Below are 57671 nucleotides of genomic sequence, written 5' to 3' on the forward strand. Positions count from 1 at the left end.
ATTCGTAAACAGTTAATTCAATTTGACTGTCTTCGCAGTGCTATGGAAGATGTTCTTGGTACAGCGTCCTAACCAGCCTGGCGGCTGCTATACTTACTAAAACTTGTCCATTCAGACTAAAATCAAGCGAACTGACCGTATAGTCGGATTGATCGATGAGACAAGTCTCGTTGCCAGTTTCTAGATTCCAAAGTCTGAGAGGGGCTTCGTCAGTAATAGTAAACGCAAGCGTTTGTCCGTTAGGGCTGAAAGCCATACACCTTCCCCAAGCTCGATGAACGCGATCAATAGTGTGTATCTTTTCGCCGGAGCTAACTTGCCATAATGTGATGTTTCGAGTTGCTGCGATCGCCAAAAGCTCACCATCTGGACTAAACAGGACTGGATCGGGACCTCCAAGATACATATAATCTTCAAGATTCTCATTATGGATTGTACGAATTAACCTGCCAGTGGTAATCTCCCAAATTGCAAACTCAGACATACTATGTTGAGTAGCTAAAAGACGCTTATCTGGGCTAAAGATAATCTGCCACACATGCTCGTAGCCACTCCTGAGTGTACAAAGTGTTTGACCAGTATGAACTTCTAGAACTTTAATCGACAAGGTTACAGGGTCAATAATTGCTAGCAAGTCTCCATACTGATTGACACTTGTTGAATCCCAATCTCCTTGACTCAAATAGTCAATTGACTTAACTTTTTTACCTGTGGCAACTTCCCACGTAATAATGTTCTGAGGAAAGACATGATTAAAATTACTGAAACGGTCTTGGACACCAATTATAAACTTGCTATTTTGACTAAAAACAATCTTGCTAACAATGTCGCCGCAAATCTCGAAGCGACCAAGCAAACCAACGTTCTGTGTACCCCAAAGCTTAATCATGCTATGAGCAATGTCAATGTAAGCAACTATCTTGCCATCAGGACTAACCGCTAAGTTATCCCGATTTATGGAATTAGCAGTAGAAATCTTATTGGCTTTTACTAAGTGACCAGAGAAGGTTTGATGTTTTTTTCCATTTTTCACATTCCATAGTGTAATTCCGCTATTATTATCACCAAGTCCACTCGCCAAAAGCTCACCATCTGGACTAAATGCAAGAGTTTTGACAGGTTCGCAGGATTCACAACTAATCAGAGTCCGAATTTTTCTGGCTCTTAGGGGTCGTAGCCATCCTTTACTCAATCGCCATAAGGTAATTACGCCAGTTGAGTCACCGATCGCTAATAGTTGATTATCAGGGCTGAAAGCAAGAGATGTAATTCTGTCCAAACCGCCAGAGTAATTGTTAGAGTTTTTCTTTCCAAATCCTTGGAACCGACAAAGTTCTACCCCTGTAGCTGCTTCAAACAAGACAATAACTCTTTTGAAGAAATCGCCACAATTACTAGCTAGAATGCGACTGTCTGAGCTAAAGGCAAGGATACTAGCCCATCTAGTTTCTCCCATTACATCTGGTAACGAAATACTGCAAATCTCTTTCCCTGTTTCGACTTGCCATAGCTTAATTTTTTCTTCGCCGGATCTTTCAGAAGAACGCATACCGCCATAGCCTGCAAACCAGATTAAGCTAGCAAAGATTTTGCCATCGGGACTGAACTGATTGACATAAATATTCCTTACTTGTTCGTTGAGGTAGAACGTATGTTTGTCTATTCCAGTAGATGTTTCCCACAGCGTTATAGTGGAGTTGTAAGCTGATGCTGTTAGTTGTAAATCTGGACTGACCGCCAGAGTGTACCACGTAACTTCTTTACGATACGACGTGATTTCTCGCACGTAGACGACCTTGCCCACCGCCAGATCCCAGACACTGCCCCTACAAGTCAAATCCTTTGGGTCAGAGCTAAAAAAGACGGACTTAATCATGAAACTGAAAAAATCGAACAGGTAATACACTCCTTCACCGCTTGACACAGGTAGCGTAAAATCTGATGCATATAGCCGACTATTCATATCAAAAAGCTGCTTGCCGCTCTCAACGTCCCATAATTTGATATGTTCAAGCGAATTGTCATTACAACTCGCTATTAACTTCCCATCGGGACTGAAGGCAATCCGATCTACACAGCGAGAAGTCATAGGAAAACATTCCCAAAGTTGATCGCAATTTTCAGAATCGGGCGGCTCTGCACTTGAAGTCATGAATAGAACTCTTCTTTACACAAACTAAGAATTAAGAATAATAACTGTTGTTGCACAAGCAACTCAAGCCTCATTCGCTTACAGACGTGAAAATCCGCGTTACTACAGAATTCACTTACATGGATAAGTAACGTCTTAAACAGCATTAGCAAGGGATTCGTACTCATGCAGCAGATCCTCGAAATATTGTACGTGTCGATCAATTCCACGCTCGACGGCTTTGATTACGCTATGAAGTTTGGTTGAATCCCCCTTAAAGCGAGTCAGCACCGGACGAATAGAATCTTGGAAATGATTCACCTCTAATTCCGCGTGCAAGCTCAACCAAGTTGGGTGCTTCATGCCACGAGCATCAAAGTAAGATTGGAGAATTCTGGCATTTCGGATTGACACACACAGTTCTCGACCACTCAGCGCAGCCAGGGCTTCATAAAAGTTGTCGGTTCCGTAGCCGAATTCATCGAAAAATGAACGTTCATAGGATGCAGTCGCGGCACTTCGTTGAGATGCCATAATTTCAGCATCACTCAATCCCAGATCGTGAAGAAATTCCACATACATCTCACTATGATCATCTTGCAAATCTGTGAAGGTGTGATCTGACAACGACATAATCGCAGATTTTTGGTCTGGGTCAGTACAACTGCCAGCTTTGACGATGCACAAGCCAAACCATTGATGCAGCCGATCGCGCCAAAAATGGTACTGGACAAAAGCATATTGCATTAATGATGGAGCGATCGCAGAATCTTTCAGCAGGCAAAAAAAACGACTCCGATCAAGGGCTTCATGACAATAAGCGATTGTTCTAGAACTGATTGCCGATTCTTGCGCTTTCACCGCAGGCGATAGTTCGATGTCTCGATTTAAGCGGCTAGAGGTCAGAGCGATCGCAGGCTTCACTTTCATAAAACTTTCTCCTAGTTGCGAGTTATGAGTTTATGAAAGCAAGCTTAAAAGATTATCTACTATGATAGTAAGAGGATTTTGATTATCTTAGTATGACATTTTAATCATACTATTTCCGTGAAATGAGCCTTCGACCTTGGAATCAGCTTGAAATGCGACAGCTACACTATTTTATGGAGCTTGTTGCAGAAACGGGCGATAAAAAAAGCTTTAGCAAAGCGGCTGAACGTTTAGATGTGGAACAATCCTACCTCAGCAAAACGATCGCCGCCCTGGAAGCGGCCTTGAGCGTCGAACTCTTTGATCGCACTCGTCGCCCTCCAGTGTTGACGGCGGCGGGAAAAGTGTTTCTCACGGAGCTAAGAATTGCCACAACAGCCCTCGAACGAGCGGTGACACGGGCACAGGAAGCGAGCCGTGGCGAAATTGGCAAGCTGGTTGTGGTGGTGAACACTGCGATCGCCAATAGTTTACTACCAGATATTCTTAAAACCTTTCGCGATCGTTATCCGAACGTGGAATTAGAACTGCGATCAATGACGATCGAGGAAATGATCCAAGGACTACGGGATAACTCGATCGATGTTGGATTTGAACATCTGCCCAATCCTTATTCAGATGATTTAACTCTGAACTTTCTTGCGATTGTGCAAGAGTCCTTTGTGGTCGCATTGCCAGAACATCATCCCCTGACGGCGCTATCGGACATTCCACTTGAAGCACTCAAGCATGAGCAGCTGATTTTGCCACCGCTTGATGCGGTGCCTTCTTATCAATTAGTGTTATCACAATTTGAGCAGATGGGATTCAAGCCAACATTGCTGGAAACGGTCAAAGCGACTTGGATGGTAATCAACCTCAGTTTAGTGGCAGCAGGCGCAGGCGTCTCGATTCTACCGGACAATGTGCAAACCCTTCAACGTCAAGGAGTGGTGTACCGAGAGCTTCAAGACACCCCGTTTACTCGACAAATTGCGGTGGTGTGGCGACGGGCAGATATCAAGGCTTTGTTAGAGCCAGCACCCACTGATTCGATCTTGCTGCGTCAATTTCTGATGATAGTTCAAGAGATAGCAGAATGTTGTGCATCGCCTGCCGATTAACCAATAAGAGTTCCAGCCCTGGCGAAAAATGAGTCTAACAACGTTTGCAAGCTGGCGATCGCCCCCTTGATTGCAAATCTCCCACCTCAAACCCAAACCCTACTGCGATCGCCATACCTAAGAAGCGTTAAACTTCATTGCAAATTAAGAAGTTAGTCCAAACAACGTGATAGTTTTTGGTCATGAAGAGAGACAGCACAGGATTAACACAGGAGAACACAGTGGCAATGGAATCAAATTTATTAACGGATGCGGGCGCAGATGAAATGAATCAAGATTTCAGTGAATATGTCGCCAACCTGCAACTTCACATGACTCTACAAGCTCGCAATCTTGTTCCAACGCTGAAGCAAACACTGGTAGATAGTCGCCACCAATTACTCCATCAAACCCAAGCCCACTTTGAAAAGCTAGTTTCTCGGCAAGGGTTATAAAATATATACAAATTTTAATCAAAATTCAAATAAAATAAGGGCAGATGTTGTTGGGTCAATGCCAATGGTGTTCTCACAAGGTCTGCTTTTTCTGCTTTTTAAGTATTAAGTTACTAAAATCACCCTTTTGGCACAATAGTAGAGAGCAGAAACTAGTTAAGATTATTGCAGCAGTTCCTTGCTTTGAAGAGCAGTTAGTTAAGGCTAAATGGCGGCTCGAATTAAAATGACTTCATTACTTCCCAGAAACCTCAGCGTTGTTATTCGACCAGTCCAATACCGGGATCTGGATGGAATCGAGCGCATAACTCAAGAGTCATTCGCAGCCCTTACTCCCAAGGGAGCAGGTTTTGCCATCAGCCAGATGCAAAGGCTGCGTCGCTGGTATGGATTACTCAAATTTTTAAGTTGGTTTCCTAACCCGCTACAGTATCGCCTCTGTGCCTATGTCGCGGAGCAAGGGCGGATACTTTTAGGGATGGTTCAAGTGTCACCTTTTAACCGCACACGCAGTACTTGGCGGATCGATCAAGTTTTGTTGGAGCGTGGTGTCGATAAACAAGGAATTGGTTCGCAACTTTTGCGTCATTGTTTTGAGTCGATTTTGGAAGCTCGCACTTGGCTACTGGAAGTTAATATCAATGACATAGAGGCGCTAGCACTATATCGGCAAAATGGATTCCAGCGTCTGGCAGAAATGACATACTGGGAAATTGGGCCAGAATTACTGGCTGAATTGGCACAAGCAGAGCCAGACTTGCCCAACCTCTTGCCTGTGAGTAATGCTGATGCCCAGCTGCTGTATCAATTAGATACGGCATCGATGCCACCTTTGGTGCGTCAGGTTTTTGACCGCAATACCCGCGACTTTAAAACCAGCTTGTTTGGTGCTTTAACTGATGCCGTGAAGCAATGGCTGACCAAAACAGAAGTAGTCAGTGGTTATGTATTTGAACCGCAACGCAAAGCTGCGATCGGCTATTTTCAAGTGCAACTCGATCGCAAGGGTGAAGTTCCCCATGCTGCAACGCTGACAGTTCATCCTGCTTACACTTGGCTGTATCCAGAATTACTATCTCAGCTAGCTCGGGTTGCCCAAGATTTTCCCCAGCAAGGATTGCAACTAGCCTCCTCAGACTATCAGGCAGAGCGAGAAGAATATTTAGAGCGAATTGGGGCAAAACGCATAGAACATACATTAGTGATGTCTCGCTCTGTGTGGCACAAGCTACGAGAGTCGAAATTCGTCTCCTTAGAAGGAATGCAGTGGACTGATATGCTGCAAGGTTTACAACCTACTCGTAAACCTATACCAGGTGGGATGTCATGGATACAACCCGGAAAGTTACCATCGTCAGATAAACCTCTGCCAAGCAAGCCAGAACCGATTAACTTTTCGGTAAAAAACCCTAGCATAGAACCATCGCCGATTCCTGAATCAGCAGATGGACAGCAGGAGAATTAGTGTGATATCCCAAGAGCAACCAAAACCGTTTATTTCCGCATTGGGACTAGATTTTGGTCGCAAGCGGATTGGTGTGGCTGGGTGCGATCGCACGGGTTTAATTGCCACGGGTATCACCACAATTGAGCGCACATCTTTTGAGCACGATGTCGAGCAAATCCGACAAATCGTTAATGAACGTGAGGTGCAAGTTCTAGTTATGGGCTTACCCTATTCAATGGATGGCTCACTAGGATTTCAGGCTCGTCAAGTTCAGAAATTTACTACAAGACTTGCTAAAGCACTGAAACTACCTGTGGAATATATGGATGAGCGATTAACTTCATTTCAAGCAGAGCAACTGCTGATAGCTGAAAACCGCTCCCCATCACGCCATAAAGGTTTGATTGACCGCAAGGCAGCCGCTTTGATTTTGCAACAATGGCTGGATGTTAAGCGTGCCAGTTCCCACAGTTCAGTTGCGGCTATTGAATATTGATACCTTTTAACATGATATTCTGAAAACGATTAGCCAGCAGTTGTATCTACGTATAAAGCTATTTGGTTGGCATAGTATGTCATTAAATAGTTAAGCGATTTTCAAAGTTGCTGGTATTTATTAAATTTCTACATTTCGGCTATGTTTTCCTCTGAATTTCCTGAAGAAAATGATAACGCTCATGCGGGTTCCATCACTTTAACCGATGATAAAGGGCGATCGCTCGACTGTTACATAGAGCATTCCCTGGAAGTAGATGGACAAGAATACGTTTTGCTTCTTCCTGTAGACTCACCTGTAGAAATTTTTTCTTGGGAAGGTGACGGTGAGGAAGAAGAAGCGGTTCTGGTAGAAGATGACACCATCATTGAGCAAATTTTTGCTAATGCCCAAGCTGTACTATCTGAGCAAAACCTGATACTGAAGAATACAGCTTATGCTCTGACTGTTGCAGGTGATTTACCGCCAGTGGAAGAATCAGAACTCTTCACTTTAGAAATCGAAGACGAAGGGGCAGATTTAGAGCCTGAACAATTACAGCTACTCGCTAGCTTTTATGATGAAGATCAGGAGTATGCAATTTATACGCCCCTAGATCCCTTGTTGTTTTTTGCACGGATAACAAAAACAGGTGAACCTGAATTACTTTCTCCAGAAGAGTTTCGGAAAGTGCAGCCTCTGTTAGAGGAACATCTTTTTAATGAAGTGGAATAAAATTAAAAATTCAAAATGTTACATTTTCATTTTGAATTTTTTAATTGTGAATTTTCATTGTAATCATAATTTACTTAAACCTTTTACCATGTCCCATAAAATGTGGAATCAATGAAACATTAACACTAAATTGGGACAATTACTATTGTTTAAGATTCTAAAAAAAGCATTTAGGTAGGGATTTTTAATTCCATTATCTAGAATCCCAAATTAGTATGAGGTGCTGAAAATGGCTTATAGCGATTTTACATTAAGTAAATTTAAAAAGTCATTCAGCATCCGCATTGATGAAGAAACTGATTTATGTGCCAACATAGAACCTTTACAGGCAAGTGAGAAACTCAAAAATTCTTTAGAAGAAACTACAGAATTGGCTTTAGCAATTAATACTGAAAAAGCTCGCTCAGAAATGATTATCACTCCAATATTGTTGGAGGTAAGACGCAGGGCTAATTATCCAATTAGTTTGTTTTCGGGAACAGATTTTAATGTAGATGCAGAAAACGGTCTGAATGGCTATTGTGACTTTATCATCAGTCGTTCTAAAGATCAACTAACTATTAATGTACCAGTGGTGGTTATTATTGAAGCCAAAAATGAAAATATTAAAGGTGGATTAGGTCAATGTGCAGCAGCAATGTTAGCAGCACAATTGTTTAATCAACAAGAAGGAAATGAAATTAGAAAAATTTATGGTGCGGTAACAACAGGAGATATTTGGAAGTTTTTGAAGTTAGAAGAAAAAGATATATTTATAGATTTGAGTAATTATTACATCAAAGAAATAGATAAGATTTTAGGGATTTTATTGCAAAGTGTTCAGGGAGATATTCCAGGATGGAGTTCGATTAACTAAACTATATTGGGTTATGCTCATTTGTCTTAGCTATCTACATTTGACTGTTGACTATGGTCTGGAACAATCTTTTACAGCCTGACTTGATTTTAGAGGGTTCAGTATTGAACCTAACACCAAATATTATCCAAAAATACGGGCTAAAGGGGCTGGTATTGGATGTAGATGAAACTTTGGTACCCTTTACAGTCGGGATAGCTTCCCCAGAACTACGAGAGTGGGTAGAGCAAATCCGCACCTGTACTGCACTGTGCTTGGTGAGTAACAACCTCAGTGAAGCGCGAATTGGTGGAATTGCGCGATCGCTCAATCTACCTTACTACTTAGGTGCGGCCAAGCCTTCCCGACGCAAAATTAGAGCAGCACTTAGGGGAATGGATCTACCAGTGCATCAAGTGGGAATGGTAGGCGATCGCTTGTTCACTGATGTTTTAGCAGGTAATCGCCTGGGAATGTTTACCATTTTAGTCGAACCGATTGTTCATGCTGATGCGGCTCTCCGCTCCCATCCCGTCCGCAACTTTGAAGTTTGGATATCTGAAATTTTGGGAGCCTCTATTACTCCCAAGGAAAAGAAGATTCACAAAACTTGAAAAATCGTCAGAAAAGTAAATCTAAAGAAATGCTTAAGGAATCTTACTGGAAGCCAAAAATCGGGGATCATAAGTATTAATAACATGGGGTCAGCCAAAAAAGACCCTAACTAATACTAAGTAAATATACTTCCGTAAAGCGTCAACCTTCACTATAGAGGGATTGGCGCTTTACAATTTCTTTAGTCATTTGTCATTTGTCCGTTGTCATTCGTCAGTAACTAATGACCAATAACTAATGACTAATGACTAATGACCAATGACCAATGACTAATGACTAAAACAATTGTTGTCAAAATCGGCACTTCTAGCCTAACTCAACCAGAAACTGGACAATTAGCACTTTCTACCATTGCTACTTTGGCGGAGACACTCTGCCATTTAAGACGCCAAGGACATCGGGTGATTTTGGTTTCTTCTGGCGCTGTAGGCGTGGGTTGTGCGCGGTTAGGTTTAACTGAACGTCCCAAGGCGATCGCACTCAAACAGGCTGTAGCAGCAGTTGGACAAGGCAGGTTAATTCGGATATACGATGATTTATTTAATACCTTGCAACAGGCGATCGCCCAAGTATTACTGACTCGCAGTGACTTGGTACAGCGCAGCCGCTATCTCAACGCCTACAACACTTTTCAGGAATTACTGGGATTGGGAGTGATCCCCATAGTAAATGAAAATGATACCGTAGCGATAGACGAACTAAAATTTGGTGATAATGACACCCTTTCGGCATTGGTTGCTAGTCTAGTAGAAGCAGATTGGCTATTTTTGCTCACCGATGTCGATAGGCTGTACTCAGCCGATCCCCGTTCTGTACCAGATGCGCGACCGATCGCTTTAGTTAGTAGCATTAAGGAATTAGCTCAATTACAAATACAAACAGGTTCCCAAGGTTCTCGGTGGGGTACTGGTGGGATGGTGACAAAGATTTCGGCTGCGAGAATTGCGATCGCGGCTGGAGTACGTACCGTAATTACCCAAGGGCGATTTCCCCGGAATATTGAAAAAATTATTCAAGGTGAACTTATTGGGACACATTTTGAACCGCAACCGGAACCAACTTCGGCGCGTAAACGTTGGATAGCTTACGGACTTGTACCTGCGGGTAAATTGTATTTAGATGAAGGTGCGATCGCGGCAATTTCTTTAGCAGGAAAATCCTTATTGGCTGCTGGAATTAAGCTAGTAGAAGGAGAGTTTGACACACAGGATGCTGTGCAATTGTGTGACACCAACGGTAACGAAATTGCTAGAGGACTTGTAAATTACAACAGCAATGAACTGCAAAAGATTTCTGGGCGTCATTCACGAGAAATTTCCACAATTTTAGGATATGCGGGTGTGGAAACTGTGATTCATCGGGATAATTTGGTTTTGACTTAAAATGGAAATGAGATAAACTTTGTGACTACTAACTGAGAGAGTAAAAATATTATGACTCAAACGTTAGAAAATGCTGTTAACTTACCAGAAGAACAACGCTTCTTTCGACATGGGTTAAGTTGGGAACAGTTTAAAGCGATTCAAGCTAGCTTTGAAAATGTACCAGGGGTGCGGCTGTTTTATTGTGATGAAGTTTTAGAAATTGTGACTATTGGTAAACCTCATGAGGTAATTAGGTGTTTAATTGCTGGACTATTGATTACTTATTTTGAAGTCAAAGGCATTGAATTTTTTCCCAGTGGTAGTTTTAGTCAGATTATTCCCAAGATAGTAGAATATCAAGCAGATTTATCTTATTGCTTTGTAACGGACAAATCTGTACCAGACTTGTGCATTGAAGTTGTGATTACTAGCGGTAGTCCCATCAAACTACAGAAATACAAATTAATGCAAGTCCCGGAAGTTTGGTTTTGGGAAGATGGCACAATTGAAGTTTACTGCTTACGAGAACAAGAATATGAGAAATTTGTTACAAGTGAGCTATTAACAGAATTAGATTTATCTCTACTCAATCGTTGTCTTTTGTTATCGTCTCCCTTGGAAGCGATTAGAGAGTTTCGTCAAAATATTCAACGGTAGTAATAATAGGTTTAAATAAAAGAAAATATTTTAATATCGCTCAGAGTGTTAATTTTTACATTAGACTCATAATTATAAGTTTAATGGTGTGACAACAAAGAAGGTAGTTGGTGCATGGAGTAAAAAACACGCGCTCCAGATGCCTTAAGTAGATGAGCCTCACTTTGCTCGGTGTAACCTATTTACAAATTTGGGATTGTCATAGAAGCGATCGCCACACCGCCCCACAACGGCGCATCATCCCCCAGAACCGCCGGCACAATTTCAAAATCAACTTCCGGTAAAGCCGTCTCCCGCGCCACCTGACGCACCACCCGCCAAAAATCCTCCCCCGCCTTCGTCACACCACCTCCCAACACAAAGCGCTGCGGATTCATCAAATTCGCTACATTGCCAATACCCACACCCAGCGCCCAAGCAGCATTGTGCAAAACTTCCTTCGCCAAATCATCCCCAACCGCCGCAGCTTCACTTACCAACTGTCCCGTCAACAATGTTAAATTATCCCCTACCAAACCCCTCAAAATCTCTCCATCTCTGAGTCCTCCGCGCCTCTGCGGTTCGTTCTCCAAAATTTCCCTAGCATTTTGCGCCATATAAGGCCCCGACGCCAAACGTTCCACACATCCACGCTTACCACACAAACAAACTGGCCCAGCAGGATCTACAACGATATGTCCAATTTCGCCAGCCATCCCACCAGCACCCCGCCAAGGCTTACCGTTGAGTATCCAACCACCACCCACACCAGTGCTGACAGTAATATAAAACAGGCTATCGTATCCTTGACCAGCACCAAAACGGTGTTCACCCAAAGCAGCAACATTGGCATCGTTGTCTACACCAACAGGAATGCCAAACTCCTCCTCCAGTAACCTTTTGAGAGGAATATTTTCCCATCCAGCGACATGATGAGATAGTCGCACCGTCCCTGTGGAAGCGTCAACTGGGCCGCCAAAGCTGACACCGATCGCAGCAGGTTTTGTGTCTTGCAACAGAGAGTAAATTAGCGATCGCATAATTTCCAAATCAGTGCTAGCATCTGCATTCGCTGGCGAGAGACGACGTTCATAACGTAACCACTTTCTAGAACCGATACTTACCAATGCTGCCGCCAGTTTAGTTCCGCCAAAATCGAGAGCTAAAATTAATGTCATAGTTTTTTATACTTATACGTGGTTTCTTTCTCAAGAAAGATGTTTGCAAGCAAAATAAATTCAACACTAAAGAAAATGGCATACTAATTTAGTAAATTATGACTCCCGATCAACCCAATCCACTCATTGATTTTTCTCAGGCCAAAGAACCTCCTATTTCCCTTGATGTCGATAAAGCTCAAGAGGCAGATCCCATTGAACCAGAAGAAGTTAGTGGACAGAAAAAGCAAAACCCCACTCTTGATGATTTGAATCGCGAAGATGAAGATCCAAGAATCGGGGGTAGTCAAATAATTAGTGGCAATATTTCAGCTGGGTAGATAATTGCCATTACTAAGTTACTCACCTTTTTGTGAGTTGAGTACTCCATCAATAAACTGTTGTAATCGTTCATAATGTGACCCTTTCCAATAAATGCGATCGCAGTCTTGGCAACGCTGGAATTCATCAATCTGCGATCGCACATTTTCTGGCACTTGATCGATAATGGATTGCTTCTCTACAGATTCTAATAATCCATTACAACGCAAACACCGTTTAAATGGTGAGATTAATTTAAACAAATCGAAGCGTTGCAGTACTTCTATGATTTGTTGTTTAGGGTTAGTATTTCTAACATAATACCCATACGTTACCAAACTACGCATTAATAGACCTTTATCACGAGTCAAGAGAATCCGCCCTTGAGTATAGGATATTTGGGCTAATTCTTCATCCTCGTAGTCATTGCGGTATAAAGTATCAAAACCTAAAAGTCGAAGAGATGTCGCAAGCTTCCCCAAATGAATATCTAAAACAAAACGGATAATACTGAGCGGTTTTGGCAGAACAGAAACGCTTGGTATAATAACCTTCCTAGCTGAAATTGGATAAACATTAATAGTATCTCTATCCGTAACTATGTAAGAAAAATTTACATATTCACCATTAACATTTATAAAATCCACCTCTGGATGAGGGACACCCAACGACTCAATCATGTCCTTAATTGAGGCTTTCTCCTCAAAAAAATGGGAGATTTTCACCTGCTTATGATGCCGTGGTAAGAAATGATTCAATTCGGCATGAAAGTAGAAATATGCGATCGCCATAGCTACAGATATTTGGATTAGTAAGTGCGCCTTTACTAGCAACAATTCGTCACAATTGCAAAACTTTCTCTATTAAATTGAAGCTATCAATGCTTGTTATAGTAAGATATCTTTACAATGAAATGCCTGTTTACCTTGATTTAACCAATGTCCTAGAGGTAACAAACTGTAAAGAAGTCATAAAAATTCTTAAATACTTGCATTTATTATTGACTTCAGTTACAGTCGAAGCAGATGCTTATCATCAAACCCTAACACTATCTTCGGGAAGTTAGATTAGGTAAAACGCTAAATACCAAATTTGTTAATGTTAATGTCAGTGACACTGCTAATAATTAGTCACTACTTTTGATTATTAACTTATTGCAGATGGAGTACGGGGAAGTAAAGCATTTACCCCTAATTTGACTTTTTTATTTTTCTCAATCTATTGAGAATAATTTGCAATATGGATAGATTAATAGAGATATTGAAAGCAAATAGCGTGGAAGAAGTCTTAAAACAGTATTGGCTTACTTAAGCGTCTGCTGTTGATTAAATGTTTTCGCATCTACCTTTAGGAATATATCTCTCATAAGAGCAGCACAAAATTATATCTTTATGTGTAAAAACAGGATATGTAACTAGCTATGTAAATAATTTCAGCAAAACTTTAAACAACTAGGTTGCTGCGAGGAATATTTTTGATTGTAGTATCAGCTACATCGATATTGTAAGCAAGTTAATCGTCGGTAACTCTCCAAGTCGCTTTGCGTCTATGTATCAGGTTTAATATATTTGATTTTGCCAAAGAAACCAAGTTTAGAAAAACTGAGTTTCCGCAAATTAAAATTTATTAAATACCAAATAATAATAAAACTAGATACAAAATTAACGCCACTCATACGGAAAAATATCTCTTGACACTGTTTATCTTTATTGTAGAGAATTTATTAACCGGAAAGACCTCAATCAATAATGATGTTATAAAGTGGCTACCTAATTTTAACTGAGAAATGAATATTGTTCTTTTTTATCTCCTTTAGCCAAGGATATTGTAGCTAAGAACACAATTGTATTTGGGAATACCTTTTGTCCATAAAATATGCTAATGAGTACAGCGAGATGAATACTTTTTTTTGTTCTGACGATTCACTGCAAATAGGAGAAGATGTTATTGGTAGTGCCACTAATTATCAAACTTATATTTTAGTTGAATGTCCTTTACCTTGGACATCAGAAGCCTTTAACTCGAAGTGGGTGCCTCAAAATTTGAGGATTTTGGTAGAAGAAGTGAAGCGTGCTAAACTGCCGATTAGATTTCTCTTAATTGCTAATGATGTATCACACAAGGTAAATCACACTACGCTTTTGATTTATCAAAAACAAGAGGGGCTAAGTAATGGATACCATAAGCAAGAGTTTAAGCTAGCAAATATTGAGCAAGTAGCAGGAGTTGTCCAAAAATGGATATGGGGTATCAATTCTAATTCTGAGGTAGAAACTAGTACAACTAGAGATATTTTAGTTTGTACTCACGGTAGCCATGATAAGTGTTGTGCAAGATATGGCGCTCCTTTTTACTTCCATATTACAGCGATTAAAGCTGATTTGTGCTTAGATAATGTGCGAATTTGGAAATCATCGCACTTTGGTGGACATCGGTTTGCACCAACAATCATAGACTTACCAGAAGGAAGATACTACGGTCGTCTCGATCGAGATTCATTTAGATCGATTTTGACTCGTACTGGTGATATTCAATGCTTACATAAAGTCTATCGAGGCTGGGGAATTCTGCCTGCTACACTTCAGGTTTTGGAAAGAGAGTTAATCCTCTGTAAAGGATGGGATTGGTTTAACTACAAAGTTGCAGGCAAAATTTTAGAGCAAAGTTTAGACAATAATACTATCTTAGCTGAACTTAGTTTTGAACAACCTTGTGGTTCTCTCTACACTTACCAGGCTAAACTTGTGAAAGATGAAACCAAGACTCAACAACTGAAGAGTTCATGCAATGCTACACGAGAGTTGGTAGTTACTAAATATGCTGTCGGTAGTTTTTGGATTACCTCTAGTAAGGTAATGAGTTATAGTACATAGAAGTGAAGAGTTTTTAAACGCAGAGGGGAGGCAGCGCGTTGCGGGGGTTCCCCCCGTTGTAGCGACTGCCATCACGCAAAGGTAAGCGCAGAGGAACGCAGAGTATTACTAAATTTAGTTTGCTACGAATTAATTAAATACTGTATTTAGTATAACGGTGTAGAAATTCGTAATAAAATCTCTGCGTTTTTTTGTGTTTAAATTCCAAATATTGAATCAAGATGAAGTCATATTTAAGACTTTTCGTAACAGTACTTGGTCTTCTAATTTGGCTTTTAAACGACCATTTTCGATATCTCGAATCCAGCTTTGGCTTTTACCTGTGAGTTTTGCCAATTCTCTTTGGGAAAGATTCAAATTTTTTCGCGCTTGCAAAATCTGTTCGCCTAGCAAATCGTTTGTAGCTTTGGGCTTCCTTTTGGCTTTGGCAGTTCTTGTTTTCTTTTTTTCTGATTCTGAGATTTGCTGTTCCCATTCTGGTGGGAGTTCAAAAGCTAAAATCCGCGCATTCATTAGCAGATTCCACTTACCACGGGGGCCTGTGTCTGTGAGGCGAGTTTCAGAACCACCGTCATTAGTCCAAAATTCTAATGCTTCATCTGGATCTTCGGGAAGATCGATTAACTTTGCCCACAAAGGTTGAATTTCTGGTGGGTAAGTAACTGGATCGAAAAGTGGCTTCATTCCATAGTGATTAAGAATTTCTAAATCGCTTTCAAAGGTTCGCAACAGACGTTTGCGTTCTTCCCGTTGTCTGGATGCAAGGGCGACTTTTTCTTCACCGTAAGCAATACGCAGCAAGGTAGGAATGGTGATGCGTTGTTCTTTGCCCATTTTGGTTTTAAACAGCAACCACAGCATTAGTCGAACTGCGCCTTCATGTTGCTGCCAAATGCTCATGACTGTGGTTAGCAGTGTTTTGGGTAGACTGCCGTATTGATAGAATGCGGTTCGTTCTTTACATGCTTGTTTGTTTAAGAAATATTGTGCCCAGACACCTGCTTTTACTTTAAAAGTTAGCCCAATCAGATATTTGCATCCGAGATTGTCTTCTTGAAAGTGGTGTTGAATATCTACCAAGTGCCATAAGCGGCTTCCGACAACAGAAAATCCGTTAATTCGACCTTGTTGGGGCCAGTCAATGGAGATAATCAGGGAGCAAGCTTGCTGAACGATATTTTTCATTAAAGCTAGCTTGGCAGCTTTGCTCAAGTCTTTGCGTTTCTCCATCCCCAAATATTTCTCAATTTGTCGCTCATCGATCGCAAATTCTTGCTCCCAAGGTTGCTCTAAGGCTGTAGCATAAGCTGCAAAAATTAGATGTATGCAAGCGGCTCTGATGTCAAGCCCCTCAATTGCTGCTATATCTGTGGCCTTGTCGTTAACTTTCAAGGGATCTTGGATGTGAAAAGCGATCGCACCTCGCCCTTGATTGACTTGTCGGCTGTAACTGATGTAGCCTTCTTCATCGGTTTCCCAATGTAGGGATGTGCGCTGCGCTAGGACATTACAAGCTTCCCAAATTGCGATCGCTGAAGCAAATGGATTATTCTTGCCATTAGAAAACAAGTCTAAGCTGCTAGCATCTCTTGGCTCAACTTTGCATCTTCCCTTTTTTGCCTGCCAAGGAATAGGAGAATTAGTTGGACAAGCTATTACACATTGCGGTTCTGAATAATAGCCCTCACAATTATTACAAAGACCAGGATCGACCCAGTATTCATTATCCTCTATTCTGATTGCACCCGTAGGACATTGGGGGCGGCAGTTGTCACATCCAACGCAACTGTTGTTAGGAATTGTATAAGGCATTTGGCTCTTTTCCCACTCTAATCGTTGAGATGTCTGGCTCAGGTCTCCCCTGGATGAGTCCTGTTTATTCATGACTCGCTACCACATTATCTGTCTGGTGAGAAAAGATTATTCTCACCACATTCAATCCCCACATCAACTTGTTAAATTTGCATACAATTACAAGCTATTTAAGGCTTTAAAGATGAGCCTAATAAAACCTCTTATTAACTATACATTTCATGAAGAAAATGATTAATTTGTTCGGATTGAGCTTAGTAAAAATCTTAACATCTATTTAACCCTCTTCTATCACTTTGGGGAAAGAAAAACAAATGTAGGTTGGGTTGAACAAAGTGAAACCCAACTTTTCTAAGGTCTTTGGGTGTTGGGTTTCGTTCCTCAACCCAACCTACGTCTAAATTGATAAAAGTCATGAGAAATAAGGGTTTTAGATTTTTATCTACCAATAGTGATTAAAGAGGGTTAATTAAGTAATTAATGAACATTTTCGCTTTGACCACCAAACCTTACATAAAGTATTTTTAGGAAATTTTTAAGCCTCCGACGATTGAGCTTTCTCTAATTTGTTAATAATTTTAATATTTAAGGCATGATAATATTCTGCCATAAAGTTTACAGTTCCTTTATAAATTAATTCTGTGTATTCAGATGAAAAAATAATATTCCTTTTGTCATCATTTATCTAAATATTTAAATCAAACTAGATTAAAAATTGTTGCTTTCTTAAATACATATTGCATATATCAAAATGTAACTGATGAACATTGGTTTTGGTATAGATATATACTATTTATAGAAATTTATTTGCCCAAGTCTACAAATATTTGAAAAAAAATATCATTACTCTTACAGATATAGTTGCATTTGCTGTAAATAATAGTTAAATCGGCAGTTATAAACCACATATACATGAGGCTTTACTCACCTGTATAGGTTTCAAATCCTCAACTTTTTACTTATCCTCTGTATGGAAATGTCTGATTGTGGGCTGCTGCTTTTAGTCAGTCATTGAACCAGAGACTCAATGAATGCATTTCCATGTAGAGCATGGGAACGAGGAATACTCAATATTCCTAAGAATTATTGGCAATAACTTTTATCTATAAATTTAAATAAAAAACAATTGATATTGTGTTCAAAGTCATCGAAAATTGATGTGAGAAAAGTAATTTTTGAATATAAAACAATAAAAGATTAGGATAATATGATGATTAATGCACAAACAGATTGATAGGCAAAATTGCTGAGGATTTATTCATGGCACAACTAACAGGCTTGACATTTGGCGGTAAGGCATGGACACCAAAATTTGCTCAGGAAATCGACAAGGAAAAATGTATCGGCTGTGGCAGATGCGTTAAAGTATGCGGCTACAATGTGCTTGGATTGAAGGCGCTCAATGAAGAAGGTGAATTTGTAGAAGATGAAGATGATGAAGAAATTGAACGGAAAGTAATGGCAGTTACTTCTCCAGAAAACTGTATTGGTTGTGAAGCTTGTTCGCGGATTTGTCCGAAGAACTGCTACACCCACGTTGCATTAATTAATTAGATTTTTGGAGTTAGTCAAAATTGTTGCTCGTTGAAGGAGGCACTGTTTGAATAAAGCGCAAATGCGCTAGGCAAGGTAACTAGAGGGGAATCATAAATATTTACTGTAACCAATAAAAAGTTCACAGTAAACAAATCCGGGAATCGCAAAATGTTAGCTATTAACAAATTTAAACTTGCTGCTAATATAGTCTAATCAATATTAGGTCTAACAGTGCCCTTTTGGAACAACTAGCTTTTCTGAAAGCAGGGGGCTAACTTTGTGTATGAGTTGAAATATAATTTGTCATTTTTTGGGGGAAAGATATGGAAAAAATCTGGAAGTTTCCCCCATTTTTTATGGCTGCACGTTAGAAAGTTAATAAGTGAAAAGGAAATGGAGAATAGGGAATGGGGAATAGGGAATGGGGAATAGATAACAATGCCCAATGCCCAGTGTCCAATATTTCGACTCTCTTCTCTACGAGAGGCTGCGCCAACGACTACGCTCAGGGCAAGTCGCTCAGTACAAGTGCCCAATTTCCAGAAAATAACACCTCAAAAGACGGTTTACAAAGCAGGTAGCATGTATGCAACAAGTTCCTGTTTCACTATGGACTCTGGTTGCTGGGATAGTAGTTACAGCAATCAGCATTTTGATTGGTCAAAACCACACTCTCATGCCCGTACAGGCATCGTTACAAGCGCCTTTGGTAGACGGTTTTTTCAACGTCATGTTTACCATTGCGATCGCACTCTTCTTGGTGGTAGAAGGAACAATTGTAATGTTTTTGATTCAGTTTCGTCACCGTCGGGGTGACGATGGCGATGGTGTGCGAGTGGAAGGCAACGTTCCCTTAGAAATCTTTTGGACAGCAATCCCAACAGTGATTGTCCTCGGCTTGGGCATCTACAGTGTAGATGTTTTTAACCGAATGGGCGGCTTTGAGCCTGCGGGTCATCCTCATTCAGCAGCTCATGTTGCTCATATACCGGGAAGTGCTCTTGCAGCTACATTAAGCGATACTTCCCAAGCAACAACTGCCCCAGCAATAGCCCCAACAATTGGTATCGGCGCGTCTCCTCAAACGCTAAACAAACCAGCCGACTTAGTTGTTGATGTCAAAGGGATACAGTACGCCTGGTTATTTAGCTACCCTGATAGTGGCATTAACTCTGGAGAATTACACATTCCCGTCGGTGCTGATGTGCAACTCAACCTTTCAGCACAAGATGTAATTCACTCATTCTGGGTGCCAAACTTCCGCTTGAAACAAGATGCACTTCCCGGTATTCCAACTGAACTACGATTTGTTGCCACCAGACCAGGTACATATCCCGTAGTTTGTGCTGAGTTGTGCGGTGGTTATCACGGTTCAATGCGGACACAGGTAATTGTCCACACACCAGAAGAATATAATAGCTGGCGGACAGAAAACCAGATTGCTCAACAGCAAAACCTCAATCAAGTTATTGCTGTTAATCCAGGCGACTTATCAACATCAGAGTTTCTCGCGCCCCACACCCATGATATGGGAATTAGTGCAGCAACTTTAGAGTCATTAGTCATTGGTCATTAGTCATTGGTCATTGGTCATTGGTCATTGGTCATTGGTCATTGGTCATTGGTCATTGGTCATTAGTCATTAGTTATTAGTTATTGGTAACTGACAAAAGACAAATGACAACGGACAAACGACAAAGGACAAATGACAAGGGACAAAAGACAAAGGACAAAGGACAAACGACAAATGACAAAGGACAAAGGACAAAGGACAAAAAGATGACACAGGTAGAATTTCCACGGAATACTCCACCAGAAGAAAATAAACCGAAAATGGTGGCTGGCCACACCTCTCATCCGAAGGCGTGGAAATGGCAGGACTATTTTACGTTTAATGTTGACCACAAGGTTATTGGTATCCAATACCTCGTGACGGCGTTTGTGTTCTATCTCATCGGCGGATTGATGGCTGTTGCTCTCCGTGTCGAATTAGCGACACCAGATGCAGACTTCCTCGACCCCAATCTGTATAACGCTTTCATGACCAATCACGGGACGATCATGATCTTCTTGTGGATTGTCCCTAGCGCGATTGGGGGATTTGGTAACTATTTGGTGCCGTTGATGGTCGGTGCTAGGGATATGGCTTTCCCGAAGCTGAATGCGATCGCCTTTTGGTTAAATCCACCAGCAGGTGCGCTCATATTAGGTAGTTTCATTTTTGGCGGTTCGCAATCTGGTTGGACAGCTTACCCACCTTTGAGCTTGGTGACAGCACCAATCGCTCAAACTATGTGGATACTGGCGATCGTTTTGGTGGGAACTTCCTCAATTTTGGGTTCGCTGAACTTTGTAATCACCATTGTGATGATGAAGGTTCCCAGCATGAAATGGGATCAGCTGCCTTTGTTTTGCTGGGCAATTTTAGCCACCTCCGTCCTAGCACTTGTCTCCACACCTGTATTAGCGGCGGGTTTAGTCCTACTGTTGTTTGACCTCAACTTTGGTACCTCCTTCTTTAAACCAGATGCAGGCGGTAATGTTGTTATCTACCAACACTTGTTCTGGTTTTATTCGCACCCGGCAGTATATTTAATGATTCTGCCCATCTTCGGCATCATGTCCGAGGTAATTCCAATTCACTCCCGCAAGCCGATCTTTGGTTATAAAGCGATCGCTTATTCCAGTTTGGCAATCTGCGTTGTCGGTCTGTTTGTCTGGGTACACCACATGTTTACTAGTGGTACACCCGGTTGGATGCGGATGTTCTTCACCATCTCCACTCTCATAGTTGCAGTTCCCACTGGCGTGAAGATTTTTGCCTGGGTTGCTACCCTTTGGGGTGGTAAAATCCGCTTCACCAGTGCAATGCTTTTCGCCATTGGCTTGTTATCCATGTTTGTCATGGGCGGCTTAAGTGGTGTGACGATGGGAACAGCTCCCTTTGATGTTCACGTCCACGACACATATTATGTTGTAGGACATTTCCACTACGTTCTGTTTGGCGGTTCCGTGTTTGGCATTTACGCCGGTATTTATCACTGGTTCCCCAAAATGACCGGACGAATGCTGAATGAAAATTTGGGACGCATTCACTTTGCTCTCACTTTCATCGGCACTAATCTGACCTTTTTACCCATGCACGAGTTGGGTTTACAAGGAATGCCGCGACGAGTGGCAATGTATGACCCCCAATTTATCGACCTCAATCAAATTTGTACCTATGGTTCATTTGTTTTGGGGATATCGGTAATTCCCTTTACCATCAACATGATCTACAGTTGGCTCAAGGGCCCATTGGCAGGTGATAATCCTTGGCAAGCTTTGACCTTAGAATGGACAACTAGCTCGCCACCTGCGATTGAAAACTGGGAAGTATTGCCGATTGTTACTCATGGCCCTTATGACTACGGTCATGATAACCCTCTTAAAATAGAGCAATCTGCAACGCCGTCAGCTAGTGCTTAGTTAGTATATTCAGTATTGCGATCGCACTCAAAGTTACTGAAACTTCTAGTCATTAGATTTAAGAACTTAAAACTCCAAGCTTGGAACCCGAAACTTCAAGCTTGGAACACGAACGCCCGAATTCAAAAAACGACCGCCCGAATTCAAAAAACGACCGCCCGAATTCAAAAAACGACCGCCCGAATTCAGAAAACGACCGCCCGAATTCAGAAAACGAACGCCCGAATTCAGAATACAAACACCCGAATTCAAAAAACGAACGCCCGAATTCAGAACACGAAACTCGGAATTTTGAAAATTCCTGAACAAGTCAAGAGTTTGGCTAAACAAGGATTTTGGATAAAGAATGGAAATTTTGCTGATTCAGACTTCATTCTTTATTCAAGCTTCCACAACAGACAGAGTAGATCGTATTGTCAAAAAATCTATGACTATAGCTACAACCACGAGCGAAGATCGCAGTGCAGGACACGAAGAACATCCAGATTTAAGAGTTTGGGGATTGTTGACATTCCTCGCCTCTGAATCACTGATGTTTGGGGGATTTTTTGCCACCTATTTGTTTTTTCGGAGCAGTACAGCCGTTTGGCCTCCAGAAGGAAGTGAAGTAGAATTACTCGTGCCGACGATTAACACGATTATTCTGGTGTCTAGTAGTTTCGTGATTCACTTCGGTGATACGGCGATTAAAAAGAATAACGTCAAGGGAATGCAACTGTGGTATGCAATTACTGCACTCATGGGGGCAATTTTCTTGGGTGGTCAGGTTTATGAATACTCAACATTAGGATATGGACTGACTACCAACGTCTTCGCCAACTGTTTTTATATCATGACCGGGTTCCACGGTTTGCACGTTTTTGTGGGACTGTTATTGATATTACGCGCATTGTGGCGATCGCGTCTTCCCGGTGAATATTCTGCAACCAATCATACTTTCATCGAAATGACAGAAATTTACTGGCACTTCGTAGACATTATTTGGATTGTTTTATTCACCTTGGTGTACGTTCTCACTTTGTTTTAGGGCATGGGGCATGGGGCATTGGGAAGAGACAAGGAAGAGGGGGAGACAAAAGGGAGACTTAGTTCAATAATTCCCCCTTGTCCCCTTGTCCCCCTTGTCCCCTTGTCCCCTGCTTCCCCAGTCCCCAGTCCCTAGTCCCCAATCCCCAGTTACCAATATGCAAGCTAATACAAATAAATTCTCATGGTTTCAGGTTCCAGAGGACATCAAAAATCTATTAGTTTTAGCTGCACAAAACTGGGAGAATACATCAGAATCAGAAAAATATATTCAACAAGCTTTAGCTAAAACTGGTGAAAATACAGATGTATTGGTAGCAGCATATAGATTTTTCTATTATAAAAATAATTATTCTCTTGCACTACAAACAACAGTCAAATTATTAGATAAAATTAAAGAACTAGAAAAATTACCTGATGACTGGGAGCAACTTAAGCCTATATTAGTCAATCGCAAAGAAGACCTACAAATTCGATTGTACTTAAATGCTTATGCTGCTTCTGGATTAGTACTAGCAAAGTTAGGAGCAATCGAGGAAGCAAAAGAAATCAGCACCAAAATTAAAGAGATAGACGACAAGAATGATTTTGGAGCCGGAATTCTTCTGGATATTTTGACACGTCCAGCAGAAGAAGATGATTAATTAATCAATGCGCTTCTCTACAAGACGATGTGTGAAAGAGTGGTGAGTGAGGAGTGAGGAAGTGGTTGCAGTAAGTTTTTCCCCTCTGCCCCTGTGCCTTTTGTGCCCAATGCCTAATGCCCTTTTGGTGAACAATCATGAACAACTGGTTATCTACATCATATTCCTCTTACTCTCTTTTGGGAGCAGCTAGTAATAGTAACTCCATCATTCCTGCTATTACCATACCGACTAAACTTCCTGCGAACAATATTCCTAACGTTTCTCCGATTATTGTCATCCAATCTTCTCCGTTATCAATTTAAAAGTTATGAAAGGTAGAGATTGGCTGCTAACGGGGGATGGTCAGTATCAAGCTTGTAAATCTGTAAGAGCATGGGATTTGTTGAGAGAGAATTATCGTCTTTATCGGTTTTTAACTGAAATGGAAGATGTTCTCAATAATGTGGACGATCAAGCCAGTCGTCTGCCAGAAATTCGGATGCTTGTAAGGCGTTTAATAGTAAATTCCTACTGGGTGCAAAGTCAACATTTAGAGCCTTCACCCAAAACGGGAACCTCTGTTTTACTCCTATACGATGAATTGGGTTTTCCGTTGACTGTGCAAACAGTAATATTTGCACCGGGAACCCGATCGAACATTCATAATCATGGGACATGGGGAATAGTGGCGGTGTTAAAAGGCCAGGAAAAAAATACTTTTTGGCAACGCACCCATAACCCAGAATTTCAGGACAAAATTGAACCGACGGGAGAACTAACTCTATTTCCAGGGGATATTATTAGCTTTACTCCCGATGCAATTCACTGTGTAGAAGCAGTCGGTGATGAACCAACTGTGACTTTTAATGTTTACGGCGAAACCGATCCGAATGAGAGATTTGAGTTTGACTTAGTTACCCACAAGGCTAGGAATTTTTAACTAGCAATCGTCATATCAGTTTGTAGTTGGGCTTTAGCGCCAACTACAAACAATTGAGTAATTAGGAGATAGTTAAATGGCAAGAGTAATTTTCTATAGCAAACCAGGCTGTCAAGGTGGTACTAAGCAAAAAGTTTTACTCACAGCTGCTGGTCATGAGGTGGTAGCATACAACCTGCTAACAGAACCTTGGACAGTTGAGCGATTGCGTTCATTTTTTGGCGATCGCCCCGTAGCCGAATGGTTTAATCCTTCCTCCCCCAAGGTAAAATCTGGTGAGGTGGTTCCTGAAAAAATTGATGCAGAAACGGCTTTGCAGTTGATGTTGAGAGAGCCACTGTTAATTCGCCGTCCTTTGTTAGAAATAGGCAATCGCCGCGAGGTAGGATTCGATGTAGAAAAGATTGATGCTTGGATTGGCTTAAAGCCTGTGGACGAATCATTGCAGGAAATGAGCGAAAACCTGATGAAGCAAGATTTGCAAAACTGCTCCCACGGTAACGACCGTAGTGCTCATCATGATAATCAGCAGGGTGGCTGCAACCATCATGGTGAAAAAAATCAAAAGCAAGGCAGCTGTAGTCATTAGATTTCTTGCATAAATCCCTCTCCCAAGCTTGGGAGAAAAACTTTGAAATTGGCTCCCCTTCTCCCAATTTTGGGAGAAGGGGTTGGGGGATGTAAGTAGGTCGGCGTAAATAATTATTGTTGGGATAAGGCAGGGGGCAGGGAGCAGGGAGCAGGGAGCAGGGAGCAGGGAGCAGGGAGCAGGGAGCAGGGAGCAGGGAGCAGGGAGCAGGGAGCAGGGAGAGAAAGAGTTTGAGCCTTATTTACTTTTCTTCACACAGTTTGGTTTTATTGCACCGACTTACTTAGTTCGCTTCCCGCAGGGTGGGCAAATTTTGCATTTGTGCAAGAGGTCTATTAAATTTCTTGCAAAAGTCCATAACACTCTAGCCCTGTCAAGGTTACTTTTATTACCTTGACAGGGCTAGTACAGCACGGCGTAAATAAGCCACCTATTTAAAATGTCTAAAACTCTCACACTTTGCGTAATTAGTAATTACGCAAAGTGTTAGTAGTCTGAGCCTTTAGCTAACTTCTTGTTGGATGTATAGTAAACCTTACTACCAGTATCAGGTACAAAATGACAGCTGATACATGAATGCCATAATGACTTCCAAATTGGTTCTTCCGATTTGTGGAAATACTCACCCATAACTGGTTTTATTGCCTCAGTTGCCTTCAGCAAATTGTAGTGAGGGATGTTAAGGAATATATGGTGAGCAACATGAGTACCGATATCGTGATGGATATGATTAACCAAACCATAATCACGGTCAATACTAGAAATTGCGCCTTTTAGGAAAGTCCAATCTTCTCCACGATACCAGGGAAGCTCTGGCTCAGTGTGGTGCAAGAATGTCACCAAATCTAGCCAAATTATGAATACAAGGTAGGGTACAGCATAATATTTCAGCAACCACATCCAACCCCATTGGTAGGTGAGGAAACCCAGCAAACCTACCATGCCAATCAATAATACAGTACTAGTGATGACATCCCATTTTTCCGATGGTTTGAAAAGCGGACTGTTGGGCAAAAAGTGGGAGCCTTCCTTATTAGGAGAACGCTTAAACAGATACAAAGGATAAGCCAATAGAAAAACATAATATCGGACTATCTTTTGGGCTAAAGGCATCTCCTTGTATTCTGATTCTGTCACAGGATACCAGCTTTCATCGTTATCGATATTGCCAGTATTTTTGTGATGGGTTCTGTGACTGATCCGCCAACCATGATAAGGAACAAGTATTGGTGTGTGCGAAAGATGTCCAATCAAATCATTCAGCCATTTATGCTTAGAAAAAGATTGGTGTCCACAGTCATGTCCTACTACAAACAAAGCCCAAAACATCGTTCCTTGCATTAGCCAGAAAATCGGGAAGAAAAGCCAAGAATCCAGGTAATAAGCAACTGCATAAAGCAGACCGATAATCAGGATGTCACGAAAGAAGTAAAAAAGTGATTTTGTTACATTGGGCTGAAAGCATTCAGCAGGAATTGCAGCTTTTAAATCTTGAAGAGTGAAAGGCAATTTAGTCGTATTCTCAAACGTTTCAAGGTCAGGAGGATTGTTGAACGTAATAATATTTGATTGCACTGGATTCTTTTGTTGGATAGAAATCGGAACTTTATTTGAGACAAAATTATCTCACCTCTAGGATGCCCACGAAACTAGCGATCGCTAACACCAAAGAAGATAATTTCTGGCAAATTCCCTAACAATTTTAGTCATTAAAAAATTGCCAGATTCTATTTAAACACAGCATGATAAACGCTCTTGTTGGTTCAAGAGCGTGAGTGTAATCACAGCGCTATTTATCGCTCTGTATAATATTCGTCGAAAGTTTTATAACCAATATCAGTTGTGTATAGTTGACATTGGTCTGTAATCTGCTTCATTAAAGGCCAAGAAAACTGATACTCATCATGCAGATAAGGCTCCCAATTTTCTTTGATGCTGCTGTAAGCTAGCCGCAAATTATAAGAAGGAATCGCAGTAGAAATATGATGAGGGACATGAACATTGATATCGTGGCACAAGACTTCTACCCAACGCGGATAATCGCAATGAATAGTTCCAGATAGCTGTGCTTGAGCTTCGTTCCACTTATTCGCTGTCGCAAAAGGAACATCTGCGGCAGTATGGTGAACAATAGTAAAAGTACTCATCCAAAAATGGTAAATCATCCAGGGCACTAGCCAGAACTTGACAAATCCCCAGATACCAGTTGTGGCGATGAGAGTCGGGAAAGCGATCGCTGCAAACACAACTACTACAGCCACAGACAGCTTGATACTGGATTGGTCTTTCGTTTTGAAGTTCCGCCAATCAAAATGCACCACAGCCCAATGTCCAATGGAACCTACCCACCAGAAGCGTTTACGCATGAACAGTTCAAAAGCAGACTGTCGGGTTTTATCCCAATTTTCAAACACTTCCGGTCTGATTGGATGCCAAGCATTGTCCTCATCCAGCTTGTTGGTATGAGTGTGGTGATAATTATGCTTAATGCGCCAACTGTGAAAAGGATAAATTAACGGCGTCATGAAAAAGTGCCCCACCAAATCATTTACCCAACGACGTTTGGCAAAAGACCTGTGACCACAATCATGGCCAATTACAAAAAAACCTGTTAAAGCAGTGCCCGTAAAAATCCAAGCTAGGGGCAAAAGAAACCAAGGAGTGATAATCAGGCTGTAATAGCCCAAGGCGACTGCCAAGACACTCAGCAAAACTTGCGTCCAAGCTTTGCGACTGTTCTGCTGAAAACATTCCCGTGGCAGGGTTTTGACAATATCTTTGAGCCGGAAGTCGGAATTACCAGGCTCGTCACTTAGTTTCTGGCTGTTAATTATTGATGTAGTCATGGACACCTGAAAAACAACAAAACTCCTCCACCAAGTCACTAAAAAGTAACTTGCCGCAAAATTTCTTAATATTAGCGCTTCGGATTATAGCAACCTAACCGACACAAGCGCACCCGTAAATAGCTTTTGAAGGCGATTTTAGAATTGGCAAATGGATTAGTTGCACAAAAAGCCCTTAGTCATTAGTCATTAGTCATTTACTAAGGACTAATGACTAATGACTAATGACAAATAATTTACTACTTTGTTGGGGCCAACTTCACATTAGTCGCTAGACCAACTGCTTGGAGCAATTGGACTGTCATCCAGGTTAAATCTATTTCCCACCATTTCAGCCCGTGACGAGCTGAGTATTGAAAAGCATGATGGTTATTGTGCCAGCCTTCACCAAAAACTAGTACGGCTACCCACCAGCAATTAGTCGATCGATCGCCAGAATCATAACTGCGATAGCCAAATTTGTGAGTAGCGCTGTTCACCAACCAAGTGCAGTGGTAAACCCAGACAATGCGAACAAAAATTCCCCAAATAACAAATGACCAGCCACCTAGAAGCAAAAGCAATACACCTAGAGCAACCTGGATCAAAATGAAATATTTTTCTAAAAACTGATAAACTGGGTCTTCGGCAATGTCTTTGGTGAAACGAGGAACATCAGCGTGAGCGGGACAGTAGTGAATCAGCCAATCCATGTGGCTCCACCAGAAGCCTTTATTAGAATCATGGGGATCGGCATCAGTATCAGAGTTTAAATGATGAATGCGATGTGTCCCGATCCACTCAATTGGGCCTCCTTGACACGAGAGTGTCCCAAAGAAAACCAGGAGATACTCTAGCCACTTGGGAGTTTGAAAACTGCGGTGGGTGACAAGGCGATGAAATCCTAGAGTCACGCCTAAACCACCAGTCACCCAGTACAGCAAGAAACCCACACCAACTGCCGTCCAGCTAAAGTTACCAGGAACAAAGGCAAATAAAGCGCCGATGTGCAGTCCAATGAAAAACAGGGTATTAACCCAGTTGATTTGAGGTTTGGTTGAGGTAGCAATTGTCATGCAGTAACCTGAATTTGATTTTTCCAGCCTAGTCTGCGCGATCTTAAAATCCGCATATCTATAATTTTTTTTGAACGAGGAACTGATGAACAGCTTAGAACAGCTGCGGCAAGCAGAACAGGCACTATTAGAAATTTTTTCTGTAATTGACGCTCAGGTCAAGCATAATCTAAAACGAGTGCTGGATGCCTTTCGTAATCACCGTGTAGGCGCACACCACTTTGCTGGTGTAAGTGGTTATGGTCACGATGATTTAGGACGAGAAACTTTAGATAAAGTTTTTGCCGAAGTTATGGGTGCCGAGGCGGCGGTGGTGCGAGTGCAGTTCGTTTCGGGAACTCATGCGATCGCCTGTGCTTTGTTTGGTGTTCTCCGTCCTGGAGATGAAATGTTAGCAGTGGTCGGTTCTCCCTACGATACGCTTGAAGAAGTCATTGGTTTACGGGGTCAAGGTCAAGGCTCCCTGATTGAGTTTGGCATAAATTACCGCCAATTAGAGCTAACGCCCGAAAATACGATAGATTGGCAAGCTTTAAATACTAATGTGGCTGAAAACACCCGTTTAGTCTTTATTCAGCGCTCTTGTGGCTATTCTTGGCGTCCTAGTTTATCAATTACCGATATTGAAAAAATCGTCCACTTAGTTAAACAGCAAAACCCGAACACCGTTTGCTTTGTAGATAACTGCTACGGCGAATTTATTGAAACCAGGGAACCTACAGCTGTAGGTGCTGATTTAATGGCAGGGTCATTGATTAAAAATCCTGGTGGCACCATTGTCAGCGCTGGCGGTTATGTCGCTGGTCGCGCCGACTTAGTGGAAGCAGCCGCCTGTCGCCTCACTGCTCCAGGTATCGGTAGTTATGGCGGTGCTACTTTTGACCAAAATCGCCTGCTGTTCCAAGGTTTATTTCTAGCGCCGCAAATGGTAGGAGAGGCGATGAAAGGGACTTATCTTACTGGTTATGTATTTGATAAACTCGGTTATCCAGTGAATCCCGCTCCCTTGGCTCCCCGTGGGGATGTAATTCAGGCAATTAAACTTGGTTCAGCCGAAAAGCTAATTGCTTTCTGTAAAGCCATACAACAGCATTCTCCCATCGGTTCCTACTTAGACCCCGTTCCAGATGAGATGCCGGGGTATGAGAGCCAGGTGGTGATGGCTGGGGGGACATTTATTGAAGGGAGTACTTTGGAATTATCAGCAGATGGGCCAATGCGATCGCCGTATGTAGTTTATTGCCAGGGCGGGACTCATTGGACTCATGTGGCGATCGCTCTGGAGGCGGCGATTGATGCAGTTAGCAATAATACATAGCACATATTCTTTTAGGATATAGTGGCCAAACCGGATTGAAGCAATCCTAGAAAAGACAGCACAAAGAACTGAAGCGAATATGGTAGCTATAGAAGCGGATAGATGCGCGATTGCCCAACTACGCTCAACCGTAAATTCCTTGTTGCAGGTACGTAACTTTGAAGCGATTGTCACTGTCAGAGAAATCAGATCGGAAATTAGAAACTTGAGAACTGAAAGTCAACACATTTTAGAACATTTGTTCGGTAGACAGGAGAACAAGTGATGAGCGATCGCCACACCACAACTGCTGTACGTCTCAATGTTTATATCCAAGGTCAAGGATTTCCAATTTTGGGCTTACATGGTCATCCTGGCACTGGTCGTAGTCTTTCTGTCTTTACCAATCATTTATCAAAACGCTACAAAACTTTTGCCCCTGATTTACGCGGATACGGCAAAAGTCGCTACAACGGCAATTTTGATATGAATGACCATTTGACTGATTTAGAAGCGCTGTTAGACCGTTTGCAGATTGAAAAGTGCCTAGTATTGGGATGGTCGCTTGGGGGCATTCTGGCAATGGAAATGGCATTACGTTTGCCAGAGCGCATTACTGGGCTGATTTTGGTGGCGACAGCCGCAAAACCCTGTGGCAGTCATCCTCCTATCACTTGGCAGGATAATTTATATACTGGCGTTGCTGCCCTATTGAACTATATAAAACCGAGTTGGCAATGGAATATTGAAACTTTTGGTAAGCGATCGCTTTTCCGCTATCTAATCCAACAACATACATCTATCACTTACAATTACATTGCCAAAGAAGCAGTACCAGCTTATTTGCAAACCTCTCCTGCTGCTACTCGTGCTCTCTATAGTGCAATTCAATCAGGATACAATCGGCTTTTAGATTTACAGCAAATACAATGTCCTAGTTTAGTACTTGCTGGCGATCAAGACCGTCACATCACATCTGATTCCAGCTTACAAACTGCTCAACACCTGAACAATTCTCAGTGGCAATGCTATCCCAACACCGCCCATCTTTTCCCGTGGGAAGTCCCCCAGCAGGTACTGAATGATATTGACCATTGGCTGCAAGAACATCCGCAGGTAATTGGTGGTTAATAGTCCTATAAGACTCATATTTGATTTCTGAAATACACGTAGGGTGCGTTAGCCTTTGGCGTAACGCACCAGTTAACGATTTAGGTGCGTTAGGCTACGCCATAATACAACGCCAGTCCGCTCAAGTCGGGAAACCCGCCCACACGGCTGGCTCCCCTACAGATACTTAGATTTTTTCATAAATCAAATCGGATTCCTATATATTTAGAAAATTTTGACTATTGACGAAGAAGAATGGAGAGGGAAGATGTGGTGACGCAATGAGTCAAAAAGACGCAACAACCCCTATTAAAAGGATTTTCTGTGTCTTCATCTCTTTACGTCCCCGTATCAGAGCATCCTTTCCATTCTTTGGCCTAACTTAAATTTGACCGCCAAAGGCAGGCTGTACTTTGCGGTCAAATCTTTCCCCCAAGTCGTCAGCAATTGTTAAGGTATTGGGTTTGCAGCGCTTGACATTCACAATAATTCCCTGCGCTCCTTCGAGCTCTAAATCTTCTATGTATCCTTTACTTGCTAATGTTGCATCAGAAGAACTTAGAAATGGCCCGAAGTAATACGTGCAACGGGGATTCTGCGTCACAATCTCTACCCACCAAGCCAAGCCGATGTAGTCGAATGTGTTAATTAACACTTCCTTGAGGTTATGCCAAATGGTTTTCATGGTTTTCGCTGATTTATAAACGTCTACAGGGTGTTAAACGATAGGGTACTTTATTATCTTTTACATTTCTTTATACTCTGTTAATGTTATTTTTTCAAAGAGATTTTTTGCAATTTATCTAAGTGCAGCGTATTTAGCGATCGCTGGCGATAAATCTCATAAAGCGCCATACCTGCTGCTACAGAAGCATTGAGGCTGGGAGTTTTACCCTGTAGAGGAATCGATACTAAAAAATCACACGAGCGTTGAGTTAACATACTCAGACCTTCACCTTCTGAGCCGATTACCAAAACGATTGGACCAGTAAAATTGACTGTATGCAAAGGTTCGCTGCCACTTGCAGCAGTACCGTAAATCCAAAAGCCAGCTTCCTTTAATTCTTCTAAGGAACGGCTGAGGTTGACAACTCTAGCTACAGCAAAATTTTCTAAAGCCCCTGCTGCCACTTTTATAACAGTGGAAGTAATTCCAGATGCCCTTCTTTGAGGAATCACCAATCCTTGAGCGCCTATTGCTTCGGCAGTGCGAATAATTGCTCCCAAGTTGTGGGGATCGGTAATTCCGTCAGCCACAACAATTACAGCATCGGTTACAGATTTACACTGCTCAATTAGATCGGGCAATTCGATGTAAGCGTAGGGAGCAATTTGTGCTGCCACACCTTGGTGATTAGCCCCATTAGTGAGATAGTCTAAACGCTTGGGTTCAACCTCATCAATAACTGTGCCATTTTCCTTTGCTTGCAAGAGAAAATGGTGAAAGCTGGGATCGTACCGTAGCCGGGTAGTAATCCAGAGACGGTTGAGATTACGCTGATTTTTCAATGCACTCAATACTGGATGACGACCGTAGATAAGATCGCTATCTTCTTCTATCGCTTGTGTAGATACAGACGGCTGGGAGAAGTTGCTATTTCGTTGTCGAGAGTTCCCAGAGATAGTGTTGCCATCTATTTTATTGGGATTGCGATTCGGATTAACAACAGAGATAGTGTTGCCATCTACTTTTCTGGGATTGCGAGTTGGATTTGCAACAGAGATGGGGTTGCTATCTATTTTTCTCGGTTTACCAGTCGGATTAGTAACAGAGATGGGGTTGCTATCTATTTTTCTCGGTTTACCAGTCGGATTAGTAACAACACGCTTACCTTTAATTTTTACGGGTTGTCCCCGATTTAGTTCGCTAGAAGTCTTGACTTTTCTGGGTTTATCCTGCATTTGAGTTATGGATATAGCGTATGGTTGATCGTTCCGATTACCTCAATTTTTGGAATTTAATCTAGTGTTGTGGCTACTGCGAAATTGAGTTTTCACTCTTTTTCTAGATGAAGTATTTGCAACAGTTCGGTTAGACGTTGGTAATCGGTGATATATAAGTAGCCTATTAAAGTTTCTAGACTAGTTGCCTGTTGATAAATTTCGGGATTAAGTCGCTTAGGGCGTCCTGTTGCGGCGTTTCTACCCCGTCGGACAATTTCTAATTCGGTATCCCTGAGATGAGGAATTAGCGATCGCAAATGTAGCGCTTGTGTTTCTGCTCTTACCTGCTCCACTACCAGACGATGGTAAATTCCTGACCGCTGCAATGGCAGCAGATAGAACATTCTAACATATAACTCATAAATTGCATCCCCCAAATATGCTAAAGCACTAGGAGAAATTTGTTGCACTTGTGAGAGCGAAATCTGTTGGAATGGCCCTGTGGTTGCCAAGAGTGCTTGAGTCCAAGATAAACTCTGTTTGGGAGTTTCATCTTGTCCATCTAATAGCTCTTCCTCCTGTGACTTCACAAATAAATCATTCCTTGACGGGCTACATTTGGCAAGCATTCTTCGCAAAGACTGATTTTTCTGAAGTATGCCATGATAGTATACTTAGCATAATCAATACTATCAAAATTACTTCCTAATTTCATCTTCTTGATTGAGAGTTGGCATTTTAAATCACCTGATGTCAACATCTATAAACCAAATTTTGCCTAATTCTTGTGGTCTGTGCCTAAGTTCGGGTAAAATTGTAGCATCAAATTCACCCTTTTACTTGGTAGCATTGCCATGCTTACTGAGTAAACGACAACTTTTAATTATACAGCATTGAGTCAAGTCTATCTACAAACAAATCTGCTGGCTTTGTATTTTTTACAAATATCTCAGACTTGATTATTTATCCAATATTCTCGCCAACGATTACATACCCAAAAATTGCGTGTCTATATCTTTAGTTATTACTCAACTTTAAACATAATAGCTTAACTGGCTTTATGCCTCTCCCACAAGGAGAGAGGTTTTCTGCCAGAAGTTTTAAAAATTAAGCTATCCGATATTGAATCTGGATAGCTAAATTTAACTCTCAGGCCGAGCAATCAAGACTACTTGACGTTTTCTAGAGCGTCTTCAACTGATTTTTGCAGGGAGAGAAACTTCTCTAGGCGAACAAGCTTGACCGTTTGAGTTACGCGGGCATTTGTAACAATTTGCAAAGTGCCATCGGCAGTTTGAGCCTGCTTGGCTAGCTGCACCAGAGCACCCAAGCCAGAGCTATCAACAAAGTCAATTTGTGAAAGATCCAAAATAATGTGCTTAGGACCCTCGTCTATCTTACTGCCAAGTGTCTTGCGAAATGTCGGCTCAGAAAAAGCATCTAACAAACCTGTGAGGCGGAATAGCTGACAGTTATCCCGGACTTCACGAGTGCCCCTCAGGCTAACGGTTAGATTCAGTGGCTCAGCAATAATTCCCTCCTCATGAGTTAAAGTGAACGCTCAAGTATAGATGGTTTTTGAGCAAATTGTCTACAATCTGTTGGAATAGGGGATTGAGTACTGGATAATGGGGATTGGAAAACTTTTCCCCAGTCCCTAGTCTCCGATCCCCCATTTGCATTTTGCTATTTTTATTTAATCTCAGATGCGACAACTCGACTCTTGCTTTTTGCTCTAATTCCAAATTAAAAATGCATAGTTCAAAAAGAAATCTTTCATTTTGAATTTTTTATTTTTAATTTTGAATTCCCTGGAGGGGTTGACGTGCAGTTCGCATGGCTTGAACAAATTGCTCAAACAAATAATCAGCATCGTGAGGACCAGGACTAGCTTCTGGGTGATACTGTACGGAGAACACAGGTAGAGATTTGTGACGTACCCCGGCAATGGTGCGATCGTTTAAGTTTAGGTGGCTGATTTCTACAACTGCTGTAGGTAAAGAATCTGGGTCAATAGCAAAACTATGATTTTGGCTGGTAATTTCTACCCGTTGTTGTAAGCCGGCAGGCTGATTCAAACCACGATGACCAAATTTGAGTTTATAGGTTTCTGCCCCTAGTGCATGACCTAAAATTTGGTGTCCCATACAAATACCAAAGATGGGTTTTTCACTTAATAGGAGTGCTTTGGCAGTTGCAATCCCTTCAGTGACGGCAGCAGGGTCGCCAGGCCCATTAGAAAGAAACACACCATCTGGATTGTATTTGAGAATTTCCTCTGGTGGTGTATCAGCGGGTACAACAATTACCCGGCAACCATAACTTACTAAGCGACGTAAGATATTACGTTTAACGCCAAAGTCAAGGGCAACAACGGTAAAGGCTTCCTCAAGATTTTCTCCAGTTTCAGAGTTGAATTCCCAAGCTGGAATTGTGGGATCGGACCATTCATAAGCCGTTGAGGTGGTGACTTCACGAACCAGATTCAATCCTGCCATGTTGGGGGCTGCTAGTACCTGTTCTAACAATTCCGCTTCATCGAGAATGGTTGTAGAAATGCCACCGTTCATCGCTCCGAACATCCGAATTTTGCGGGTGAGGGCGCGGGTATCAATGCCGTAGATCCCTGGTATTTGGTTTTGTTTGAAGTAGTCAGGTAAAGATTGTATTGATCGCCAGTTACTTGGACGATGACAAATATTCCGGGCGATCGCACCCCGCACTTGAGGCCCATCTGATTCTTCATCTTCTAGATTGACGCCAGTATTCCCCAATTCAGGATAGGTAAAAATCACAATCTGACCGCGGTAACTAGGGTCAGTCAAGACTTCTTGATAGCCGGTCATGCCAGTGTTGAACACCACTTCTCCGATCGCGGTTCCCGTCGCACCAAAAGACCAACCGCGATAAGTGGTTCCATCTGCTAGGACAAGTAAAGCTGGTATTGAGTCAGTTAAGGGCATAGGTGATAGGATTGGGGATTGGGGATTGGGCATGGGGCATTAGAAAAACTCTTATCGCCTATTCCCCATTCCCCATTGCTTAATACTGCGATTGTTAATTATCCCATGAGTTGAGCAATTGGGAGTTTTTAAGATAGTTAATTAAAATTAAAAGGGAATTAAAGTAGCGGGAGTGGATTTGACAAAGCTTGGGCAGTTAAAATTAATTATGCTTCAGTTTTTTTTATCCCGTGCAACCCTAATTTTTGTATCAAGCACTCTAGCGGTTTTGTGCGTTGCCTGTAGTGAAGACAAACTGAACACCGCTACTGGTGGCGATGAGCAACCTACACCAATTGGGGATCTAGCACCAGTCAAGCCTAGCGTTGAATCAGTAAGACCAGCAGCTACCCCAGAAGCGCAGCCGCTAGATCCGTTTGAAAGTGAACCAAGTCTTTTTGAGATGGGACGAGACAAAGCTGTTGGCGCTTGGAGTATCAGTCAATCGGCTCAATCCCCAGATGATTGGAAATTGGTGGCGAGTCAGTACCAAGATGCGATCGCGCTGATGCAAAGAGTACGGCGACAAAGCCCAGAATTTACGATCGCTCAAACCAAAATCACGGAATATCGCCGCCAAGTTAAATATGCCCAACAGCAAGCTAATCCTCGCTCTGTTGCAGTTAAAGTACCTCATAAAGTAGTAGTTGTTGTTCCCCACAGAGAAACTATACCAAAGTTCACCTTAGCTCCACGAGAAACAAAACCGTTATCACCAGAGCCAGGTTTGCCGTCATCAGCAGTGGTGATTCCCGATGAAGCAGTATTTACAGCCCCGATAAAAAGGCGAATTGGTGGTACGCCGATTGTGGAAGTCACCTTCAATGGCCAGCAGCAATTTGAGATGATTGTGGATACGGGAGCGAGTGGTACTGTCATCACCCAAGAGATGGCCGATGCTTTGGGAATCGTCACAGTGGGAAAAGCTAAGGCAAACACCGCAAGTTCCAGAGCGGTAGAATTTCCTGTGGGCTATGTTAATTCGATGGCAGTTGGCGGGGTAATAGTCAATAAAATACCAGTAGCGATCGCAGGTGCGGAACTAGAAACTGGACTTCTAGGACATGACTTTTTTGGCAACTACGATGTCACAATTAAGCGTAATGTCATAGAATTTCGCCCGCAATTGCGATCGCAAATCAATTCCCCAGAAACTCCACTAACTGCTCCAACTTCGTCCAAGCAGCCCCACTTTGTAGGATATCCTTAGCGATTTTAATCCCCTCCGCGTGATCGAGAAAGGCGATCGTACCCGCTACTTGCAGTGCCAACGACGCATTTAAGGCAACTGCGTCCTGTTGTGCTTGAGTTCCCTTACCTTGGAGTACAGCCTTGAGAATTAGTGCATTCTCTTGGACATCTCCACCCCGAAGCATACCTATGGGAGCAGGTGTTAGATCCAAATCTAAGGGATTAATGGTAGTTAACTGCACTTCTCCATCTGATAACACCGCCAAGTCAGTTTCATCTCCCAGCCCCGCCTCATCAAGTTTTTCTCGCCCGTGCAGCACAATCGCCTTTTCCTTACCCAAATTCTGTAAAGCTTCGGCAACAGTTGCCAAAAGTTTGGGAGTAAATAAGCCCACTACCTGCCCAGTTGGACGCAAGGGATTTACTAACGGACCGAGCAAATTAAAAATTGTGCGCACTTTCAAAGTCCGCCGTAATGAGGCAACCGCCTTGAGTGCTGGATGCCAACCAGGGGCAAACAAGAAAGTGATCCCAACTTCTTGTAGTGCTGCTTCTACTTTTTCACTAGAGGCACTTAAGTTTACACCCAAGGCTTCCAATACGTCTGCACTTCCTGTGAGACTTGATGCGGAACGATTGCCATGTTTAGCAACGGGTACGCCAGATGCAGCGGCAACAAATGCAACTGCTGTAGAAATATTAAAGGTTGATGACCCATCTCCACCAGTGCCACAGGTATCAATTAGGGGGATTGGGGATTGGGTAGATTCTTGCCCAGTCCCCAGTCCCCAGTCCCCAGTCCCCAGTTTTGATTGAGATTGTAATACTTCAGCCATGCCGGTCAACTCGTCGGCAGAAATACCTCTAAAGTTCAGCGCTGTTAATATAGCCCCTGATAACTCTGGGGGAACCGCTTCACTGAGCCAACCTTGCATCAATTCAGCAGCTTGAGTACGGGATAAAGATTGGCCATCTATTAATTGTTGCAACAGAATATACCAATTAACAGAAAATTCTTGAGCAGGGATTGGGGAAGTTGCCATAGCTAAGGTTTTTGTAGGTATGGGAGCCATCCTACCGAAAAATGAGAAAGTAGCAGCCAAGCTTGGGAAACTAAAATCCCAACTTTTTGCTGTTCTTGGGAGTTTACATTTAAGCAATTACTTATGTATTATCTAAATAGTTAAGCGTTTGCTTAAATATATGGTTAATAGGAATGAGTAGACCTGCTGCCAGTGCGGATATTTTTGTGGCGATCGCAGATCCCACACGCAGGGCGCTACTGGATCAGTTACGTAATGGTGAGCAACCAGTCAAAGAACTAGCCCAGCCATTTGCCATGAGTTTGCCAGCGATTTCTCAGCACTTACAGATTCTTTGCGAAGCAGGCTTAGTGCAAATGCGAAAAGCAGGGCGACAGCGTTTCTATCGGCTAAACCCGGAGCCATTGAAACAGATATCTGAATGGATTGCTCATTACGAGCAGTTTTGGCAAGAAAAACTCGACGCCCTTGGCAATTATTTGGAGGAAAATTGATGCTCCGATTGAATATGGAAGTGTTCTATCCCTATCCTCCCCAACGGGTTTGGCAGGTACTCACTAACCGCGAGGCATTAGCAACGTGGTTAATGGAAAACGACTTTGAGCCGCGTTTGGGACACAAATTCCGATTTGTGCATTCGACACTGCCGGGGTTGGAAGGAGAAATAAACTGTCAGGTAATTGAACTTGATGAGCCAAGACGAATGGCATTCACTTGGCAAGACAGTATGATGTGCCAGCCTTCAGTTGTTACCTGGACAATTCAACCCGTAGTTGGGGGTACGAAACTTCTACTCGAACATAAAGGTTTGATTCAAAAAGCCATCAAGCTCAATGAACCAATGGAACTTTCCCAACCGTGGCAAGGCAAGTTTATGTATGAGTCCAAGGCAGGGATGCAGACAGTAATACCAAATAATCGCAGCACCGTATTCTCATCAATACCAGTTGGTAGATATGAGGCATTAGATAGTATCGTTCTTAGTTATTTTCTTAATGGTGGATGGAACTACAGTTTACATGAAAAACTACCGCAAATCTTAGCTACACTCTGCACAAATTAAAATGGAAATTCACATATTACACGTCAAGAATTACATTTAAATTCAAAGCTTGGCAACATTATTATTTGTGGTTAGACGAGTATTAGCCAAGTCAAATTAAATTGAGCTTTTAGAAAATTCAATATGACTAAACAGACTTTTGTTGACACAGAAGCTGAAACATGGTTTGAGTTTCAGCCTATTCCAGGTACAAAATTATTGCCATTAGCTGAACCAGTGCCAAAAGGTTCAATTCATAGACTAAAAATGATTGCTGACACAGTGATTCCAGCTCACTATCATCCTTGTGATGAATATGTTTATGTTCTGAATGGAACTATTGAAACTGCTGGACGTGAATGCAAAGCAGGAACATTTTGGTTTACGCCTGCTCATACCCAGAATGGGCCTCACAAAGCAATTACGTCCGTTGAAATTATTACAATTCGTCTTGGTGAGATGGGAAGATTTGAGGAGTTATAAAAATCCTAATTTCTTCAAAAAACAGCCTAATCATTTTATTAATAACTATGTTTTGAATGAAAATTTTATCTTAATTGGAGATATCAAATATGAATTCTCAAATTCCAATCAGCATCCCAATGATTATTCAACAGTCAGAAAGAGGGGAGCGAGCATTAGACATTTATTCACGCTTACTTGCAGAGCGAATTATCTTTTTGCGAAATGAAGTTACAGACGAGACAGCTAACTTCATCGTTGCCCAAATGCTATTTCTTGATGCTGAAGATCCAGAACGAGATATCACATTGTATATTAACAGTCCTGGAGGTTCGGTGACAGCAGGAATGGCTATTTACGATGCCATGAATCAAATTCGTTCGGAAGTATGTACTGTATGCATCGGTATTGCTGCCTCAATGGGATCGTTCTTGCTTGCTGCTGGAACTAAGGGTAAAAGATATGCTTTACCAAATGCTCGAATTATAATTCATCAACCATTAGGAGACGCTCAGGGAAAAGCATCTGATATTGAAATTGCAGCCAAAGAAATTTTGTATTTCCGCCAATTAATTAACAAAATACTCGCTGCCAATACTGGTAAATCGTTAGAGCAAATTCAACTGGATTCTGAACGGGACTTTTTTATGAGTGCCGAAGAAGCAAAAGCTTACGGTTTAGTTGACAGTATCATCTTGAAAACATCTGCATCTATTTAATCTGCAAACAACTCTAATATCGACAAACAGTAATGGAATGGAAACCAAAATGAAAATACTCATTATTGGTGGTACAAATTTTATTGGCCCTTCTGTAGTCCGTCAAGAGTTGGGATACAAAGAAATTGTGCCGTTAGATGAAGCATTGCGGCAAACTATTGACTGGCAGCGAACTCATTCACTTCAAGAACCGCAGCCGTTTGCAGTACCTTGGTTGCTGGACTATGCAATAGAAGATGCGATTTTGTCTAAATTCCGTTGAACTTCATAGTTAGTAATGAATAGCTCTTTTCCTTTAGCTGCACCACTTTGTTTATAGTTATTCATGCCGTACTGTAATTCCCACTCTGAAATATTAGCCCATTGAAAATTTTCTAGAATTTGCGTTGAGTTGTCGTAGGTAATTAGCCAGCGATGATCGCATTGTTGCAAAACTTCAGCAAATCTCTGATGTTCAAAAGAGGTGTGCAAGTGACCATCTTTACCATATAGCTTTGATTTTTTAGCGCTAAAATATGGTGGATCTAAAAATAAAAATACATCTTTTTCTGCTGGTTTTAATAGCTGGCTGTAATCCAAATTAGTAATTTGGACATTGTTTGATAGAATATCTCCTAACTTTTCTAATCGCTCTATTGAAGAATCAGTAAAGCGCTTATGAAAAGCTTCTTGTGAAAAACCACCTGATTCTACAGTTCCAGAAAAAGTAATTCTGTTAAGGACAAAAAAACGAACGGCTCTTTGTAAATCAGATAAATTATTGACATCTACCTTCGTCAATTCTGCAAAAAGCAATTTGCCATCTGTATATTTAACTTTAATATACCGAATCTCTTTAACTAACTGAGCTATATCAGATTGGGCAAATTTCCAGAATAAGAAGAGTTCGTGGTTTAAATCGTTAATCCAAATCTTGATATCAGGAAACTTTTGTCTTAAATAAATGAATACAGAACCACCACCCACAAAAGGTTCTCGAAATTCAGAAAAGCTTTCTGGTAAATATTCAACTATTTGATTAATTGCTTTTGACTTACCACCAGGATATCGTAGAGGGCTTTTGAGCATAATTAGAAATCGTCTCGATATCTGGATTTTCTAACAAATCAATAATAAATTGCAGTGCTGCTGTACGTGGAAAGCGACGAACCTAAGCTAGTACAATAAACTCTGCTAAAACATAGCTGCTTAGTTTATTGACAACACATAACCTTTTAATCCTAACCATCACCAGCATATTAACGCAAAATTACGTATACTTAATGTAAGCTAGCTAAATAAATTTTATTTTTGAGCCAATTAAATGTTGCAATTTCGTAAAAATCTGTTACATTACTTTACAGGCAGTTATAACTGTTACAACATAAAAGCTCGGAGTATTTTTTATGGCAAACGTTAAAAAGACTACGCCTTCGGTTTCAGAAGATCCTAATGCTTTGCGCTGGGGCTTCACTCCTCAGAGCGAAAACTGGAACGGTCGTTTTGCAATGATTGGTTTTTTATCTGTTGTTCTACTTGAAGTGTTTTCTGGTCAAGGGATTTTACACTTCTGGGGCATCCTTTAGATTTAAACGTTTTTACCTTCATTAGATGATGAGGCAAGGCGGGGATTAGTAAAATTGTCTGCCTTGCCTCATAATCTCAAGAATTAGAAAACTCCCCAGCAACTAGCGTGATGAGCGAAAAATTACACGACCTGGAGATTCTTCTTGATTAATTCGCGCATATACCCGAAGACAAGTTAAGACTTCGCCAGGAATACCACCACAGTCTAGTTGTAAGTCATCCTTGCATAAAGCACAAATATCTGCATAAAGTCCCGATAATTGGCGAATTCGCACTTCATTACCTGCATTAATCGCTTCATCAGCGACTTTCTTCAGGATACGCCGTGATTCATGTTGTAGCTTTCCCCACCAAGAATAGCGTTCAGCAGGTGGTATAAAGATTAGGGAATGTATAGCCTCGTCCATGTCAATCCAGGCACGGAGAATTGACAGAGTATCAGTGTTTTTCTCTGCTTTTTGGGTACGTTGGAAGCGATCGCTTAATGCATCAATATATTGATCGCGCTGTTCTGGTTTGGAGTGTAAGGAAATGACATCGAAGCTAAAAACGCTCTTTAAAGCATGATGTAAATCTGGGTCTATTTCGATAAAATTCATATATAAAAATAGGAATGCTGCTGGTAAATCAGATGCATTACTTTGAGTAACTAGAGGATTTGAAAGTGCTTGTTGATACAAGCTCAATCCTTGAGTTTGAACAGTTCCACTAAGACCGGGGTAGATAATTTCATTACGGATAAAGGGAAGCTGAAAAAGGTTAGAATTATCTGCGATCGCACCAACTTCTTGAGCTAAATCTAAGGTGCGCTGTCGCCAAGATGTGGCCAAATCTTCTGGGACTCGCAGCAACTTACGTTGAATCTCATTCCACAAATCTGAATCTGTTTGGCTTTGCAGTTGGGAATTACCCAAATAATGACTAAGTTCTGAGTCAGAATCGAAAGCTTCTCGGAGTTGACTTAGTTTTAACTCATCTGGCGCATCTTCCCAACCAGTATTTTGCTGTGGCGGTGCAGGTTCCAATAAGTAATGAAGTTCTTGCAGCACCTCATCACATACCTCAACTCCTGGATCTAGTGGAAATTCTGCACAAGCCTGATTTAGAGTAGCCTCCAGTCCATACAGACTAAACCGCAGTAACCGGGCTAACTCCGAGTTTTCTATCTCTAATAATTGACGCAAGTGCTGCATGAATATCACCTCCAAATATTACCTATATATGATTCATAACGAATTAAACTTGGCAAAACTCTGCGTTACTCTGCGCTAACCTTTGCGTTCCTCTGCGTTTAAAAATATTAATTTTTTCAACGCAAAGGGGCGCAAAGTAAACGCAAAGGAACGCGGAGGTTTAATACAAGAGTTAATGTATGCCGCAAAATGGATCGCGTTCTTTATCAACTTCATTAGGTTGCAACTCTAATTCAGCAAGATAAATACATCCTTCTTCTTTCAGGCATTCTTGATTTTGTGATGTCCAGTAAGGCACTTCGCCAGCGTGCATCCTTAGAATACCTCGATCGTCGAGAGTTACACGATATTGGCAAGGGTAATCTGTGGTTACATCTGGTTTACTGAGTGCGCCAATTCGTATCCATTTTTTGCTGTTGGTTTCAGCATCTGTTTGATAAACATAGAAAGTGTGCTGTCCAGTTTGCGGAAAGGGAGGTAAGGGATTACTAATTAACCCAATTCCTGGTTGCGTCACCCCATCGCGCAAATAATGAAATTTGTGAAACGTTTTACTACCATCATTTCCGACTTCAAATACAAGATGATAGGCATCTGGTTGATCGACAGTTGCTGATTCAATCACATTGACGGCAATATCACCATCATTTAAGTCTTTATTGAAGTGTTCTACAGCAATATTCCAGTTTAATTTACCATCAGCAAATAGTGCTGAAGTTTCTGAAACTACCGATTCTAAATCAATGCCAGAAATATCAATTAAATAATGGGGATTTCCCTGACAAAGCAATACGTTAAATTCAAGGGTTTGGTCAATCTCAAACTGGACTTTGATTTTTTTCAGAAACTCTGCTTCTGGCATTTCCAGTTGATTCATGAGGTTTTTGCCGTCAAAGCTTCCCCATAGTCGTAAATCTCCTTCTTCGTAATCCTGACGGTAGATAATATTAGTTAATTGTATGCCTTGCCAATGAGTACGAACTTTAGCAACAGTTTCCCAAGGTGCGAGTTGATAGAGTTCCTGTCCAGCTTTGAATATAGTTAGTAAATCGTTGCTTTGGGTTTTGCGTTTGAAGTTACAGGGCAAATAATAAAACAGGTTTTTGACATCAATTTCTAGCTGGTTGGCTCCCTTACGCAGCAAGCTTTTGGACTCTTCTGGATCGAATCTCAATCTTCGTAGCTTTTCGGCATAGCAAGCCCCGGCAGAGGTGGCTAGCTTGGTAAATTCCAATACAAAGGTAATCCGTTCTGGATTCCAGACAAAATATGGAGATTTACTAAATTCTTGGTAGATTTGGCGCTGTACTACATCTAAATTACAAGTTTTTCCAGACAAAATTAACCAATCAACTTTTTGGGAATTCCAAGAATCTTTGGTGATATCATCGGGACGCAAGCGACTTTCCATTAATCCTTTGGCAATACCGATCGCTTCTTTAATTCCAGAAGCGGCGGCTCGTTCAAATTGCTGGTTATCTAAGGTGACGCAGATGTTATTTGGATCTTTGACTTGCAATTTAACGGCACTTTGGGTAAGCAATTCGGAAATTTGCTGCTCAGAAAGTGTGAAGGTTAATAGAGAATTCTCTGCTGGTGGCTTTTGCCCAAGTTTAAGTTTAGCTGCTTCTGCATAATCCCAGAGAATATAAAAAGATTGCAGACGTTGAGGTGCTTGTTGCCAACGAGTCGGCAATACTTTCTCGGCAGTATCTAGGGCATCTTTGTAAGCAATATCGCCTTCTGGATTCTCTCTATCCAGACATTTTAAAAGACTGCCAGTTTTAAATTTGCCTTGTTCTAAAAAACGCTCGTTTAACTCTGAGTTAATTAAATCTTCTAGTTTTTCATTTTCTAGATCGCCGATTGTGACTGCTGTCAACAAAAAGTCTGCGATCGCAACCTTTAACAATCTAAAAATTCGCAGTGTGATTAACTCCCCACCTAGCTGTAAATGACCAGATGAACCTAATAGTTTGGGGGTAAGTTTATAGTAACGTCCTCCTAAACCTCGGTCTTCATAATCAGCAAAAGCTGGGGTTTTATCTTTTAAAGTCAGTTCAATTAAAGCTAAGTCTGTGGTTCCCCCACCAATATCCAAAACGAGAACATTTTGTGACCATTTGTTTCCTACTTGGCGACAACGGGTTTTGAATGACTCAATCCCAATGTTGAGATTACCGCCAAATTCTCGCCATAAAAAGAATATTGCCACAGAAACGGCTTCATCATAAGCAGTTTGCACATCATCGATTCCTAACTGCTCAACCAGTTCTCTAACTTCCTTACGAACAACTGGTGGGGCGACTGTTGGGTAGGTGACAACTGCTGTTAAAAAATCTCCTTCAGAAAATCTGCGTCGTGCGTGTTGGCGGTAGTCTTCAGTTAACTCGATTAAATGCGCCCAAGCAGATTGGATCAGTTGGTTGGCAGTAATTGTTTCTTCTTCGCCATCTAAAATAACTGAAAACGATCGCTCCTGACCAAAATAGCGTTTGGGTGAATGGTGAAACCTGCTGATAATTTCCTTTAAAGAACCGCTTGTACCTTGAGCGATCGCTTTTTTTCTGTTATCTCTAGCTTCCCTACCCATCCGCAGTTTTAAGTCTTCTAAGTGCGAAATTTCCGACTCGCTGGGAATTTCCGTATCGCGGCGATCGATATCCAGCACAACTGGGATCAGATTTTGCGACTCTAGGGTAGGGACGCGGAACACCTCATGATAAATTTGGTAAAGTTTTTTGCTGACAGCCCGACGGAATCTCTCGCTGTTTCCTAAAGAAAGTTCAATTTGGCGAATTGCTTCTAAAAATCGCTCTTTATTATCACTTTCAAATACTTCACTCAATCTTCTTGGTTCTATCTCCAGGTTTTTGCTAATTTCTCCAATAAACTTTTCCCAATCATCAGCGCTGATATCTGGTAAAGCCAATGAGGCGGGAGAACTTAGCCATTGCGATAAGCGATCGCGCAACCGCATTTCTTGTTCTTTTGGTAAAATTTCTGCGATCGGTACTTCAATTGGATCGAAAAGTGTGACTGTCGAATTCGACGTACCAAAATCTAAAGCAAACCATCCCGGAAATCTTTTTTGTAGTTTCTCACTTGGTTCTTGTTCGCTATATTTGTTGAGTTGAAAAGGGTTCATTATTATCACTTTTTGTTGTTTGTTTTAGCTGGCTAAAAACTGTAATGTTGTATTATAAAATTACAAAATTAGAGAATCTTTGGTCTTGTAGCACTGATTCTCTTTAGCACTGGCTTTTTTATTTGGCGTGATATCTACGTTGGGCTACGCTTTTATATGAAAGGGCGTAGGCGTAGCCCAAACTAGGCGATCGCTATGAAAATTACGGCAGTTACTAAGCTGATGTTGAAGATTCTTGCTCAGTTGCAAGTCTTACTTGTTCGACTTGTTCGATAGTTAAATCAAGTAACTCGGCAATCTCTTCTATAGAAATACCATAAGCTAAGAACCGAGGTATAAGTTCAAGTTTTGCTTGTTCTCGTCCTTTTTCTCGTATTACTTCTAGTGCTTGTTTTAGTCCTTCTTGTCGTCCTTCTTCTTTAGCTTCTTGATAAACCCTAGTTTCTTGTAACTTAATTTCAAACATCACCTTTACCTCTTCACTACTTAAGTTGGCAAATTTATAACCAGTAATTGTTGTGATTACTCAGCTGCAAGTCTTACTTGTTCAATGGTTAAATTAAGTAATTGGGCAACCTCTTCCATCGACATACCACGAGCTAAGAACTGAGGTACAAGTTCAAGTTTTGCTAGTTCTCGTCCTTGTTGTAGTCCTTGTTGTAGTCCTTTTTGTAACCCTTGCTGTAGTCCTAGTTCTAGTCCTAGTTCTAGTCCCTCTTGTTTAGCTTCTTGATAAACCCTAGTTTCTTCTAACTTAACTCCTAACATTGCCTCTACCTCTTCACGACTTAAGTTGGCAAATTTATAAACTGCAATTGTTGTGATTACATCTATTATCTCCTCCTTAGCTAAGATAGTTATCTGTTCTTGTTGCACCCGCTCAATTAGACGTTTCGCTTCTTGCACCATTTGAGTCTCTGAGGCAATAGTCAACTGCATCAAACTAATACCTACTTTTTGCTCATCAGGACTACCTAACTCATCTAAATAAATCCGTTGTACTTGAGAACTGTTCAGTAGCGATCTGTGAATAGTAGTGTTTTCCGGTTCCAAGCTGCGAGACTGTAAAATAATTACCCCGTACCAGTCATCGTAAAGCGACGGATTGCGATACATATACAGCATGGACTCTGAGAAAAAGCGATGGTATAGTAACTCATCCTTTTGGAATTGTACCTCAGCAAAAAATATCATCTGAGATGTTGCATTTGGTGGAGGTAAAAATACCCCATCAATCCGAAATGTTGGTTCTTTAACTTCAACTGATTCAAAGCGATAGCTACTAGCTTCTGCTGGTGGCTGTTCTACTAACTCGAAAAACAATCCTGGGACACGCTTGAAAATTGCATAAAAAATCGCATCACGTCTCACAAATACATCCTCATATTTCTTACCCGATCGCAATCAGTCAATTTCTGAGTTTGCTCATCTCAAATCATCTAAATAAGAAACAGCAGCAAGTTCTGAAATAATCTGCAACCAAGTAGGAATTTGTATTTCAGATGGCAATTCTCCAGCCGCTAGATATCTCAGCAAAGTTTCTTTTTTTGAAAGGTTTTGTAAACTAGGAATAATTTGATCCAAAATACCTTCTAGCTCGGCATTAATTTGCTGATTAACTTCGCTGACATACTGCACAAGATGCAGGCTGGCGCTAGCAGTAATTTCATCTCGTAGTCGCAGTACTAAAAGCTGATGATTAGTCGATCTGGGTAAGCCTTGGCTTTTCTCTGGTGCCCAATCAAATATTTGACCAACGTTGTGTTTTTCGTCTTGACGTGCTAAGGGAAAAATAATTTCAGGTGCAACAGTTTTGTCTTTACTAGTAATTTCCGAGATGATTGCTTCTTTCCATTCGTTAGGATCGCATCCTAGTAATAATTTGTAAAATAGATCGGCATCTTCAAAACCAAATTTTTCTTCGATTTCTTGTTCCATTTCTGGGTGAAAAAATACCTGTAATTGTTCGCGTTCTGGGGCAATATAATTTGAGAATTGGTTCAATAAATCTACCACTGCTTGCTGAATGCGATCGCGGGCAAAATCTTCTACTTCTTTAACGGTTTTTTCAAATACTGGATAAAAATCATCACTTTTAGTCGGAAGGGAAGTATTTACGCGGTTTCCCCGATCGAATAATTTTCCAGCTGCACCTTTAGATTCTGCCAGAGCGATCGCTCCATTATTGGCTTTGTTGAAGAGTAAAGTCCACTGGTTCCAATTGAGGATTCTAAAGGTGAGTTCGTCTTTAACTACATCGCTGACAACAACACCGCGCCGATCTTTGAGTGGTTCTTTCCCGATATCTTTTTGAAAATTTCTGTAGATTTTATCTAAGCTTTCGACCACAAAGCGTAACTCGATAAAAGCGGGACTATCACCTGTGGGGATACCTTGCTCGTGAATTTCATCTATGATGTCCTTCAAGTGATCTTGTTGCTGACTCACCACATCAGCAGCTCTTTTAGTATCTTCATGCAGTTGCTTCAAACCATGAGTAGCTACGTGAGTTTGAATCAATTCCCGCAGCTTACTAAGTCCCCCATCTTGAACAAAGTAACCCAACTGTCTGCCTAAATAGCTACGGGTATCAGATTCTAGCAGATGTTTACTTAAGCGCTCCCATTTATCTTGTAGCCGTTTAGACCGATCTAAATAATCAGGATAGTCTAAGTTAGCCAAAAACTCTGGTGAACCAGCTTTCACGCTACTAGAACGTTTTGCTAATTCAGTCAATCCCAACAGTGGCGACAGTAAAACGATGCGGTCTTTTTGGGTTGTAAACGCTTGTGCACCATCAATGGTAGTTTGCAGAACTTTGAGTTTTTGGAGAACCGTTTCTTCCTGCAAATATGAGCTATCTTCAATCAATTGGTCAAGTTCTCTTTCGCCACCCTCGCTATCTAGGGGTAGTTGATCGAAACGACCCACACCGACGAGAATTAAATCTTTCAGGTCTTGTCCCGGTCGCTGCTGCTGCATCATGGTGAAAATTTTATTGGCGCGATCGCTTCCGGGAGATTTACCATTTAGCAATACCAAAATTGTCTGTACTTCTGCCAATTCCCGCAGTGACAAAAAGGTATCTCTAGCCCCTGAATTAGCAGCCCCCAATCCCGGAAAGTCAATCAAAATAAATTTAGCTGCATCTGCAAAATCCCAAATTTCCCGTGAGATTTTTACATCGATATCTACGCGGCGGATCAGTGGGAAACTGTTTTGCAATAACTTTGTTGGTAGCCTCTGGGGTGGACTTGGTAATCGGATGTGTGCTGGGGGTAGATCCTCAAATTTCAGAGTTTGGATTGCCATTGGCTGTTCGACTAGCTGTAGCCCCTCACGAGCGGTGATAGCATCAATCTGGTAGTGCCCACCACACATAACTTCCCCATAAGCTTGATAAGCCCGTAGGAATAATACCAACTCCCTCAGTAAATAACGTAGCTCTAAATTGTTACTGCTATTCCATGCTTCTTCACACCAGCTAATAATATCGTTGCCAGAGTTGAGTTTCGATACTGGTATAGGAGGAAGCCCTGCTGCTGTTGTGCGTTTATTGGCTTCCCCTAGCATGAAGCGTAAACACTCATGTACTCCTTCATGAGAAAGATACTCAACCGTAAAGTTACTTAATTGTGTCGTTGCGAAATCGTCTTGCGGGATAATGTGTATGGCGGTAACATTACCTGTAGTGGGGTTTTCACTGACTGGCAAAGCATCTGCATATCCAATTAGACTGCCTAAAAGTAAGGTTTTTCCACTACTAAATTCCCCCATCACACCAATTTTGACAGGCGAAGTTGCCAGGTCTACAGTTTTCTGGGCAGCCGATCGCAAACGAAGAAGACAGTCATCAAGACTAGCTGGAACCCAATCTTCTTGTTTTGAAGGGTGTTGGGGCACAGAATCTATCTTTCGGAGGATGAATTCGCCGTACTCCTTAAAACGGCCCAGTTTATCTGGTTCCATAAAGTAGTTTCCGCCTAACATTAATTTCTGTGAGCTTTATAACATATAAAATGCGATTACCAGCCATTGTTGCAACGTCTTGATATCACATTTAGCATTTCTCTCATTTAATTTGCGATTTTGCTATAGCAATCCTAAATCAAACGCGCAGATTTGTGAATTCTGTTTTTGTTCTTTTTTCCTTGGCGTACTTCTCTACGAGATGCTGCGCGTACACTTAGTATCTTGTAAAGAAGACAGTTCGTCATCATCCAGATTTCTTATAACTCAGATAGGATTATTGCTATATAAGGCATTTTGACTAGTTAAGACGATTTAAAAAATTGGGTTTTGTTGGGAACAATAAAAAAGAATACATCCATCATCATCCAGGATTAAAAATAAATAAAGTTGGCTTTTATACCACTAATTGGTTGGAAACTGCTTAATACAGATGTGGCGATCAAACTCTTTTATACCCCTGATTTTAAGCAAATTAGAGCCATCAGCCAGATTCTAATTCATGCTGAATTCTTCTTGATAAAAAATCAATATTTATTTGGGATGAAAATCTTGATTATTGTGAATTTATGATAAAGATGTAAACGCCTTGCAGATAATCATAGAGTTTCCGTAAAGCTAAATTAGGTTTTGAGAAATGTAATTACATAGCTAAAATGAATTTCTCAGTGATTCTAAAAAGAAACAAAGTCAAACAAGATGACTAATATCTAGATAGTTTAAATTTCGCAAAAAATGCTGGAGTTAATCTTAATGATAACTTCAGCATTTTTTCAATTTATTTACACTAAAAGAGGAATTACTGCATATATAAAAATGAATAAAGTATTAAGATCGTTAGCGGGTTGGCATAAAAAAGATTATATCCATGTATTAAGAATTATATTTTCAGCAAGTTACCTTGATAATTTAGGCAGAGCAGGCAGGCAAAAGTGTTTTCTAAAAAGGTGCAGAGCTACGTTAACCAAATCATCGTTGAAGAGGAAGAAATACAACAGGATGAAAAAGTATTTTGCCAGCAGGCGGATATTGCTCCTCTGATGATTTGGATGTCTGGATGCAATGCACTTTACTGTTATTTCAATTCTAATTGGCTAAAATTTACTGGAACACGTCTAACAACAGCTGCGTCTGCATTTGCGCCAGAAGAGGAAATAGGCAATATTTGGACTGGTAGCGTCCATCCAGAAGATAGACAGCTAGGCGAAGATATATACTTGAGAGCATTTGCGACGCATGATTCCTTCCAGAGACAATATCGCCTGCGTGGAGCTGATGGTGAATATCGCTGGATTTTAGATACAGCCGCGCCACGATTTGCAGCAGATGGTAGCTTTGTCGGTTACATCGGTTATTGTATCGATCTAACAGAAGTGCCGATAGGGATAAGTCAACCTTCCCTAACAGAAAGCTGTTCGCCATCGACAAATTCCTCTCGTCGCCTACGTAAAATTATAGATATAGAACGAACAACAGAGTTAGCTAACGCATTAGAGCAACTGCAAGCTGAAATTACCAAACGCCAACTAGTTGAAGCACAGTTACACCAAAAAACATCAGAATTTGCAGCAATTTTGCAAGTGCTTCCTGATGTGTACTTTCGTCTTGCTGCTGATGGAAGTATTCTGGATTACAACCCAGGAAAGATGCCGAGTCTGGATATTCCACTAGGGGAGTGTCAGGGCAAGAGTTTACGAGAATGCTTACCTACTGCTGTAGGCGATCGCTTCCATCAAGCAATAAATCAAGTACTTGAAACTCAATCTGTAGTCAGTTTTGAATATACCTTACCGCTACCAACAGAAAATAATAATTTTGAAGCTAGGTTATTACCATTACCAGAGCAGCAAATCATAGTTCTGATCCGCGACACCAGCGACAATATCCAAGCAGCCTTAATAGAAAGCGATGCCAAGTTCCGCAGCATTGTGGAAAACGCCAACAACGTTATTTTTGTGTTGACACTTGAAGGGATATTTTCCTACATTTCTCCTAACTGGACTGAGATTTTTGGGCATGAGGTTGCAGAGGTTGAAGGCAAATCTTTTATTCCCTTTATACATCCTGACGATGTGCATATCTGTGCCGATTATTTCCAAAGAATTTTGACAACAGGCAAGAAACAAGAGGCAATTGAATATCGAGTCAAACACAAAAATGGTAGTTGGCGATGGCATACAAGCAATTCATCTGCGATTAAAGACGCTAATGGCAATGTTTTGTACTTCGTTGGTATTTGCTATGACACTACCGATCGTAAAGAAGCAGAAATTGCACTCAGAGAAAGCGCCCAACGAGAAGCACTACTCAATCGTCTTTCTAATCAGATTCGAGCTTCTTTGGATCTCAATCACATTCTGGAAACCGCAGTGCAGGAGATTCACAACTTATTCCAGATCGATCGCTGCGTCTTCTTTTGGTATCGGCAAGATGCTGGTGTACCCTACTGGGAAAAAGTATATGAGGCGAAAAATTTCTTTTTACCCTGCCTGCTTAACCACCCAGAAGCAACTAATGGAGAAATCGAACTAATCGCAGCCAAAACCTTGAACGGAGAAATCATCCGCATTGATGATGCTGAGACTGTGGACGATTCCATAGCACGACAATTTTTGCAGGATTTTGGTTTCACTGCCTTTATGTCGCTGCCTGTACACACCCAATCTGGCGAAATTGGTGCATTTAGCTGTGGTTATTGTAGTGGCTTGCGGCCTTGGCTGGACAACGAAGTAGAATTATTACAAGCAGTTACAGTTCAATTAGCGATCGCCATTGACCAAGCCAAACTTTACACCCAAAGTCGTATCACCGCCCAAACTGCTCAAGACAAAGCCCAGCAACTAGAAGCGGCGTTGCTAGAACTTCAACAAACCCAAGCGCAACTGATTCAAACTGAAAAAATGTCCAGTTTAGGACAGTTGGTTGCAGGTATTGCCCACGAAATCAATAATCCTGTCAATTTTATCTACGGCAATATTAATCACGCCCGTCAATATATCAAGGACTTGCTGCACTTGGTAGAACTTTATCAACAGAACTACTACCCACCAACACCAGAGATCGATCGACAAATCTACACCATTGATTTAGACTTTATCAGGCACGATTTGCCCAAAATTCTCGATTCTATGAACATGGGAGCCGAACGCATTCGGCAGATTGTCCTATCTTTACGCAATTTTTCTCGCCTTGATGAAGACGGTACAAAGGCAGTGGATATTCATGAAGGTATGGATAGCACTTTGCTGCTATTGCAAAATCGCCTAAAAGCCAAACCAGGACATCCCGAAATCCAAGTAATTCGAGACTACGGCAATCTACCACCAGTAGTCTGTCACGCCGGACAGATGAATCAGGTGTTTATGAATCTGTTGACAAATGCGATCGATGTTTTAGAAGAGTCATTTGTCAATAGTCATTTGTCATTAGTAAACAAAACTGAACAAAGGACAAATGACCAACAGAGAAGTCTGAGCGAAGGCTTCAGGCGATCGGAACTTCTCCCAAAGGAGACACTGCGCGAACAAGGACAAATGACTTTTCCACAAATTCGCATTCGTAGCCTTATTCAAGAAGACCATGTAATCATTAGAATTGCTGACAATGGCCTCGGCATGACTGAAGAAGTACGCAAACGCCTATTTGACCCCTTCTTCACGACAAAACCTGTGGGTAAGGGCACGGGTATGGGATTATCAATTAGCTACCAAATTGTAGTCCAAAAACACGGTGGAAAGATCCAGTGTATTTCAGCACCAGGAGAAGGTGCCGAGTTTGTTGTGATGATTCCACTAAAGCAACAACCCTCAATGTAGATATCATATCGTGTCTGGCTAAAGACTTATCATTTAGACCGCAGTTCTTGCAGGAGGCAGCACTTCGGCTACGCTCAGTGACCAAGGAACAGGGGGCAGTGGGAAAGAACTTTTCCGATTTTTGCACAGATTCGGTACAGCAGTTTGCAACAAGCGTGAGGTACAAAACCGAGGACTCAAAAATTAAATTATTCTTCTGCCTCCTGCCTTCTGCCTCCTGCCTTCTGCCTCCTGCCTCCTGCCTCAAAACTAGTGACTTTGTACTTCATCCAAACGAAAACTGCTGTAATCATAAGTGATTAGCCGGAGTTTAGATCGCAGAATAGAGATATGAGTGGAAAAAATGTAGAAACGTAGCACTGCTAACTCTCTAGAAGGGTTCTGGATAACGCATATTTAATTTTTGGATATATGTAATTTTAATCTAAAATTAATCAAAAGTTAACCTAATAGTTGTTAACTAAGATCAACTCACTTTTTGCTGCAACATTTGAACCCCCTCAATAACCTAAAATTTACAGGAATTGGGGGATTATCTCTTATAGGGAATTAGGTTTGAAAAAAGTTGTAATGGTAGTACTATCTTTGCGTAGGCGTAGCCCAAACCAAATAATATACACAAAGAACTGCACCTACGCACCTGACAAAAAAATCCCTGAGTACAAATAAAATAGAAGGCTGGGATGATACAACCCCAAAGTCAAAATAGTATCACCTATACACGCGTTATCCACCTAAGTCATGTAATTGACATAGATATTCCCCAATGGTCTGGAGATCCTACAGTAGAATTTGAAACTGTGGCTGAACTAAATAATGATGGCTATTACCTGCGGCGTTTCTCTTTGGGGGAACATAGCGCTACCCATATCAACGCCCCTAATAGTTTTCATAGTTATGCTGTGGGAATTGACCAATACCCAGCCCAGTCTTTGGTTGTACCTGCGGTGGTTATAAATGTTTGCCAAGCTACAGCAGTTAATCCTGATTATGCCCTGACTATTGCTGATGTTTTGGCTTGGGAAGCAGAATACGGTGAAATTTCTGGTGGCTGCGTAGTTATACTAAATACTGGTTGGCAAAAAAAGTGGTTAGATAAAAGTGCATTCCTCAATCATGATGCTCAAGGAATTGCCCATTTTCCAGGGTTTGGTACTGATGCGACTCAATTTTTACTCAATGAACGGCAAATAGTTGGGGTAGGAATTGATACTCATGGTGTAGACCCCGGACAGGATAACAGTTTTGCGATTAACCGCTTAGTTTTAGAACAACCGCGCATTGTGTTGGAGAATCTGACAAATTTGGATCAGCTGCCACCTAAAGGTACTACTCTAGCGATCGCAGTTCTTAGATTACGTGGTGGTTCTGGTTCTCCTGTGGGAGTATTGGCGTTAGTGCCTTAATTTTTATATCGATATTTGCTTATCGTGCCAATTTCCTAAACTTGAGGATAACCTAGAAAGCAAGCAAACTTAATACACAAGTTTTCAGTGGATCATCGGAGATTTTCAAAATGACAACTCCGCTATCTTGCCGTAATTATATAGACGGTCAATGGTTGAATGCTATAGAGGAAGCAACTTTAGAAAGTCGCAATCCTGCGAACAAAACCGAAGTCGTTGCCACATTTCCCCGTTCCCAAGTTCAGGATGTAGATACAGCAGTAGCCGCCGCCCGTCAAGCCTACCACAGTTGGCGCACAGTCCCAGCCCCAGCGAGGGCAGAATACATCTTTCGCGTTGGGGAAATATTACTCGAACATAAAGAAGAACTTGCCCAATTAATTAGTCGAGAAATGGGTAAACCCTTGACAGAAGCCAGGGGAGATGTTCAAGAAGGTATTGACTGTGCCTTTTACAGTGCTGGCGAAGGAAGGCGACTATTTGGGCAAACTACACCCTCGGAAATGTCCAATAAATTCGCCATGACTGTGCGGATGCCTATAGGAGTCTGTGCCTTAATTACTCCCTGGAATTTCCCGGTGGCAATTCCTTGCTGGAAATCTATGCCAGCCTTGGTGTGTGGCAATACAGTCATTCTCAAACCTGCTGAAGATACTTCCGCTTGTGCAACTAAATTGATTGAAATTTTTCAACAAGCAGGTTTACCACCAGGAGTAATTAACTTGGTGCATGGTGTGGGAGAAGAGGCGGGGAAAGCTTTAGTTGAGCATCCCAATGTAGATTTAGTATCGTTTACCGGTTCTTCAGAAACAGGTGCTTTTGTCGGCGCTACCTGCGGACGCACTCACAAACGTGTCTGTTTGGAAATGGGTGGTAAAAATGCTCAAGTGGTGATGGAAGATGCCGATTTAGAACTTGCTCTCGATGGTGCAGTGTGGGGAGCATTTGGGACAACTGGGCAACGGTGTACGGCTACTAGTCGGCTGATTTTGCATCGTGATATCAAAGAAAAATTTACCGCTATGCTTTATGAGCGTACCACTAAGTTGCGCTTGGGTGCTGGCACTGACCCAAATACAGATATTGGCCCAATAGTCAATGAAAAACAACTCCAACAGGTGAGGAAGTATTTGGATATCGCTCTTGAAGAAGGAGCAAAGGTTTTAATTGGTGGGGAAATTGCCAGTGAAGGCTCATTGAAAAACGGTTACTTCTTTGAACCAACTATTTTGGCTGATGTAACTCCTGATATGCGCGTTGCCCGTGAAGAGATATTTGGGCCAGTAGTGGCATTAATTGAGGTTAGCTCCTTTGAGGATGCGATCGCAATTCTCAACGATAGCAATTATGGTCTTTCTTCTTCAGTTTACACCCGCGATATCAATCGGGCTTTTACTGCCATGCGCGACATCGAAGCAGGTATCACCTATATTAACGGCCCCACTATTGGGGCAGAGGTACACTTGCCCTTTGGTGGTGTGAAACAAACTGGTAACGGACACCGCGAAGCTGGAACTACTGCTTTGGATGTTTTCACAGAATGGAAAAGTGTCTATGTTGACTTCTCTGGAAGTTTGCAACGCGCTCAGATAGATAACCGCAGTTAGTTTTATGTAAATACGCTTGGGTTAAGGCTTGATTATCCCTAACCCTCCTTAAATTTGAATCCACTCTGCTGCTTTAAACCGTTGCAAACTCAGTGTATTTCCTCACTTCTGGAGGCTGAAAAGCCAAGACAATATCACTTGCAGGAACATCTAAACGCATTAACTCAGTTGCAATTCCTTCTTCAGTCAAATCTTCTTCAATGTAAATTTTTTCATTTTTGATGCGAATATAGACAGAAATTCCTTTAACTCTTTTCCCTTGT

Annotated in this window: 54 protein-coding genes (1 of these 54 running past the window's edge); 33 read left to right on the top strand and 21 right to left on the bottom strand. The window is 41.5% G+C overall.

The genetic code is table 11. The features are described from left to right. Positions 1-40: 40 nt before the first annotated feature. Positions 41-2152 (bottom strand): WD40 repeat domain-containing protein, encoded by a 2112-nt coding sequence (locus tag V7K41_RS13810; RefSeq protein ID WP_334848941.1) that lies wholly within the window; start codon positions 2150-2152, stop codon positions 41-43. A gap of 135 nt (positions 2153-2287) precedes the next feature. Further along, complete coding sequence (locus V7K41_RS13815) at positions 2288-3061, bottom strand: iron-containing redox enzyme family protein (RefSeq protein WP_334848943.1); 774 nt, start codon at positions 3059-3061, stop codon at positions 2288-2290. A gap of 122 nt (positions 3062-3183) precedes the next feature. On the opposite strand from V7K41_RS13815, the gene V7K41_RS13820 reads away from it, so the two are divergent. The 9 genes from V7K41_RS13820 to V7K41_RS13860 all read left to right on the top strand — a co-directional run bounded on the left by V7K41_RS13820 (position 3184) and on the right by V7K41_RS13860 (position 10726). Further along, positions 3184-4164 carry a LysR family transcriptional regulator gene (locus tag V7K41_RS13820; RefSeq protein ID WP_334848944.1) on the top strand — a complete coding sequence of 327 codons (981 nt, stop codon included), beginning with the start codon at positions 3184-3186 and terminating at the stop codon, positions 4162-4164. A gap of 227 nt (positions 4165-4391) precedes the next feature. Beyond that, positions 4392-4598 (top strand): hypothetical protein, encoded by a 207-nt coding sequence (locus tag V7K41_RS13825; RefSeq protein WP_104907762.1) that lies wholly within the window; start codon positions 4392-4394, stop codon positions 4596-4598. 208 nt (positions 4599-4806) lie between these two features. After that, positions 4807-6063, top strand: a complete 1257-nt coding sequence (locus tag V7K41_RS13830) for a GNAT family N-acetyltransferase (RefSeq protein ID WP_334848945.1) — start codon at positions 4807-4809, stop codon at positions 6061-6063. Next, a complete protein-coding gene (gene ruvX / locus V7K41_RS13835; protein WP_334848947.1) occupies positions 6044-6541 on the top strand; it encodes a Holliday junction resolvase RuvX in 498 nt (165 codons plus the stop codon). Before V7K41_RS13830 ends, ruvX begins: the two co-directional genes overlap by 20 nt. 141 nt (positions 6542-6682) lie before the next feature. Beyond that, positions 6683-7255 carry a DUF3727 domain-containing protein gene (locus V7K41_RS13840; RefSeq protein ID WP_334848949.1) on the top strand — a complete coding sequence of 191 codons (573 nt, stop codon included), beginning with the start codon at positions 6683-6685 and terminating at the stop codon, positions 7253-7255. Between the two features lie 229 nt (positions 7256-7484). Then, positions 7485-8111 carry a hypothetical protein gene (locus tag V7K41_RS13845; protein WP_334848951.1) on the top strand — a complete coding sequence of 209 codons (627 nt, stop codon included), beginning with the start codon at positions 7485-7487 and terminating at the stop codon, positions 8109-8111. 53 nt (positions 8112-8164) lie between these two features. Next, a complete protein-coding gene (locus V7K41_RS13850) occupies positions 8165-8704 on the top strand; it encodes a YqeG family HAD IIIA-type phosphatase (RefSeq protein ID WP_334848952.1) in 540 nt (179 codons plus the stop codon). Between the two features lie 273 nt (positions 8705-8977). Continuing rightward, positions 8978-10087, top strand: coding sequence for a glutamate 5-kinase (gene proB, locus V7K41_RS13855; protein WP_334848953.1), 1110 nt, complete (start codon positions 8978-8980; stop codon positions 10085-10087). Between the two features lie 51 nt (positions 10088-10138). Continuing rightward, on the top strand, positions 10139-10726 hold the full coding sequence (locus V7K41_RS13860) for a Uma2 family endonuclease (protein ID WP_334848954.1): 588 nt from the start codon (positions 10139-10141) through the stop codon (positions 10724-10726). 182 nt (positions 10727-10908) lie between these two features. Here the strand turns inward: V7K41_RS13860 and V7K41_RS13865 are convergent, their stop codons facing one another. Further along, complete coding sequence (locus V7K41_RS13865; RefSeq protein WP_334848955.1) at positions 10909-11883, bottom strand: ROK family protein; 975 nt, start codon at positions 11881-11883, stop codon at positions 10909-10911. 98 nt (positions 11884-11981) lie between these two features. Here V7K41_RS13865 and V7K41_RS13870 point away from each other — a divergent pair, with 98 nt between their 5' ends. Then, positions 11982-12203, top strand: coding sequence for a hypothetical protein (locus tag V7K41_RS13870; protein WP_334848956.1), 222 nt, complete (start codon positions 11982-11984; stop codon positions 12201-12203). A gap of 18 nt (positions 12204-12221) precedes the next feature. Here the strand turns inward: V7K41_RS13870 and V7K41_RS13875 are convergent, their stop codons facing one another. Next, positions 12222-12974 (bottom strand): Mut7-C RNAse domain-containing protein, encoded by a 753-nt coding sequence (locus V7K41_RS13875; protein ID WP_334849061.1) that lies wholly within the window; start codon positions 12972-12974, stop codon positions 12222-12224. 1104 nt (positions 12975-14078) lie between these two features. Between V7K41_RS13875 and V7K41_RS13880 the strand changes: the two genes are divergently transcribed. Further along, positions 14079-15056: a sucrase ferredoxin gene (locus tag V7K41_RS13880; RefSeq protein ID WP_334848958.1), complete on the top strand. Its 978-nt coding sequence runs from the start codon at positions 14079-14081 to the stop codon at positions 15054-15056. 216 nt (positions 15057-15272) lie between these two features. Here V7K41_RS13880 and V7K41_RS13885 read toward each other — a convergent pair whose 3' ends face one another. Then, entirely contained in the window at positions 15273-16868 is a 1596-nt protein-coding gene (locus tag V7K41_RS13885; RefSeq protein ID WP_334848959.1) for a helix-turn-helix domain-containing protein, read from the bottom strand. A 1260-nt stretch (positions 16869-18128) separates the two neighbouring features. Between V7K41_RS13885 and fdxB the strand changes: the two genes are divergently transcribed. The 8 genes from fdxB (at position 18129) to V7K41_RS13925 (ending at position 25053) form a co-directional block, all read left to right on the top strand. Then, positions 18129-18422 (top strand): ferredoxin III, nif-specific, encoded by a 294-nt coding sequence (gene fdxB / locus V7K41_RS13890; RefSeq protein ID WP_334848961.1) that lies wholly within the window; start codon positions 18129-18131, stop codon positions 18420-18422. Between the two features lie 568 nt (positions 18423-18990). Next, the gene (locus tag V7K41_RS13895; protein ID WP_334848962.1) at positions 18991-19980 is read left to right on the top strand and encodes a cytochrome c oxidase subunit II; all 990 of its coding nucleotides are present in this window, start codon (positions 18991-18993) and stop codon (positions 19978-19980) included. A 203-nt stretch (positions 19981-20183) separates the two neighbouring features. Further along, entirely contained in the window at positions 20184-21872 is a 1689-nt protein-coding gene (gene ctaD / locus V7K41_RS13900; protein WP_334849062.1) for a cytochrome c oxidase subunit I, read from the top strand. A gap of 427 nt (positions 21873-22299) precedes the next feature. After that, positions 22300-22899, top strand: a complete 600-nt coding sequence (locus V7K41_RS13905) for a cytochrome c oxidase subunit 3 (RefSeq protein WP_334848964.1) — start codon at positions 22300-22302, stop codon at positions 22897-22899. 157 nt (positions 22900-23056) lie between these two features. Further along, positions 23057-23542: a hypothetical protein gene (locus tag V7K41_RS13910; RefSeq protein WP_334848966.1), complete on the top strand. Its 486-nt coding sequence runs from the start codon at positions 23057-23059 to the stop codon at positions 23540-23542. Between the two features lie 137 nt (positions 23543-23679). Continuing rightward, a complete protein-coding gene (locus tag V7K41_RS13915; RefSeq protein WP_334848968.1) occupies positions 23680-23847 on the top strand; it encodes a hypothetical protein in 168 nt (55 codons plus the stop codon). Positions 23848-23852: 5 nt separating this feature from the next. Then, complete coding sequence (locus V7K41_RS13920; RefSeq protein ID WP_334848970.1) at positions 23853-24464, top strand: cupin; 612 nt, start codon at positions 23853-23855, stop codon at positions 24462-24464. Positions 24465-24540: 76 nt separating this feature from the next. Beyond that, entirely contained in the window at positions 24541-25053 is a 513-nt protein-coding gene (locus V7K41_RS13925; protein WP_334848971.1) for an ArsC/Spx/MgsR family protein, read from the top strand. Between the two features lie 486 nt (positions 25054-25539). On the opposite strand, the gene V7K41_RS13930 is transcribed toward V7K41_RS13925, so the two are convergent. The 3 genes from V7K41_RS13930 to V7K41_RS13940 all read right to left on the bottom strand — a co-directional run bounded on the left by V7K41_RS13930 (position 25540) and on the right by V7K41_RS13940 (position 28954). After that, positions 25540-26628: a fatty acid desaturase gene (locus V7K41_RS13930; RefSeq protein ID WP_334848973.1), complete on the bottom strand. Its 1089-nt coding sequence runs from the start codon at positions 26626-26628 to the stop codon at positions 25540-25542. 218 nt (positions 26629-26846) lie between these two features. Next, positions 26847-27899 (bottom strand): fatty acid desaturase, encoded by a 1053-nt coding sequence (locus V7K41_RS13935; protein WP_334848975.1) that lies wholly within the window; start codon positions 27897-27899, stop codon positions 26847-26849. A gap of 239 nt (positions 27900-28138) precedes the next feature. Beyond that, entirely contained in the window at positions 28139-28954 is an 816-nt protein-coding gene (locus V7K41_RS13940; protein WP_334848977.1) for an acyl-CoA desaturase, read from the bottom strand. An 85-nt stretch (positions 28955-29039) separates the two neighbouring features. Here V7K41_RS13940 and V7K41_RS13945 point away from each other — a divergent pair, with 85 nt between their 5' ends. The 4 genes from V7K41_RS13945 to V7K41_RS13960 all read left to right on the top strand — a co-directional run bounded on the left by V7K41_RS13945 (position 29040) and on the right by V7K41_RS13960 (position 31552). Further along, the gene (locus V7K41_RS13945; protein ID WP_334848978.1) at positions 29040-30272 is read left to right on the top strand and encodes a methionine gamma-lyase family protein; all 1233 of its coding nucleotides are present in this window, start codon (positions 29040-29042) and stop codon (positions 30270-30272) included. 79 nt (positions 30273-30351) lie between these two features. After that, positions 30352-30537: a hypothetical protein gene (locus V7K41_RS13950; RefSeq protein WP_334848980.1), complete on the top strand. Its 186-nt coding sequence runs from the start codon at positions 30352-30354 to the stop codon at positions 30535-30537. Continuing rightward, positions 30537-31382 (top strand): alpha/beta fold hydrolase, encoded by an 846-nt coding sequence (locus tag V7K41_RS13955; protein ID WP_334848982.1) that lies wholly within the window; start codon positions 30537-30539, stop codon positions 31380-31382. The genes V7K41_RS13950 and V7K41_RS13955 overlap by 1 nt, the downstream gene beginning before the upstream one ends. Positions 31383-31402: 20 nt before the next feature. Continuing rightward, positions 31403-31552 (top strand): hypothetical protein, encoded by a 150-nt coding sequence (locus V7K41_RS13960; protein WP_334848984.1) that lies wholly within the window; start codon positions 31403-31405, stop codon positions 31550-31552. 191 nt (positions 31553-31743) lie between these two features. Here the strand turns inward: V7K41_RS13960 and V7K41_RS13965 are convergent, their stop codons facing one another. From V7K41_RS13965 to carA, 5 genes are all read right to left on the bottom strand, one after another. Then, positions 31744-32046, bottom strand: coding sequence for a DUF1816 domain-containing protein (locus V7K41_RS13965; RefSeq protein ID WP_334848986.1), 303 nt, complete (start codon positions 32044-32046; stop codon positions 31744-31746). 86 nt (positions 32047-32132) lie between these two features. Further along, positions 32133-33263: a 23S rRNA (guanosine(2251)-2'-O)-methyltransferase RlmB gene (gene rlmB / locus V7K41_RS13970; RefSeq protein WP_334848989.1), complete on the bottom strand. Its 1131-nt coding sequence runs from the start codon at positions 33261-33263 to the stop codon at positions 32133-32135. Between the two features lie 92 nt (positions 33264-33355). After that, positions 33356-33835, bottom strand: coding sequence for a Mini-ribonuclease 3 (locus tag V7K41_RS13975; protein WP_104907787.1), 480 nt, complete (start codon positions 33833-33835; stop codon positions 33356-33358). A 578-nt stretch (positions 33836-34413) separates the two neighbouring features. Then, positions 34414-34779 (bottom strand): STAS domain-containing protein, encoded by a 366-nt coding sequence (locus V7K41_RS13980; protein WP_084227153.1) that lies wholly within the window; start codon positions 34777-34779, stop codon positions 34414-34416. Positions 34780-35041: 262 nt separating this feature from the next. After that, positions 35042-36208, bottom strand: coding sequence for a glutamine-hydrolyzing carbamoyl-phosphate synthase small subunit (carA, locus tag V7K41_RS13985; RefSeq protein WP_334849064.1), 1167 nt, complete (start codon positions 36206-36208; stop codon positions 35042-35044). 208 nt (positions 36209-36416) lie between these two features. Here carA and V7K41_RS13990 point away from each other — a divergent pair, with 208 nt between their 5' ends. Then, on the top strand, positions 36417-37457 hold the full coding sequence (locus V7K41_RS13990) for a retropepsin-like aspartic protease family protein (RefSeq protein ID WP_334848993.1): 1041 nt from the start codon (positions 36417-36419) through the stop codon (positions 37455-37457). On the opposite strand, the gene trpD is transcribed toward V7K41_RS13990, so the two are convergent. Further along, positions 37387-38481, bottom strand: a complete 1095-nt coding sequence (trpD, locus tag V7K41_RS13995) for an anthranilate phosphoribosyltransferase (protein ID WP_334848995.1) — start codon at positions 38479-38481, stop codon at positions 37387-37389. The two genes, V7K41_RS13990 and trpD, sit on opposite strands and share 71 nt — an antisense overlap. Positions 38482-38654: 173 nt before the next feature. On the opposite strand from trpD, the gene V7K41_RS14000 reads away from it, so the two are divergent. The 5 genes from V7K41_RS14000 (at position 38655) to V7K41_RS14020 (ending at position 40966) form a co-directional block, all read left to right on the top strand. Next, complete coding sequence (locus tag V7K41_RS14000; protein WP_334848997.1) at positions 38655-38975, top strand: ArsR/SmtB family transcription factor; 321 nt, start codon at positions 38655-38657, stop codon at positions 38973-38975. After that, entirely contained in the window at positions 38975-39544 is a 570-nt protein-coding gene (locus tag V7K41_RS14005) for an SRPBCC family protein (protein ID WP_334848999.1), read from the top strand. The genes V7K41_RS14000 and V7K41_RS14005 overlap by 1 nt, the downstream gene beginning before the upstream one ends. Positions 39545-39667: 123 nt before the next feature. Next, a complete protein-coding gene (locus V7K41_RS14010) occupies positions 39668-40006 on the top strand; it encodes a cupin domain-containing protein (protein WP_334849001.1) in 339 nt (112 codons plus the stop codon). Positions 40007-40095: 89 nt separating this feature from the next. Further along, a complete protein-coding gene (gene clpP, locus V7K41_RS14015) occupies positions 40096-40704 on the top strand; it encodes an ATP-dependent Clp endopeptidase proteolytic subunit ClpP (RefSeq protein ID WP_334849003.1) in 609 nt (202 codons plus the stop codon). A gap of 49 nt (positions 40705-40753) precedes the next feature. Beyond that, positions 40754-40966: a hypothetical protein gene (locus V7K41_RS14020; RefSeq protein ID WP_334849004.1), complete on the top strand. Its 213-nt coding sequence runs from the start codon at positions 40754-40756 to the stop codon at positions 40964-40966. On the opposite strand, the gene V7K41_RS14025 is transcribed toward V7K41_RS14020, so the two are convergent. Then, on the bottom strand, positions 40927-41772 hold the full coding sequence (locus tag V7K41_RS14025; protein ID WP_334849007.1) for a DNA adenine methylase: 846 nt from the start codon (positions 41770-41772) through the stop codon (positions 40927-40929). The genes V7K41_RS14020 and V7K41_RS14025 overlap by 40 nt on opposite strands. Before the next feature lie 317 nt (positions 41773-42089). On the opposite strand from V7K41_RS14025, the gene V7K41_RS14030 reads away from it, so the two are divergent. Further along, positions 42090-42269, top strand: coding sequence for a high light inducible protein (locus tag V7K41_RS14030; protein WP_334692790.1), 180 nt, complete (start codon positions 42090-42092; stop codon positions 42267-42269). Between the two features lie 102 nt (positions 42270-42371). On the opposite strand, the gene V7K41_RS14035 is transcribed toward V7K41_RS14030, so the two are convergent. From V7K41_RS14035 to V7K41_RS14055, 5 genes are all read right to left on the bottom strand, one after another. Further along, positions 42372-43463 carry a hypothetical protein gene (locus tag V7K41_RS14035; protein WP_334849009.1) on the bottom strand — a complete coding sequence of 364 codons (1092 nt, stop codon included), beginning with the start codon at positions 43461-43463 and terminating at the stop codon, positions 42372-42374. Positions 43464-43635: 172 nt separating this feature from the next. After that, positions 43636-46611, bottom strand: a complete 2976-nt coding sequence (locus tag V7K41_RS14040; protein ID WP_334849011.1) for a molecular chaperone — start codon at positions 46609-46611, stop codon at positions 43636-43638. Between the two features lie 214 nt (positions 46612-46825). Further along, positions 46826-47077 (bottom strand): aspartate aminotransferase, encoded by a 252-nt coding sequence (locus V7K41_RS14045; RefSeq protein WP_334849013.1) that lies wholly within the window; start codon positions 47075-47077, stop codon positions 46826-46828. A 56-nt stretch (positions 47078-47133) separates the two neighbouring features. Further along, the gene (locus V7K41_RS14050) at positions 47134-47982 is read right to left on the bottom strand and encodes an Rpn family recombination-promoting nuclease/putative transposase (protein WP_334849015.1); all 849 of its coding nucleotides are present in this window, start codon (positions 47980-47982) and stop codon (positions 47134-47136) included. Between the two features lie 54 nt (positions 47983-48036). Beyond that, positions 48037-50580: a proteasome protein gene (locus V7K41_RS14055; RefSeq protein ID WP_334849017.1), complete on the bottom strand. Its 2544-nt coding sequence runs from the start codon at positions 50578-50580 to the stop codon at positions 48037-48039. Between the two features lie 932 nt (positions 50581-51512). Here V7K41_RS14055 and V7K41_RS14060 point away from each other — a divergent pair. The 3 genes from V7K41_RS14060 to V7K41_RS14070 all read left to right on the top strand — a co-directional run bounded on the left by V7K41_RS14060 (position 51513) and on the right by V7K41_RS14070 (position 57408). Beyond that, on the top strand, positions 51513-54395 hold the full coding sequence (locus tag V7K41_RS14060) for a PAS domain-containing protein (RefSeq protein ID WP_334849019.1): 2883 nt from the start codon (positions 51513-51515) through the stop codon (positions 54393-54395). A 683-nt stretch (positions 54396-55078) separates the two neighbouring features. Then, positions 55079-55801, top strand: a complete 723-nt coding sequence (locus V7K41_RS14065) for a cyclase family protein (protein WP_334849021.1) — start codon at positions 55079-55081, stop codon at positions 55799-55801. A gap of 110 nt (positions 55802-55911) precedes the next feature. Then, complete coding sequence (locus V7K41_RS14070; protein WP_334849023.1) at positions 55912-57408, top strand: aldehyde dehydrogenase family protein; 1497 nt, start codon at positions 55912-55914, stop codon at positions 57406-57408. Positions 57409-57481: 73 nt separating this feature from the next. On the opposite strand, the gene V7K41_RS14075 is transcribed toward V7K41_RS14070, so the two are convergent. After that, positions 57482-57671, bottom strand: the 3' portion of a protein-coding gene (locus tag V7K41_RS14075; RefSeq protein WP_334849025.1) for a XisI protein. It continues 152 nt past the right edge of the window; only the last 190 of its 342 coding nucleotides appear in the window; its start codon lies off the right edge, out of view — the gene reads right to left on this strand; the stop codon is at positions 57482-57484.

Origin of the sequence: Nostoc sp. (genome assembly GCF_036917415.1) — a bacterium.
Taxonomy (GTDB): domain Bacteria; phylum Cyanobacteriota; class Cyanobacteriia; order Cyanobacteriales; family Nostocaceae; genus Nostoc.

Bases quoted from the DNA above. Each gene is read 5' to 3' on its own strand.
- V7K41_RS13815 (WP_334848943.1), bottom strand. From the start codon at position 3,061: ATGAAAGTGAAGCCTGCGATCGCTCTGACCTCTAGCCGCTTAAATCGA.
- carA (WP_334849064.1), bottom strand. From the start codon at position 36,208: ATGCCCTTAACTGACTCAATACCAGCTTTACTTGTCCTAGCAGATGGA.
- proB (WP_334848953.1), top strand. From the start codon at position 8,978: ATGACTAAAACAATTGTTGTCAAAATCGGCACTTCTAGCCTAACTCAA.
- V7K41_RS14070 (WP_334849023.1), top strand. From the start codon at position 55,912: ATGACAACTCCGCTATCTTGCCGTAATTATATAGACGGTCAATGGTTG.
- V7K41_RS13905 (WP_334848964.1), top strand. From the start codon at position 22,300: ATGACTATAGCTACAACCACGAGCGAAGATCGCAGTGCAGGACACGAA.
- V7K41_RS13925 (WP_334848971.1), top strand. From the start codon at position 24,541: ATGGCAAGAGTAATTTTCTATAGCAAACCAGGCTGTCAAGGTGGTACT.
- V7K41_RS13840 (WP_334848949.1), top strand. From the start codon at position 6,683: ATGTTTTCCTCTGAATTTCCTGAAGAAAATGATAACGCTCATGCGGGT.
- V7K41_RS13885 (WP_334848959.1), bottom strand. From the start codon at position 16,868: ATGCCTTATACAATTCCTAACAACAGTTGCGTTGGATGTGACAACTGC.
- V7K41_RS13895 (WP_334848962.1), top strand. From the start codon at position 18,991: ATGCAACAAGTTCCTGTTTCACTATGGACTCTGGTTGCTGGGATAGTA.
- V7K41_RS13915 (WP_334848968.1), top strand. From the start codon at position 23,680: ATGAACAACTGGTTATCTACATCATATTCCTCTTACTCTCTTTTGGGA.
- V7K41_RS13850 (WP_334848952.1), top strand. From the start codon at position 8,165: ATGGTCTGGAACAATCTTTTACAGCCTGACTTGATTTTAGAGGGTTCA.
- V7K41_RS13920 (WP_334848970.1), top strand. From the start codon at position 23,853: ATGAAAGGTAGAGATTGGCTGCTAACGGGGGATGGTCAGTATCAAGCT.
- ctaD (WP_334849062.1), top strand. From the start codon at position 20,184: ATGACACAGGTAGAATTTCCACGGAATACTCCACCAGAAGAAAATAAA.
- V7K41_RS13830 (WP_334848945.1), top strand. From the start codon at position 4,807: ATGGCGGCTCGAATTAAAATGACTTCATTACTTCCCAGAAACCTCAGC.
- V7K41_RS14010 (WP_334849001.1), top strand. From the start codon at position 39,668: ATGACTAAACAGACTTTTGTTGACACAGAAGCTGAAACATGGTTTGAG.
- V7K41_RS13820 (WP_334848944.1), top strand. From the start codon at position 3,184: ATGAGCCTTCGACCTTGGAATCAGCTTGAAATGCGACAGCTACACTAT.
- V7K41_RS13875 (WP_334849061.1), bottom strand. From the start codon at position 12,974: ATGGCGATCGCATATTTCTACTTTCATGCCGAATTGAATCATTTCTTA.
- V7K41_RS13990 (WP_334848993.1), top strand. From the start codon at position 36,417: ATGCTTCAGTTTTTTTTATCCCGTGCAACCCTAATTTTTGTATCAAGC.
- V7K41_RS13810 (WP_334848941.1), bottom strand. From the start codon at position 2,152: ATGACTTCAAGTGCAGAGCCGCCCGATTCTGAAAATTGCGATCAACTT.
- V7K41_RS13825 (WP_104907762.1), top strand. From the start codon at position 4,392: ATGGAATCAAATTTATTAACGGATGCGGGCGCAGATGAAATGAATCAA.
- fdxB (WP_334848961.1), top strand. From the start codon at position 18,129: ATGGCACAACTAACAGGCTTGACATTTGGCGGTAAGGCATGGACACCA.
- V7K41_RS14025 (WP_334849007.1), bottom strand. From the start codon at position 41,772: ATGCTCAAAAGCCCTCTACGATATCCTGGTGGTAAGTCAAAAGCAATT.
- V7K41_RS13845 (WP_334848951.1), top strand. From the start codon at position 7,485: ATGGCTTATAGCGATTTTACATTAAGTAAATTTAAAAAGTCATTCAGC.
- V7K41_RS13945 (WP_334848978.1), top strand. From the start codon at position 29,040: ATGAACAGCTTAGAACAGCTGCGGCAAGCAGAACAGGCACTATTAGAA.
- V7K41_RS14005 (WP_334848999.1), top strand. From the start codon at position 38,975: ATGCTCCGATTGAATATGGAAGTGTTCTATCCCTATCCTCCCCAACGG.
- V7K41_RS13950 (WP_334848980.1), top strand. From the start codon at position 30,352: ATGGTAGCTATAGAAGCGGATAGATGCGCGATTGCCCAACTACGCTCA.
- V7K41_RS14045 (WP_334849013.1), bottom strand. From the start codon at position 47,077: ATGTTTGAAATTAAGTTACAAGAAACTAGGGTTTATCAAGAAGCTAAA.
- V7K41_RS13965 (WP_334848986.1), bottom strand. From the start codon at position 32,046: ATGAAAACCATTTGGCATAACCTCAAGGAAGTGTTAATTAACACATTC.
- V7K41_RS13940 (WP_334848977.1), bottom strand. From the start codon at position 28,954: ATGACAATTGCTACCTCAACCAAACCTCAAATCAACTGGGTTAATACC.
- V7K41_RS13935 (WP_334848975.1), bottom strand. From the start codon at position 27,899: ATGACTACATCAATAATTAACAGCCAGAAACTAAGTGACGAGCCTGGT.
- rlmB (WP_334848989.1), bottom strand. From the start codon at position 33,263: ATGCAGGATAAACCCAGAAAAGTCAAGACTTCTAGCGAACTAAATCGG.
- V7K41_RS14000 (WP_334848997.1), top strand. From the start codon at position 38,655: ATGAGTAGACCTGCTGCCAGTGCGGATATTTTTGTGGCGATCGCAGAT.
- V7K41_RS14020 (WP_334849004.1), top strand. From the start codon at position 40,754: ATGAAAATACTCATTATTGGTGGTACAAATTTTATTGGCCCTTCTGTA.
- V7K41_RS14055 (WP_334849017.1), bottom strand. From the start codon at position 50,580: ATGGAACCAGATAAACTGGGCCGTTTTAAGGAGTACGGCGAATTCATC.
- V7K41_RS14035 (WP_334849009.1), bottom strand. From the start codon at position 43,463: ATGCAGCACTTGCGTCAATTATTAGAGATAGAAAACTCGGAGTTAGCC.
- clpP (WP_334849003.1), top strand. From the start codon at position 40,096: ATGAATTCTCAAATTCCAATCAGCATCCCAATGATTATTCAACAGTCA.
- V7K41_RS13880 (WP_334848958.1), top strand. From the start codon at position 14,079: ATGAATACTTTTTTTTGTTCTGACGATTCACTGCAAATAGGAGAAGAT.
- V7K41_RS13865 (WP_334848955.1), bottom strand. From the start codon at position 11,883: ATGACATTAATTTTAGCTCTCGATTTTGGCGGAACTAAACTGGCGGCA.
- V7K41_RS14030 (WP_334692790.1), top strand. From the start codon at position 42,090: ATGGCAAACGTTAAAAAGACTACGCCTTCGGTTTCAGAAGATCCTAAT.
- ruvX (WP_334848947.1), top strand. From the start codon at position 6,044: ATGGACAGCAGGAGAATTAGTGTGATATCCCAAGAGCAACCAAAACCG.
- V7K41_RS13860 (WP_334848954.1), top strand. From the start codon at position 10,139: ATGACTCAAACGTTAGAAAATGCTGTTAACTTACCAGAAGAACAACGC.
- V7K41_RS13910 (WP_334848966.1), top strand. From the start codon at position 23,057: ATGCAAGCTAATACAAATAAATTCTCATGGTTTCAGGTTCCAGAGGAC.
- V7K41_RS13955 (WP_334848982.1), top strand. From the start codon at position 30,537: ATGAGCGATCGCCACACCACAACTGCTGTACGTCTCAATGTTTATATC.
- trpD (WP_334848995.1), bottom strand. From the start codon at position 38,481: ATGGCAACTTCCCCAATCCCTGCTCAAGAATTTTCTGTTAATTGGTAT.
- V7K41_RS14040 (WP_334849011.1), bottom strand. From the start codon at position 46,611: ATGAACCCTTTTCAACTCAACAAATATAGCGAACAAGAACCAAGTGAG.
- V7K41_RS14065 (WP_334849021.1), top strand. From the start codon at position 55,079: ATGATACAACCCCAAAGTCAAAATAGTATCACCTATACACGCGTTATC.
- V7K41_RS13870 (WP_334848956.1), top strand. From the start codon at position 11,982: ATGACTCCCGATCAACCCAATCCACTCATTGATTTTTCTCAGGCCAAA.